Below are 57,671 nucleotides of genomic sequence, written 5' to 3' on the forward strand. Positions count from 1 at the left end.
ACGGCCAGGGCCACGAACACGCCCCGCCAGTCCGTCCAGCGCAGCAGCGCGCCGCCGAGGGTGGGCGCGAGGATCGGCGCCGCACCCATGACCAGCAGCAGCCGGGAGAGCAACCTGGCGAAGGCCGCGCCGCTGAACAGATCGCGTACCACGGCCGTCGCGACCACCGAGGCCGCCGCCACGCCGAGGCCCTGCACCACCCGCAACGCGCCGAGGACCGCGATGTTCGGTGCGACGGCGCAGAGCAGCGACGCCACGACGTGCAGCGCGACGCCGGCGATCAGCGGCGTACGCCGGCCGATCGCGTCGGAGAGCGGCCCGATCAGCAACTGGCCGAGGGCGAGGCCCGCCAGCGTGCCGGTGAGGGTCAGTTGGACCGCCGCCGACGTGGTGTGGAAGTCGGCGACGATCGAGGGAAGCGCGGGCAGGTACATGTCGATGGTCAGCGGACCCACCGCGATCAGCGACCCGAGCACGAGGACGAGCCGGAGGCGTTGTCGAGGACTCATCAGGTCACCCGGTGTCAGCGAAGCCGCGGGGCCCTCGGGCACGTCGATCGTGGACGTCGCCGGGTCGCCGTCGACCGGTCGCGCAGCCGCGGGGGACGTTGCAGAAGTCATGTCTGGCTCCAACCCGGACCCGGTGATCTCATTCCCGCCGGGATCGACACGCAATGGAGATCACACCGATGGCTCGGCGCCGGAGCCGGCGGTCCGCGTCCACCGCGCTCCGCACGGCCGTGCCCACCGGCACCGGTCGCGCGGCGCTATCGTCGTCGCATGCCGGAACTGGTCGCGCCCACCGTCCGACTTCATGCCGCCTGGCGCGATGCGCGCGACGACTGGGGCCCGGGCGTCCACGAGGACGGCTTCGGGCTGCAACCGTCCGACGAGGTGGACTCCCCCGCCGGGTTCGCGGCCTGGGTGGCGCGCCTGACCGAGCAGTCTGATCAGTCGACGCCGCCGCGGGACGGTCGGGTCCGCTGCACGTACCGGTGGATCGTCGAGGACGGCGCGGTCCTCGGCGCGATCGCGCTGCGGCACGAGCTCGACGACTTCCTGGGCCACATCGGCTACGGCGTCCGCCCGTCGGCGCGCCGGCGCGGTCTGGCCACCTGGGCGCTGGGCCGGATGCTCGACGAGGCGCGGGCGCTGGGTCTGGGGCGGGTGCTGGTCGTCTGCGAGGTGGACAACGTCGCCTCCGCCAGGACGATCGAGCACCACGGTGGCGAGCTCGAGGGCGTCCGGGACACCGAACTCGGCGCGGCACGGCGGTACTGGATCACCCTGTGATCCGTCGTCGCCGCGCGGCCGGCCGGGTCGCCTCCGGCGGTGAGCCGGCTCGACCGACCGGCGCGCGGCAGGTCGAGCCGGTCACCTCGGCTCACTTGACGACCGAGCGGAGCCGGTCGTGCAGCGTCTTCGACATCGAGATCGCCACGGCCAGGTCCGGCTCGCAGATCTCCAGGTAGTGGTTCCCCCGGGCCACGTAGAGCTGGTACTGCTCGATGGTGTGGTCCCCGTCGGTCGCGGCGGCCCGCACGTCCTCGTCGCAGGTCCAGCCGGCCGCGACGACGGCCGCCGCCGCCTCGGCCCGGCAGCTGTCCGCGACCAGCTGGTCGAACTGCTGCTGGGTCAGGCCCGTGAACGTGATGGTCGACTGCAGGCCGTACGTCGTCGCCCCCTCCAACTCGGGCACGGGCACCTCGGTGAGCTGGATCGTGGCGCGGATCTTCTGAGATTCCCAGGTCATGGTGCCGGAGGTGCAGGTGCCCGCCACCTCGCGGAGGCGGGCGAGATCAAGCCCGTCGGGCAGCTGCGCCACCGTCGCGGTGAACCTGTTGGCGGCGCCCTTCTCGGATCCGCGTCGACTGCCGACCTGGATCCACCCGACGCCGGCCGCACCCTGCTCGCCGACGGCCAGTTGCAGGGAACCCAGGCAGGCCACGGGCTCGACGGTGACCTGCGGATCGGGCGCGAACATCCGCGACGCGTCGGTCAGGGACATCTCCACCAGCTCGGTTCCCTCGGGGTGGTCGGTCTTGGGCAGCAGGACCTCCCGGAGCCCGTCCTCCGACAGCGCCGGCACGGCCCGTGCGGCGGTCGCCGCGGCCAGCGCCACCCGCTCGGATTCCGTGACGCGGTGGTTCGCCCCCACGGCGATGAGCGCAGCCGCCACCAGGAGCAGCACTGCGCCGGCCGCCCCCAGGGCACGACGGTTTGTCAGCATGGCACGCCTCCGTTTGCCGGGTGTTGCGGGTTTAGGTGCACCAGCCAGCAGTACCGCAGACAGACATTGATCGCTATATATTTGTCAAGTAACTGCCGCAGTTTCGCGGATCACCACGGGTCGGGCAGGTCCATGAGCGCGAGTACGGCCGGATCGACCACGGCGGTGACCTCGGTGATGCGCCCGTCGGCGACGGTGAAGGTGAGCAGGGAGAGCGGGGTGCCGTCCTCGTTCCAGGAGATCACGCCGGGCCGGCCGTCGACGCTCGCCGCACGTCCTCGTGCCGCGCCGGCCGCCACTCGCGCCCGCGTGGCGACCTCGGTGGCTCCGAGGGTGACGAACCGACCGTCGGGGGTGTGGACGGTGAGCTTCACGTCGGGATGGAGGACCTCCAGCAACCGCTCGAACCGACCGTCGTGGGCCGCGGCCAGGAAGGCGGCGACCACCTCGCGTTCCTGTCGTCCGGTGCCTGCCGGCTGCTGGGCGGACCGCACCTTCCTGCGGGCGCGGCTGGTGAGCATCTTCGTCGCGTCGGCGGACTTGCCGAGAATCGCCCCGATCTCCTCGTGGGGCACGGCGAACACGTCGTGCAGCACGAACGCCAGTCGTTCGTTCGGGCGCAGCGAGTCGAGGACCGTGAGGAGCGCCAGCCCGACGGAGTCCCCGAGCGTCACGAGGTCTTCCGGTGCGGGAGCGTCGTCGAGTGTCACGGTGACGTCGGGCAGCCGGTCGTCGAAGGAGACCTCCGGGCGGGTCCGGCCCGACCGCAGGACGTCGAGGCTGATTCGGCCGACCACGGTGGTCAGCCAGCCGCCGAGGTTGTCGATGGTGTCGGCATCCTGCCGGGAGAGGCGCGCCACGCCTCCTGGACCACGTCCTCGGCGTCGGCGTCGGATCCGAGCACCCGGTAGGCGACGGCTCGGAGCCGGGCACGGTGGGACTCGAAGGCATCCAGGATCGGGTCCGTGGGATGGGTGCCGGGCATGTTGTTACCTCCTGGGAGCCGCTCACGTCACAGGGATGACGGGCAGCAGCCCGACAACGTAACCCGACGAAGGAGAGCACCCTCGCATGGAAAGCCGGCTCAAGAACACGAACACGGGCAACCCCGCCGTGTGGACCGGGATCCAGCACCTCCAGAAGGCGATCGCCGCAGGTGGCGTCGACCCGAAGCTGCTCGCGCTGGTGCACCTGCGCGTCAGCCAGATCAACAGCTGCTCGGCGTGCGTCCACGCCAGTGTCGCCGGAGGAAAGCGGGCTGGCGACACCGACGAGCGGCTGCACAACGTCGCGGCGTGGCGTGAGGCGCCGTTCTACACCGACGCGGAGCGCGCGGCGCTGACGCTGGCCGAGGCCGCCACCAGGCTGCAGGACGGCGCGGAGGGCGTCACCGACGAGATCTGGGACGAGGTCAACGCCCATTTCACCGAGGAGCAGATCGGCGCACTCAACCTGGAGATCGCACTGACCAACTTCTTCAACCGGATCAACCGCACCATCAAGGAACCCGCCGGAAGGACCTGGGGCTGAACCCGGCATGACGCCCGCCCCGACCGCGCGGCGGGGCCGGCTCGCCGGGAGATCCTGCGTCTCCCGGCGAGCCTGCGGCGGATCGCCGGTCCGCCTTCGTTCGGCTGCTGGTCGCCGGCCGCCATCGACACGCCCGCCTGAGCGTGCCGGCCGGGCGGCCGACGCCGGCGGCGGGTACGGGCCGGTGGCCGCCTCCACTAGGCTTCGGCGCATGGCGAGGTCGCGGTGGCATGGCCCGGTGGCGGACACGGTCGTGGTGCTCGCCGTCGGTCTGGTCGCCCTCGTCGGCCTGATCGTGCAGTCGCGCGGCGTCGACGCCGCCGCGGAGTGGGCGGCGCTGATCGCCGTGCTGGCCGCCTCCGGCGCGCTGTACGTCCGGCGCCGCCACCCGGTGGCGGTGGGCGTGGTGGCGCTGGCCGCCGTCGGCGCGTACGGGGTTCTGCTGCACCGGCCCGGGCCGATCATGCTGGTGTTCGTCGTGGCGCTCTACACCGTCGTAGACGAGGGGCACCTCGCGGTCGCCATCGGCCTCGGTCTCGGCTCGGTGCTCGCCTTCGCCGTCGCGGACAGCTACCACAGGACGGCCGACAGCGCGAACGGGGCGACGCTGCTGCACGCCGGTTGGCTCGTCGCGGTCATCGTCGGCGTGACCCGCAACCGCCGGGCCTACCTGGCCGAGGCGCAGGCCCGGGCGGCCGCCGCCGAGCAGCGGACGGCCGAGGAGTCCAGACGCCGGGCCACCGAGGAGCGGCTGCGTATCGCCCGCGAACTGCACGACGTGCTCGGGCACCACCTCTCGCTGATCAACGTGCAGGCCAGCGCCGCGCTGCACCGCCCGGACCCCGACCGCTCCGCGCAGGCGCTCACCGCGATCAAGCAGACGAGCAGGGAGACGCTGCGCGAGTTGCGTACGACGCTGGGCATCCTGCGGCAGGAGGGCGAGGCGCCGACCGCGCCGGCACCCGGCCTGAGCGACCTGAACGAGCTGGTCGCGGCCGCCGGTCGGTCCGGGCTGGAGATCCGCACCGAGCTGGCCGGGACCCCGCCGCTGCCGCCGGAGGTCGACCTGGCGGCGTACCGGATCGTCCAGGAGTCGCTGACCAACGTGACCCGGCACGCGGGCGCGGCCGCCGCGGTGATCCGGGTCCGGCCCGACCGCGGCGACCTGCTGCTGGAGGTCGAGGACGACGGCACCGGCACACCCGGCCCGCCCGGCAACGGGATCGTCGGCATGGGCGAGCGGGCCCGGGCCCTCGGCGGTTCGCTGCACGCCGGTCCCGGGCCCGACGGCGGCTTCCGGGTGCGCGCCCGCCTGCCGCTGCGGCCCGACCCGGTGCCGGCGGGAGCGCCGGCGTCGCGAGCGGAGCCGGGGGACACGGCGTGATCCGGCTGCTGCTCGCCGACGACCAGACCCTGGTCCGCGCCGGATTCCGGTCCATCCTGGACGGCGAGGACGGCATCGAGGTGATCGGCGAGGCCGCCGACGGCGCCGAGGCGGTGCGGCTCACCCGGCAGCTACGGCCGGACGTCGTCCTCATGGACATCCGCATGCCCGGGACGGACGGCCTGGCCGCCACCCGGGAGATCACCGCCGGCTCGGACGTCCGCGTGATCATCCTGACCACGTTCGACCTGGACGACTACGTCTACGACGCGCTGCGGGCCGGCGCGAGCGGGTTCCTGGTCAAGGACACCGAGCCGGCGGAGCTGATCCACGGGGTGCGGGTGGTGGCGCGCGGCGACGCGCTCATCGCGCCGTCGATCACCCGCCGGCTGATCTCCGAGTTCGCCGCCCGCGCCACGCATCCGGACCCGGGCCCGCGCCTGAGCGCGCTCACCGACCGGGAGCGCGAGGTGATGGCGCTGGTCGCGGCCGGCCTGTCCAACGACGAGATCGCGGCGCGGCTGGTGCTCAGCCCGGCCACCGCGAAGACGCACGTCAGCCGGATCATGACCAAGGCCCGGGTGCGGGACCGGGCCCAGCTGGTGATCCTGGCGTACGAGTCGGGCCTGACGGTTCCCGGCTGGCTCGCCCGCTCCTGACCCGCGCCCGTGGGCCCCCGACGGAGTGGACAAGACGCCGCCGCCGGGGCGTCGACCCGGCGCGGTGGCCGGGTCGACGCGGGTCAGCCGGTCGGCCCGGTACGGCGGGAGCGCGCCAGCGCCAGCCCACCGATGACGACGCTGACGAGTCCCAGCACCAGGGCCGTGTAGGCCCCGCCCCGCCCGTTGCCGGTGCCGACGCCGCTGTCGGAGGTGGCCACGACCACCGCGGCCACGGCCAGGCCGATCAGCCCCGCCACCAGGGCCACCGTGGCACCGAGTCGCCCCCGGGCGGTGCCGACCCGGCTGGTGGGGCGGGCCAGTGCGAGCCCGCCGACGATCGCGCCGGCCAGGCCCAGCACGGCGGCGACGGCGGCCCCGAGTCGCCCGGCGCTCAGGGTGGTGGCGCTGGCGGCGGCCGGTTGGGTCGAGAGGTGGGCGGCCGCCGGTGCGGCGATCCCGAACGCCCCGACCAGGGCGGCTGCGGCGGCGGTCAGCAGGTGACGCCCGTACATGGTGGATCCCTTTCCTCGCGCGACGGCTACAGGCGGCAGCGTATGCACCGGGGTGGTCACGGGTCGTCATGCCGGAGTTGCCGCTTGACCTACCACCGGGGTCGTACGCGCTCGGGCTGCTGTACCGCCATGGTTGTCCCGCCCGGAGCCGACCCCTGCCTGTGGCACGGGCGCGGCGCCGGACGACGAGCCGACAGTTGCTGAGGTGTCAGTAGTGACGGCTCATGAGATCGGTGGCCCGACTCGGCCCACGGTGAGCGAAGAACCCCCACGGACGCGGCGTGGGGGCTGCCGCGCGGGCGGCGTGGTTGACGTGGGACGTCGTCCGGGTCGATCCGATCGACGCAGAAGACTATCTCCAGATGGGAGAAGCCCTCCAGACCGAGCAGCGCCGTCTCCGGACAGGACCGGCCGTCCAGCCGGATCACCGCTCGGACGTCGTGCCAGTCGTCTTCGAAGGCTCCGCTTCGGCCGCCGACCACCTGGCCGATCGGTCGTAGCGTGAGGGTTTCCGAGGACACGGGGGTCTCCGCTCTACGGTCGGCCGAGTGTGCCGCGGCGCTTGGCAAGGTGTTCGAGCCGGTTGAACAGGATGATGCCGGCGGCGGTGATGAGCAGCGGCTGGGCGAGGAGCCAACCGAGGCCCCAGCCGCTCGGCAGGGCGGTCAGGGAGTGGCCGCCGAGCAGGATGTCGCGCATGGCCTCGAGACCGGGTGCGATCGGCACGGCCAGCCGGCTGAGGACGGCAACTCAGGGTGCCGCCGGCGATGGCGTAGAGGGCCACGGAGAGCTGGGTGATGATCTCGATGCGCTTGAACACCAGTGTCAGGCCGCACAGGATGAGCGCCAACCCGCAGGTGCCCAGCACGATGGCGGCCAGTGGCACGATCACTCGGAAGTCGAAGGGCACGCGCCCTCCCCGTAGGGTGATGGCGGTGGCCCCGGTGGCCAGGACGGCCAGTGCGGTGGGCAGCGCGGAGATCGCGGCGACAACCTGCCGGCCGAGGATGAGCGCGGCCGAGGGCAGCGGGGTGAGATAGGTCTGTTCCAGCACCCCGGACTGGATGTCGCCCAGGTAGCTCCAGAAGACGCGGTTGACCTGCTCGTGGATGAACGTCAACGCCATCATGCCGAGCAGGGTCGGCAACAGCAGTTCGGCGCGGAGCTGCCCGCGACCCATGAACAGGACGATGAGCAGGTAGAAGACGGGAAACGTGATCAGTTGGATGAGGACCTCGCGCCATGCCGCGACGAGGTTCAGCAGGCCCTTGCGTACTTCTGCGGCGAAGCCGCGGGCGAAGGTCATGACGGCTCCCGCAGGGCGCGACGGTGGTTGCGGACGAAGACCAGGCCGCTGACGGTGATGAGCGCGGCGGTGTGGACGACCAGCCAGGGCAGCGTGCCGCCGGTCCAGCACTCGGCCAGGGTGCGCCCGTCGAACAGGATCTCGCTGACCGCCTCGATGCCCAGCGTGGTGGGCAGGAGCCTGGCGACGGCGGCCAGCCAGTCCGGATAGAAGGCCAGGGGCAGGAACGAACCGTTGAGCAGCAGCACCAGCGACGTCAGCAGCGACTGCAGGGCACCGATCATCGGCGCACGCAGGGCGAGCGCGGCCAGCAGGAAGGTGAAGGCCAGCACGTTGACTCCCAGCAGCAGTGCGGGCAGGACCCCGGAGCATCCTTCAGGCGGCACTCGAACTGTTCATGCGCGACGGCTACGGCGCGACGAACCTGCAGGACGTCGCCGACCGGGCCGAGGTCGCCGTCCAGACGATCTACTTCGTCTTCGGCAACAAGCGCGCCTTGCTCAAGGAACTGGTCGACGTCACCATCGCCGGCGACGACCAGCCGGGCGCCACGATGAACCGACGGTGGTACACCGACGCGCTCGCCGCCGAGACGGCCCGGGACATGCTCCGTGCGTACGTCGCGGGCACCGCGTCCGTCCTCGAGCGGGCCGCGCCGATCGGCAGGATGCTCCAGGCCGCGGCAGCGAGCGACCCGGAGGTCGCCGCGCTATGGCCACAGGACGTCGATCCGCGCTACGTCGTCCAGCGCGCGGCGGCCGAGGCACTCACCGGCAAGCCCGGCGCACGCCCGGACGTCGCTGTGGAGCAGGCCGCCGATCTGCTGTACGGGCTGCTCAGCCCGGAGCTGTACCTGCTGTTCGTACGCGAACGTGGCTGGCCGGCAGAGCGATGGCAGCAATGGGTCGGCGAGACCCTGCACGCCCAACTCTGCACCGACTGACCACTGAACGGCATCCGATCCGGACGACGAAACCCGGCGGCACCGGCCAGGGAGAAAGCCCGCCGGAGCGTCGCGCACGGTTGGCGGGTCGAACCGTCGCGTGACCGCAGTCGTGGTCACCAGCATTCCGGCCAGCCTCCCCGGGCGCCCGGGGAGACGTCTTCCGACCCGGAGCCCCTAGCCTGCGGAGGCGGCGCGTTCGTAGGCCGCGGTGAGTTGGGCGAGGACGCCGTCGGCGGGTTGCGGACGTCCTTCGAGGTGCGTGGCGCGGAGTTCGTCCATGAACCTGTCCCACATCTGCGGGCCGCCGTCGGCGAGCAGGTGGGCGCGGATCGACAGCTCGGGCGACGTGGGGAGCCACCGGGAGCCCCAGGCGCCGAGGTGCGCCATGAGCGGAACGAGTTCGATCGCGGCCTCGGTGAGGCGGTAGTCGATCTTCTGTCGGTGGTTCGGGTCGTCGTGGCGGCTGAGCAGCCCCGCGTCCACGAGCTTCGACAGGCGGCTGGCGAGGATGTTCGACGCGATGCCCTCGACCGAGTTCGTGAGCAGTTCGCGGAAGTGCCGGTGGCCGCCGAACATGACGTCGCGCAGCACGACCAGGCTCCAGCGGTCGCCCAGCAGCTCGACGGTCAGGTTGATTGGGCACCCCGACTTCCCCTTCGGCACCGGCAGGCGGCCGTCACCCACTGGTTGCAGCATGCAATCAGTGTAGTACGGTCGGTCCGATTGCAATCCGCAACCGGAATCGCTCGCCGCTCCCGAGGAGGAGACATGCCGCAACTGCTGCGGGTGCAGTGCTTCAACGTGTCGCGTGACGGGTTCGGCGCCGGCGAGGGGCAGAGCCTGGAGCGCCCCTTCGGTCACGCCGACCCCGCCCTCATGTGGTCCTGGGCGGGCGCCACCGCCAGCTGGGTGAACCGTACCGAGCCCGGCGGCACCCGCGGCCTGGACGACTACATGACCCGCGACTTCAGACACAACATCGGGGCGGAGATCATGGGGCGCAACAAGTTCGGCCCGCAGCGCGGCCCCTGGGAGAACCACGACTGGCAGGGATGGTGGGGCGACAAGCCGCCGTTCCGCACGCCGGTCTTCGTGCTCACCCACCACACGCGCCCGTCGTTCAGCCTGGCCGACACCACGTTCCACTTCCTCGACGCGAGCCCGGCCGAGGCACTGGCACAGGCGAAGCAGGCCGCCGCCGGTCGGGACGTGCGACTCGGCGGCGGGGTCGCCACCCTCCGCCAGTTCCTCGAGGCCGACCTGGTCGACACGATGCACATCGCCGTCGCACCCGTCGACCTGGGCCGAGGCGAACGGCTGTGGGAGAGCCACACCGAACTCCTCGACCGCTTCCACCTCGAGTCGGTGCCGAGCCCCAGCGGAGTCACCCACCTCCTGTTCTGGAGACGGTGACACCGACAGCGCACGTGGCGCGCGGCGCGCGCCGACCTGGCACGACGCCCCGGGTGTCGTCGACGGTCCGGCCCGGCCCCGGCCGCCGGCGGCTGGTCGGGTCGCATTACGAGACGTCGCCACCTCCGACGTCGACGGTCAACCGCGCCCATGGCATTGACATCGATCGTCGGATGTGATGCCTCGCCGAGCCCTTCGGCGTGACACGCAGCCCTTTCTCGGCGAGCCGGAAACAGAGCGCAATCAAGGGGTAGCGCATTGCTTCGTGTCGTTGGATAATTGCCGCCGAAGCACGATTGATCCCTCGTGCCGAAGCCGGATGAAAGGCTATTCCGTGAAGCGTGAGCAGTCGCCCGTGTTGCCCGGCAGCGGCGCCACCGACTACGCACGCTACATGCGCACGGAGGCGCTGCTCGACCTCCAGCGGTCCCCCGCCGAGATGATCCACCGTGACGAACTTCTGTTCCAGGTGGTGCATCAGTCCACCGAGCTCTGGCTCAAACTGGCGGCGGCCGAGGTGACCGAGGCGAGCGCCCGGGTCGGCGCCGACAGACTGGCCGAGGCCGAGGCGCTGCTGGCCCGGGCGACGCTCGCCGTGCGGCTGGTCACCGACCAGTTGGAGATGTTCCGCCATCTGTCCCCTGTGGACTTCCAGGCGATGCAGCCCGCGCTCGGTAACGGCTCCGGGGCAGAGTCACCGGGCTGGCGACACACCCAGGCGGCCAGCCGGCAACTCGGCCGCGCCTTCACCGCCTGCCTCGTCGAGCGGGCAATTCCGGTCGAGCGGCTGTGCCCGGCGGACCCGGCGGACCCGGTCCACCGCCTGGCCGAGGCGATGGTCGACTGGGACGAGCAGGTGTCGCTGTGGCGGGCGCGGCACTACCAGGTCGCCCTGCGGGTCGGCGGTCACGCCCCGGCCGGCACCCCGGGCAGCGCGGCGACCATGCTGGCGAAGCTCGTCGGGCACCGGTTCTTCCCCGATTTGTGGCAGGCCCGGCGTCACCGCGCAGCCGACGATTTCGGTGCCGCCCGACCCTGAGATTCGCACTCGCCGGCAGTGACCGGCCTCACCCAATTGTGGTGCCGACCCGGAAGCGTCGAGGGGCGATTCGTGTACGAATTGACGAGCTGGTTGTCCGGTACGGCCGACCCACGGACGTTTCCCTACCCGACGGTGCTGCGCGAATTCCACCGGGTCGGCAAACACTTCGTCGAAAAGAAACTGCTCGCCGTGCTCGACGAGACCCGGGCGAGAATGGCCGGTACGCCGGCGGTCACCGGCGACGACGGGACCCGGCTGTTGACCGACTTCCTCGACGTGGCGCTCGACAAGTGGGACGGCCGCTACGACTACCGCAGCTACCTGGCCCTGCGCCTGCTGCGGCTGCCCTGCGGGGCGGCCGACCCGCCCCCGGCCGGGGACGACGTCACCGCGCGACGCGCCCGTGACCGGCTGATGGTCCGCCTGATCGCCGACGCGGTGGCCTTCGAACTGGCCGCCGCCTCCGGCGCCACCGACCTGCTCCCAGAGCAGCGTCCAGGGCCGCCGGTGGTGACCAAGCGCTGCCGGCTCGGCGTCCGGGCCGCCTTCCCCGCACTGGACCGCCTCGGCCTGGCCGGGGCGATCACCGGCGAGCCGGCGACCGCCGCCGCCGCGCTGCACGGCGCCGCCGCCGGCCTCGACGCCGACGGGGACCCTCCGCTGCGGCTGAGCATGCTGCCGGTCCACGTGACCCACGACGAGTACCTGTTCATCCGGGTGCTCCAGGCGTACGAGTGTCTCTTCGCCGGGGTCGCCGACGAGTTGCGTGCCACCATCGCCGCGCTGGCCGGCGTCGACCCCCGCCCGGCGGCCGACCGGCTGGGACACGCCCGGGAGCTGCTCGCCACCGCAGGTCCGCTCTTCTCGCTGCTGGCCACCATGCGGGCGGAGTCGTTCCGGACGTTCCGGCAGTACACCGAGGGAGCCAGCGCCATCCAGTCGCGCTCCTACAAGCTCGTGGAGTCGCTCTGCCGGACGCCCGAAGAGGGCCGGTTGGACTCGGTCGCCTACCGGTCGGTGCCGGAGGTGCGTGCCGCGGTGCGGGCCGGCCAGCCGACGATCGACGAGGCGTACCGGTCGGCCGTGCGTGCGGGCAGGCTCGACGGCGCGGAACGCGCGCTGGTGGCGCGGCGAATGGAGGCGTTCGCCGGAGCCCTGTCGCAGTGGCGGCGCACCCACCATCGGATCGCCGCCCGGATGCTCGGTCCCCGCTCGGGCACCGGCTACACGGAGGGCACACCGTACCTGGCGGCGGTCCGCGCCGTACCCGTCTTCACGGCCGTCACCACCGACGCCCGCCCGGTCGACCCGGTAGGGAGCCGCACCACGTGAACCGATCCGACCCGACGCCCGGACCCGTCGAGCCCGGGTGCCTCGACACTGCCACGCACGCCGCGCTGCGCGCCGAATTCCCGCTGCTGCAGACGTGCGTCTACCTGAACAACAACTCCACCGGCGCGGTGCCGAGGGGCGCCGAGCGGGTGCTGCACGACTACTGGGAGACGCTGCGCACCTGGCGGGACGACGTGTGGCAGGGCTGGCACGTCGGCCTCGACCGGTACGCCGACGCGGTGGCCGCCCTGATCGGCGCACCGCCGGGCAGCGTCGTCACCGACGCGAACCTCAGCGCGCTGCTCGCCCGGGTGGCCTCCTGCTTCGACTACCGCCCGCCGCGCGACCGGGTCGTCACCACCGACCTGGAGTATCCGACGGTGCCGTTCGTCTTCCGGGCGTTCGGCCGTTACGGCGCCCGCCTCGACGTGGTCGGCGCGGGCGGGCCCCACCTCGACCAGGACGCCCTGGAGGCGCGCGTCGACGAGCGGACGCTGCTGGTCTGCGTGTCGCACGCCAGCTTCACCTCCGGCGCCACCGTCGACCTGCCCCGCCTGGTCGCCCGGGCCCGCGACGTCGGCGCGCTGGTGGTGGTCGACGCCTTCCAGACCGTGGGGGTGGTGCCGCTGGACGTCACCGCCCTCGGCGTCGACGTCGTTCTCGGCGGCGCCCACAAGTGGCTCTGCGGCGTCGGCACGGCCTTCCTCTACGTCCGCCCGGACCTGGTGCCGGAGTTGGCGCCGGCGGCCACCGGCTGGCAGGCCGGCGACCGGGCGCTGACGTTCCAGCCGTCCACCGGCTGGGCACCCGGTGCCCGGCGGTTCGCCGGCGGCACCCCGTACCCGTTGACCTCCCTGGTCTCGCAGGTCGGCCTGGACCTGTTGGCCGGGATCGGCACCGACACCATCCGGCGGCACTCGCTTGCCCTCACCCAGCGGGTCCTGGATCGGGCCGGCGAGGCCGGGATCGCGGTGGCGAGCCCGACCGCGCCGCACCGCCGCGGCGGCGTGGTGTGCCTGGACGTTCCCGACGGCGAGGCGGTGAAGCGGCGGCTGGCCGCCCGCGGCCTGATCTGCAGTTGGCGCGGCTACCTGCGGGTCGGCCCGCACGTCTACAACACCCTCGACGAGGTCGACGCGTTCATGGACGCGTTGGACAAGGAGCTGCACCGGTGACCGTCACCCTGTCCCCCCGGGCCCTGATGAGCCTGCTCGCCAACGGTCCCAAGGCGATGGACGTGCTGGAGACGGCGTTCGGCATGGGCCTGATCGACGCGCTGGAGCCCGGGCCGGTCCGCCTCGACGCGCTGGCAGCCCGGCTCGGGGTACGCCCGCTGCGGCTGTACAAGTTCCTCGACTGTCTGGAGAGCCTGGGCTTCGTGACGCGCGACGAACCCGACGACGACATCGGCGCCACCAGCTACCGGGCCGTACCGGGGCTGCGCCACGCGATCGCCGCGGTGGTCGGCCCCGGCGCTGTCGAGCGTGACCGGGACCGCTACCCGTGGCGGCGACTGCACGGCCGGCTGCCGGAGAGCCTGCGCGGCCAGGTCAGCATCGGCGACGACGACTTCGCCTGGCCGCCGAAGACCGACGCGCAGACCGCCGACTTCGAACGCAGCATGGCGGTCGGGCTGGGACCGGTGATCGAGGCGGTGCGGCGGCACGCCGACCTGCTGTGGTCGGACCGGCGCCGGTTGCTGGAGGTGGGCGGCGGCGACGGGACGCTCGCGGCGCACATCCTGGACACCGCGCCGGGCCTGCGGGCCGACGTGTACAACCTGCCGGCGGTGGCGCCACTGGTGGCGGCCACCCGGTCGGCGCGGGGGCACGCCGAACGGCTGGGGTTCGTCGGCGGCGACTTCCTGGCCGAACCGCTGCCCCGCGGGTACGACGCGATGTCGTTCGTGCGGGTGCTGCACGACTGGCCGAACGAGGTGGCCCGCCGCCTGGTGGAGCAGGCGTACGCGGCGCTGGAGCCGGGCGGGCTGTTGCTGATCTGCGAGGAGTTCCGCACCCCGGACCGGCTGGCCATGCAGTTCTTCTGGAGCTACTTCCTCATCGGCGTGGACAGCTGTGTCAGCCGGCTGCGCGAGGCGGAGTTCTACACCAGGCTCCTCACCGACGTCGGCTTCGAACGGGTGGGGATGCTGCCCGGCGCCTGGGAGCTGGTGGTCGCGTACAAGCCGGCCCCGGCCGCCTGACACGGCCGGTCCGGCAAGGGCGGCTCCGTCCACTGGGGAGGATCGGGGCCGCGAGCACTGGCCTGCGCCCTGTACCGTGTGACGCACCCCTGGCAGAACCGCCCGGCGCCCTCGGCCCGGGCAGACGACATCTGACGTGAGGGCGCGCATGACGGCCGCCGACTTCGGCGTCGACCCGAGCACCGCGACCGACCCGGAGCAGTACGTCATGCTGCTGCGTCGCGTCCGCGACCAGTCGGGCCTCGCATATCGTGAGATCGCCCGCCGCGCGCAACGCAACGGGGACGTGCTGCCGGCGAGCACCCTGGCGACGATGCTGGGCCGGTCGACGCTGCCCCGCCGCGATCTGGTGTCGGCGCTGCTGCGGGCCTGCGACGTGCCGGACGACCGCGCGTCGGCGTGGCTGGCGGTCTGGGGCCGGCTGGCCGCCGCCCGTGCGGCGACGACGCCGCCCAGTCGGGAGCGGCCGTCGGGCCGGCCCGGACACTCCCCGGTCGGTCCGGTCGCCCGCGTCACCGGTCCGAGCGGTCCCGTCGCCGCGCCCGACACCGACGGTGGCGGGCCGACGTCCCACACGCAGCGCTCCGCCGCCCTCCGCCTGATCCCGGCAGGCGGCGGAATCGGGTCGGCCGGCCGGGAACCGGGGCGGGCCGCCGCGTCCGGCGGGGGGGGGCGGGACCGGACCGTGTTACGGGGTCTGCCGTCGCCCGCCGTCAGCGAGCCGCTGCCGGAACAGGGCGGTTCGGGGGCACCGGTCCCCTATCAACTGCCACCGGCGCCGCCGTTGATGACGGGCCGCTCGGCAGAGGTCGGTCGGCTGCTCGCGGCGACGCAGGCCGACGCCGCGGTGTGCCTCCTCGAAGGCGCCGGCGGGGTCGGCAAGTCCGCGCTCGCCCTGCACGTGGCGCATCGGATCGTGGGGCGTTACGGCGGCGGTTGCCTCTACGCCGACCTGCGCGGGGCCACCGACGGCGTCGCGGCGGCCGACCCCGCGGACGTGCTGGGCCGGTTCCTGCGGGCGCTGGGCGTGCCCACCGTCCCCGCCTCGCTCGACGAGGCTTCGGCGTTGCTGCGCACCTGGACCGCCGGGCGGGGCGTGCTCGTGGTGCTGGACAACGCCGCGTCGGCGGCGCAGGTCCGACCGCTCCTGGCCAGCGGGCCCGGGTGCGCCACGATCGTCACGAGCCGGTGGGTGCTCGCCGACCTCGACACGACGGCCCGGATCCGCGTCGACCCGTTGTCCGACGACGCGGCGCTCGACCTGCTCACCGGGCTCACCGGTGCTCACCGCGTGCAGGCGGAGCCCGCCGCGGCCACGACGGTGGTCCGCCGGTGCGGCGGCTTGCCGCTGGCGTTGCGGATCGTCGGCGCCCGCGCCGCGGCCCGGCCCGACGCCTCACTCACCGGCCTCGCCGAGCGGATGGACGACGAGGGCCTGCGGCTGGACGTCCTGGAGGTCGGTGACCTGTCCGTACGGGCCAGCCTGCACCTGGGCTACCAGGTGTTCGGAGACGCGCGACAGGGCGAACGCCGGCAGGCGGCCCGGCTCTTCCGGCTCGCGGCGCTGCCGGACTGGACGCACCTCACGCCGTACGGCTGCGCGGCGCTGGCCGACCTGCCGGTCGCCGCCGCCGAGCGGGCCCTGGACGCCTTGACCGACGCGCACCTGATCGAGTCGGCCGGGGGTGGCCGGTACCGGTTCCACGACATCGTCCGGCTCTACGCCCGGGAGCGGGCGCTGGCGGTGGACGACCCGCACCACCGGGAGGCGGCCCTCGGCCGTCTGACCGCGTGGCTGCTCGCGGTCACCGTCCGCGCGGCGCGGCTGCTGTATTCGGACGAGCGGTTCGGCATCGACGAGCCGACCGGCCCGACCCGCCCCGGCCCGCCCCTGTGCGACACGACCGACGCGTGGGCCTGGTTCGAGCGGGAGCACACCAACCTGTTGCTGGTGGCCCGTCAGCAGGCCGCGGCCGGACGGACCCTCACCGGGGTCCGCGACCTGGCCCTCGTGGCGGCCAAGTTTCTCGACTACGCCGGACACATCGCCGAACAGCAGCAGTTCGGCCACCTCGCCGCCGCGGCGGCGAGCCGATGTGGCGACCGCTCGGGCGAGGCGGCCGGCCTCAACATCGTCGCCGTCGCGCTGCTGCGCCAGGGCCGGCTCGAGCAGGCGATTCCCATCCTGGAGCGGTGCCTGGTCGTCCAGCGCGCACTCGGCGACCGGAGCCGGGAGGCCGCCATCCTGAACAACCTCGGAAACGCTCTGCGCGACAGCGGCGACCTGACCGGCGCCCTGCACCACCTGCAGTCGGCCCTGGCCATCCGGCGACAGCTCGGTCACCGGCACAAGGAGGGGTCGGTGCTCGACAACCTGGCCCTGGTATACCAGCGTCTCGGCGACCACTCCCGGGCCATCGCCTGCCACGAGGCGGGACGCGCCATCGCCGACGGCGGCACCGATCCGCTACGCGAGGCACAGGCGCTGGTCAACTTCGCCGAGACACTGCACGCCTGCGGTGACCATCGGGAGGCGATCGCCCGCGCGACCGAGTCGCTGGAGATCTGCCGACGCTACGAGCACCGGCGGGGCATCGGCCTGGCGCTCCAGATGCTCGGCAACGCCCACGCGGGCCTCGGACACCGCGCCGTGGCCCGCCGACACTGGCGGGAGGCCCTGGACCGGCTCGACGGACTGGACCCGCAGGCGTGCGACCGCCTGCGCGCTGCCCTGGCGCCGGACACGACCCCCTGACCGCCGCTGACGGGCAACGCCCTCCCGGGTGTCGGAGCCACCCGGAGGTCCAGGCAGGTCGGGCAGCGTGCCGGCCCTCGCCCTGCTCAGCAACGTATCCGTGGAGGCAGCCGAACGTCGGCGGGGCCGTCGCGGTCCAGGTAGGTCGACTCGGCGAAGGTCAGGAAGCGCTCCGCGTCGGCCGCGGTCGAGGCCAGGCCGAAGGAGACGCGTACCGCCCCGCCGGTCGGCAGCCCCAGTGCGGCGAGATGCTGGTCGATCGTCCCGGCGTGGGCGAGATCCGTGCGGCGCAGGGAGCGCCGGCTGATCCCGAAGGCGGCCTCGGCCGCGCCCGGGTTGCAGAAGCAGCCCGTACGCAGGGCGAAGCCGGCCGCCGACGACTCGAACGCGACGAGCCGCTCGTCGACGAGCGAACCGTCCGGGTAGCGGAAGTTGAACGCCACGGTGCCACCCCGGGCGTCGCCCGTCGCGGGCCCGTAGACACCGACGAGTGGCCGGCCGTTGCGGTGCCGCAGCGCGGTCAACTGCTCCAGCAGCCACCCGGTGAGCAGGCCGACCCGGGTGTGGACGAGGTCGACGCCGATCGAGTCGAGCCAGCGCAGCCCGAACTCCACGTCGGGAAGGCTGAGGAAGTTGAGCGTGCCGTCCTCGAACCCCGACTCGTCAGCCATCGGCTGGTGCCAGTCGCCCTGGACGCTGACCGCCCGGATGGTGCCGCCGGCGAACCAGGGGCGGCGCAGCCGGGCCAGCGCGTCGCGCCGGGCGAGCAGCGCCCCCACCCCCGTGGGATAGCCGAAGAGCTTGTAGAAGCTCAGGCAGACGAAGTCCGGCCGCACGGTGCCCACGTCCAGCCGGTTCGTCGGGGCGAAGGCGGCGGCGTCGAGCAGCACGTCGTACCCGTGCCGGCGGGCCAGGTCCACCCACTCCAGCGGATGCTGCACGCCGGTGAAGTTGCTCTGTGCCGGATAGGCGAGAAGCCCCGCGGGGCCGGACCCGCGCCACCGGGGGCGGCCGGTTGGCCCACGTCGGCTGGCGGTCAACGCGGCGATCAGGTCGGATTCGGCCACGCGCAGGTCGGGGCCGGCCAGCGGCACGTAGCGGACCGGGGCGCGGGCCGCGCGCGCGTACTCCCGGATGCCGTTGACGGAGTTGTGGTTGTCCCAGGTCAGCACGAGCGGGCGGTCGCGGCCGAAGTCGTACGCCTCGCCCACCAGGCGGCAGGCGCCACTGGCGTTCGGGGTGAAGACGACCACGTACTCGGCCGGGTCGGCACGGAAGAAGTCGAGCACCGCGCGGCGGGCCGAGGCGACCAGTGTGCCGGTCGCCTCGGAGGTGGGGTTCTCCGAGTGTGGATTGCTGTACGGGCCGGCGAGCAACCGGTCGTGGTGGGCGACGATCTGTGCCCGCGCGGCCACCCCGGCACCCGTGTAGTCGAGGTAGACACGACCGTCGCGGTCGAGGTGCCGATACTCGGTGGCGCGCAGGTGGTCGATCCGGGCGGTGCTCGCGTACCCGGCGGCAGCGGCGAGGCGCACGCCGGCCGCGGACGCGTGGCCCTCAGCCATCAGGTCGGTTGCGGTCGGACCGGCCCAGGGCACGCCGGTCGAGTTTGCCGTTGGGCAGGGTGGGCAGCCGGTCCACCCGCTCGAAGACGGTGGGCACGGCCACGGCGGGCAGCCGGTCGAGCAGGTGTGCGCGCAGTGTCCTCTGATCCACCGGTTCGGCGCAGACCACGTACGCGACACCCTGGTAGGGGACGGCGACGGCGGCGAGGAGCACCGCCGGGTGGGACATGAGGGCATGCTCGATCTCGGCCGGTTCGACGCGCATGCCGCCGATCTTGAGCTGCTCGTCGACGCGTCCGTGGTAGCGGAGCAGGCCGTCGGCGCCCAGGCTGACCCGGTCGCCGGTGCGGTAGACCGGACCTGCGGTGACCACTCCGGGCGAGGAGATGCACAGCTCGCCGTCGTCGATCGAGATCGTCGTGCCGGGGATCGGGCGGCCGATGGGCACCGGGTCCTCGCCCGCCGCGCACCTGTGCACGGTGCTCCAGACGGTGCACTCGGTGGGGCCGTACTCGTTGTAGAGCGCCGCGTGGGGCATCCGCTCGTGGTGCAGGTCGACCAGGCCGGGCGGGCAGCTCTCCCCCGCCACGATCACGGTGGTCAGGCTGGGCACCGGCGAGCGCAGCACCAGCCGGTACAGGGACGGCACCATCAGCGTGTGGGTGGGCCGGTGCGCGGCGCCGGCCCGGACCAGCGCCCGCACGTCGAACGGCCGGTCGCTCGGGATGACCAGCGTGCCTCCCGTGCACAGCGTCCAGTAGATGCCCGCCACGGAACTGTCGAACGAGATGGACGAGCACAGCAGGAACCGCTGCGGCGGGACGCCGTAGTATTCCAGCCGGGCGTCGGTCGAGTAGCTCAGTGCCGCCCGCGACACCGTCACCGCCTTCGGCTGGCCGGTCGAGCCGCTGGTGAAGAGGGTGTACGCGTCGGGCCCGTCCCGCCAGCCGCAGCGGGCCGGGCGCAGCGACGCCAGCAGCTTCTCGGTGAGCGTCACACGGGCGCCGCTGCCCGCTGTCATCAGCTCACGGCGGGTCGCGGGGAAGGCCGCGTCGACGGGGACGTAGCGTGCTCCCGCCCGAAGCACGCCGAGCATGGCCACGACGGCCCAGCACGACAGCCGGGTGTGCACGACCACAGGCTCTCCGATGGCCACTGCCCGCCGCTGGAGGTGGACGGCGACCGCTGCGGACAATCCGTCCAGGTCCGCGTACGTCAGGGCCTGCTCGGGATCGACCACGGCCGGCGTCTCCCGGCGGGAGCGCAGCTGGGTGGCCAGCGCCTCGGTGATCATCGTCGTCCGGCCACGACCGGCATCCGCTTGATCCCGCCCAGCCAGTTCGACCGCACGCGCTCGGCCTCGCCGGCCGGTTCGAAGGACGCGAAGGTGGCGAAGAGTTCCTCGAAGAAGACACGCAACGTCAGCCTGGCGACGGCCGCCCCCAGGCAGTAGTGCCGCCCGTCGCCGAAGGCGAGGTGCCGGTTCGGGTGGCGGTCCGGGTCCAGCGTGTCGGGGTTGGCGAAGACGTTCTCGTCGCGGTTCGCCGATCCGAGCCACACCACCACCGCGTCGCCCGCCGCGACGCGTACGCCGCCGACGGTGGTGTCCCGCGTCGCCAGGCGCATGAAGTGCCCGGCCGGGGAGGTGAACCTCAGCGCCTCCTCCACCACGCCGCCGACCCGCTCGGGTCGCCGGGCCCAGTGCGCGTAGTGGTCGGTGCGGATCAGCTCGGTCAGGGCCGCGCGGGGCACGTGCGGGATGGCGGCGCTGCCACCGAGGAGCAGGCTGTAGCAGTTGGCCACGACGGCCCCGGGGCGCAGCGGCATGGCCGCCAGCAGGTCCACCAGGTCGCCGCGTGGACGCCGGCGGTGCTCGAGCACGAGGTTGACCAGGTACGCGAACAGTTCCCGGTGGCCACGGTCGAGGGTCGCGGACGGGCCGTCGGGCAGCGCGACGTCCGGGTCGTGCTCGGCCACCGACATGGACACCCATCGGGACAGGGCGGGCCAGTCCGCGGCCGGGATGCCCATCAGGGGCCCCAGGAAGGCCAGCGGCAGGGCGGAGGTGAGTTCGGCGAAGTCCAGCACTCCGTCGGCGGGACGGAGCATCTGCCGCACGAAGGAGCGGATGGCCGGCGCGTGCCGGGCCACCGCGCGCGCGGTCATCTGGCGTTGCAGCGGGCCTCGGACGAGGCCGTGCCGTGGCGGGTCGGTCGCCGCGAACTGCTGGTTCCGCGCCGGCTCCGGGCGGCCGAGCATGGTGAGCATCACCCCGCCGGTGGAGGTGAACCTGGCGTGGTCGGTCAGGACGGTCCGGGCGTCGGTGTAGCGGGTGACCGCCCAGAAACCCGACCTGCCCTCGACCGGCTGCCAGCCGACGGGATCCCACCGGCGCAGCGTCCGCCACGCGGCGTGCGGGTCGCCCGCAGCGTGCAGGGCGGGGTCGGCGAGGTCGGTCCTGCCCGGGGGCCGGGTGTGGAGGCACGGCGGGGTTCTCATGCGGCCAACACCTCGTCGACCAGCTCGGCGATGGTCGGCTTGAGGAACAGCACCGCGGCGTCCACCTCGACGCCGAACTGCTCGTAGAGGTCCATCAGCAGGTCGGCGGCGAGCAGCGAGTCGCCGCCGAGGGCGAAGAAGTCGTCCTCGACACCCACCGGTGTGACGTTGAGCTTCTCGCTCCAGAGCCGGGTCAGCATCGACTCAAGCTCGCTTCGCGTCGGCACGGACATCCTCCCAACTGTCGATGAATCGCCGGGTCAGGGCCCGCATCGCGGCCTCCCCGTACGAGCGGCGGTACCGCAGGCAGGCGGTGTAGCCGCCGCCGGCGCCCGGTTCGAGCCAGAACGCCAGCCCGTTGACGGGCAGCACCGGCCCGCCCAGGCCGAGCCCGGCAGGGATCGTCAGCGGCTCGATCCCGGCGTTCTCGGGCACCTGGATGACCTCGAACTGGGCCAGAGCCGGTCCGCCGTGGGCGAACAGCGCGTCGGCCTGCGGCACCTCGTCCAGCAGCGCCGGAAACGGAATTTCGTGCGCGTACGCCTCGGCGAACGCGCGGTGCACGGCACCCACCGTCGGCGTGCCGAGCCGCACCGGCAGCACGTTCATGTAGAGCCCCACGGTGTCCCAGTCGGACCGCTGCCGGCCGTGGGTCAGCACCGGGACGACCGCCTCGCCCGGGCACAGCGGGCCGAGGGCCCGCGCGAACGCGGTGAGCAGGACGACGAACGGTGTGCTGCGCACGGCCCGGGCGACCGTTGCCGCCTGCTGCCGGGTGATGCCGCTCGGCGTCCTGATCTCGGCCGTGCCGGTGTCGCCGCCCTGGCCCGGGGCCAGGGTCGGCACGTCTGCGAGCACCCGGCGCCAGTACGGCAGCGACCGGTCCACCCGGCCGGGCGCAGGGGCGGACGCGCTGCCGTGGTAGGCGGGGGCCGGACCGGTCGGCGGTTTCAGCACCTCGCTCAGCAGCAGCCGCATCGACCACGGGTCGGACACGGTGTGGTGCGCAACCAGCAGCAGCTCGCGACCGGCCAGGTACGCCCAGAGCAGGCACCGCGCGTCGGGCGGGTACCGGCCGGCGGCGGCCGCCGCCCACACGTCGTCGACCGTGCGCAGCGGGACCGGCCCCTGACCGAGGACGGGGTGCCGGGCCACGACCGCGTCCAGGGCTCGTCGCAGGGCGGCCGGGTCGGGCTCGGCGGGCAGCCGGGCCCCGCCCAGCGCGACGAACCGTTCGGTGTCCGCCGGACCGCCCGCCCAGGACAGGATGTGCTGCGCGTACGGCTGGTCATCCACCTCGTACACCTCCCATGGCCTTTCCGGCCGGATCGACCGGCGACCGCCCGTGCGGCGCCGGGAGTCTCGTCGGCGGCTGCCCGCCGTCTGGCGCGACGGCTTCGTCGGGCAGGTCGCGCCACCGCCGCAGCGGCGAGAGGTAGAGCAGCAGGCCGGATGCCCACACTCCGGCGGCGGCGACCCACAGCGTCGGCCGCACCCCCAGCCAGCTGCCGAGCAGGCCGCCGGTCAGGGCGCCGACGGGCATCACCCCGAAGATCACCCACCGGACCGACGCGGTCATCCTGCCCAGCAGGTCCGGCGGGCAGACCCGCTGCCGGTAGCTGATGGCCGCAGCGTTGTAGATGGCGAACACCGCGCCCAGCCCCGCCATGCCGGCCGTGTAGGCGATCGGGCCCCAGCCCGGCTGCGCGGCCGGTACGAGCAGCACCGTCCAGCCGAGCCCCAGCGGAGCGATCCAGATGATCCGGGCCGTGCCCACCAGGCGCGCCAGCCGCGCGGAGACCAGGCCGCCGCCGATCCCGCCCAGCGTGGTCAGCGCCAGCACCACACCGACCATGTGCTCGCTGAGGCGCAGGTCGCGCACCAGGTACAGGACCGCCAGCGCGAAGATCATCTGGCTGAAGAGGTTGAGCGACGCCGAGGCCGCCACCAGTCGGGGCATGATCGGGTGGCGGAACACGAAGGAGAGTCCCGCACCCAGCTCGCGGCGGAAGTTCCGACCCCGCGCCACGGCCGGCGGCTGCTCCGGGCGGCGGAGCAGCAGGAGGGACAGGGCGTTGACCACGTAGGCGAGCGCGTCGACGCCCACGGTACGCGCCACACCCAGCGCCGACACCAGCGCGCCGCCCACGCCGTAACCGGCGATCCGCGAGACCGAGTAGGTGGTCGTCAGCTTGCCGTTGGCGTCGAGCAGTTGGTCGCCGGCGACGACCGACGGCAGGAAGCTCTGATGCGCGGTCTCGTAGAGCACGGTGCAGACGCTGGAGAGCAGCGCCACGATCCACAGCTGCGCCATCGTGACCCAGCCGGCCCACGCGCCGACGGCGACGGTGGCCACCAGCCCGGCCCGCGCGAGGTGACAGACCACCATGACCCGGCGTTTGCGCATCCGGTCCACCCACACCCCGGCGGGCAGGGAGAGAAACAGGTAGGCGACCATCCGGGTGGCGGCGAGGACGCCGACCTCGACGGCGGAGGCGTCCAGCACGGTGACGGCCAGCAGCGGAATGGCCAGCATCGAGACGGCGTCGCCGACCTCGCTGAGGGTCCGACCCGACCACAGCACCATGAAGTCACGGTGTCGCCACAGGCTGTCGCTCATGCCGGTTCCTCGACCGCCCGCAGCAGGAGGTCGGTCATGGTGGTCAGGAAGCGTTCCACCTCGGCGCGTCCGTACCCGCCGCGCATCACCCGCAGGGTGAACTGCACGCAGGGGTGCACCCAGGCCATCAGGTAGAAGCTGGCCCCGCTGTAGGCGCGGGGCGGGAGAAACTCGACACGCCGGGGCGCCACCTCGGACGGCTCGGGATCGGCGTCGGCCGGGGCCGGGATGAAGGTGAAGAAGCTGCCGTGGTCGAAGTCCATGGGCGCGACGGCGAACGGGTCGTACACGCCGTGCTGCATGGCGCGCAGCGCCGCGACGTTGACGCCGCGGGCCATCGGGGGCAGCGGCCCGTCGGGGTCGCAGGCGGCGAGCATGGGCACCCACTGCGTCATCGACGACACCAGGCGCCGCACCGTGGGGTCCAGCCGGTTCGAGGCCAGCTGCCACAGCAGCTGGTCCGTCCGGCCCGTGGTCGCGGCCAGCGCCTGCGCGTAGACCGTGAGCAGCAGGGTGGGCACGGTGATCCGCAGGCGTCGCGCCGCGTCGCGAACCACGCCGTACGGAATGCCGGTGTGAGCGCGAGCCCGCACCAGGGAGCCCCGGGACACCGGAACCCGCGGCGCGGCGGCGATGGTCCGCCGACGATACTCGCCGGCCGCGATCAGCCTGGCCCGGAATTCGTCGGCGCGTTGGCGTTCGGCCACCTTGCGGGGCGTGGGGGCGTCGGCGAGACGGTCACCGCGCAGCAGGGCACGCAGGTCGGACTCCAGGATCCGCACGGCCGCGCCGTCGGCCGCGAGGTGGTGGATCACCAGACGGAGCTGCGGCGATCCACCGTCGTCGGGACTGTGCAGCCAGGCTCGCCACGCCGGCTGGGCGGCCAGGTCGAACGGCTCCCGTACGGACGCCTCGGTGAACCGTACGGGCGGGTCGCGCAGGACCACCTGCCGCACCGCGTCGGGCTCGTCCGCCGGCCGGTAGACGGTGCGCAACGACTCGTGTCGCGCGGCCAGCGCGGTGAGCGCCTGGCGTACCTGCTCCGCGGCGGTTCCGGCTGGCAACGACCAGACCAGATCCTGGTTGGACTCCCACAACTGCTCCGGAGGGCGCACCGAGAGGGCTCGCCACATGGAGCGCTGACCCATGGTGAGCGGGTAGCCACCCTGACCGTGCATGACTCCTCCAGCTTTCGAGGGGGTGGGTGGTCACCTCGGGTGACCACCCACCGTGGTTCACGGATCTCAGGCAGTGCAGTCGTCCTTACGCATCGCCCGCACCTCCTCTCCCGAGAGCGGTCGGCTTCCCTCTCCGGAAGTGCGGTCGGATCCGGAGGCGCGTCGCCGACGTGATGGAACGTCAGGGTCAGGTCCAGCTGACGCCACGCTTGCGGACGCTGCGCATGCGCTTCTCCTCTCCCGTCGGGGCGGCCCCGTGCCCGCCCGTGACCTCAGCGTCGACCGCCGCCCGCCTCGGCGGTAGTGCTCTGCGTGGTCGAGGTCGTTCGGCCTTGTTCGGCCGGAAGCTCGAACGCCGCCGACGTGGCGACGGACCGCCGTGGCCACAGCGGTGCGAGCGCGAGGACCGCCACCGCGCCCGACAGCCCGCTGAACCCGATCACCGTGGTGGCCGGCCACCGGTCCGCGGCCAGACCCGCCATGACCATCGCCGTTCCCTGCAGGCCGCTCAGACCGGTGATGGCCACCCCGAACGCGCGTCCCCGGTACTGCGTCGGCACGGCCCGACCGAACAACGCGTTCAGCGGGATGGCGAAGGCGCTCGCGGCGCCCGCCAGCACCAACAGCGCGAGGACCAGCCACAGTGGAGGAACGAGCCAGGTCACCGCCAGAACCCCGGCGGAGAACGCGGCCAGGGGCAGGATCAGTCGTGGCCGGGCCGCCGGCGGGCAGAGCCGGGTGAGGGCGATCCCGCCCAGGGCCATCCCCGTCGGCGCCGCCGCCAGCAACAGCCCGACGGTGCCGGCACCGCCGCCGTACTGTCGGGCCAGTGGCGCCATCAGCCCTTCGGCGGCGTAGGTGAAGGCGCTGGCGGTCCACAGGACGAGGACGTAGGCGCGCAGCCTGTAGTCGGCGAAGACCACCCGTAGGCCGGCCGCCCCGCCGTGACGGGCCGGGCCCCGCGGCGGCCGGGGCGCGGGGCGGGAACGAACACCGATCATGATCAGAAGGGCGGAGACGAGGAACGTGCCGGCGTCCACCAGCAGCGCCCCGCGCAGCGACAGCAGCGCCACCAGGCTCCCCCCGACGGCGAAGCCGAGCACCTGCACGACCTGGGCGGAAATGTTGTCCACGCCGTTGGCCACCGCGTAACGGTCACCGTCGAGCACTTCGGGCATCAACGCCGCCCGCGCGGCCACGAACGGCGGTCGCATCAGGTTGACCACGAGGAGCAGCCCCACCAGGGCGGGCGCGGGCAGGTCCGGCAGCGCCGCCGCCGGGACGAGCGCCGCGCGGGCGAGGTCGCACGCCACCAGGACCCGCCGCCGGGGGAACCGGTCGGCGAGGCCGGACAGCAGCGGCCCGCCCGTGAGCCAGGCGAGGTACGAACTGGCGTAGGCGGCTGCGGCCAGCGCGGCCGAGCCGGTACCGGTGTAGACGAGGTACGCCACGGTCACGGCCGTGAGCTGGTCACCCGCCAGGGAGAGCAGGTACGCCGCGAACAGGTAGCGGTACTCGCGCACCGCGAAGACCTCGGCGTACGTCGCGGCGCGCTCGGTCACTTCGCCCCCCGTCCCCTCCCACCGCCGGCTGCCCTCGGAGCACTGGGTCCAGAACGTATCCGTGCCGGCGCCGTCGGGGCCGCGGCCAGGCGTTCGGGGCCGTTCGGAACCGTTCGAGCCGGCTCGCACGGCCGGCGGGGCGGGCGCCGGAGGGACATCCTGGGGACTACCGGTCCGGGGGCCGACCCATCGGGCGCCGGTGCCGCCAGCGCGAGCCCACGCCGCGTCGTGCCCCGATCGACGCGTGCTCTCGCGGCACCACACCCCCGTGACCCGACCGTGTCGAATGCGCCGAATCGGCCTCACCGCCGCTGTGCTGTCTCCACGATGAGAACAAGGTCGGACTCGGAACTGAGAGGGGAAGTGCGGCATGACGCGTCGACGTAACAGGAGGGCGCCGCTGCTGCAGGCGGTAGCGATATCGCTGGCAGCGCTACTGGCGGGAGCGGCCGTCGTACGTGCCCGCCGCCGCGCCGGAGGTGACGCGACGGCCCGCGATCTTTCTGCCGTGCGGGACAGCGCTTTCGCCGATGCGGGCACAGGCGGGGCACCGGTGCCCGGCGACGCGGCCGGGCGGGACAAGCGAACGGTGTCGTCGGCAGCCGCTGCGCGGTGAGGACGGGAGCACCGCCCCGCGATCGGGCAGCCATCACCGACAGGCCGAGGACGCCACGTGTACGGAGCAGTGACCATGAGCGACGCAATCCTGGACACCGAACGCCACGGCGGCAGTGAGTACGCGGTTCTGTCACGTCAGATCCGGGGAGCGGGCCTGCTCGATCGGCGCCGTGGCTACTACGCGCTGCGCATCGGCGCCCTCGGCGCATGCTACGTCGGCACGTGGACGCTGTTCGGATGGCTCGGTGAGTCGTGGTGGCAGCTCGGCGTCGCGGCGGTCCTGGCGGTGGTCTTCGCGCAGGCCGGATTCATCGGTCACGACGCCGGCCACCGTCAGATCTTCCGCTCCCGCCGCGCGAACGACCTGGTCGGCCTCATCCACGGCAACCTCCTGCTCGGCATCAGCTACGGCTGGTGGGTGGACAAGCACAACCGCCACCACGCCCATCCGAACACCGAGGGCCGGGACCCGGACATCGTCGTCAGGCCGCTGTCGTTCACCGCGAGGCAGGCGCGACAGCAGCGTGGGCTCGGCGCGCTGGTGGTCCGGTATCAGGCGTACCTGTTCTTCCCGCTACTGCTGCTGGAGGGCCTGCACCTGCACGCCAACAGCGTCCGGGCGGTCCTCGGCCGGGGCGGGATCAAGCGACGCCCAGCGGAGGCCGCGCTGCTGGCCCTGCACACTGCCGGATACCTGGGGGCCGTGGTGCTCGTCCTGAGCCCGGTGCAGGCTGTCGCGTTCGTCCTCGTCAACCAGGGCTTGCTCGGTCTCTACCTGGGCAGCGCCTTCGCGCCCAACCACAAGGGCATGCCGATCCTCGGCGCCGACGATCGCGTCGACTACCTGCGACGCCAGGTCCTCACGTCCCGCAACGTGCGCGGCGGATGGTTCGTCGACGCCCTGCTCGGCGGCCTCAACTACCAGATCGAACATCACCTCTTCCCGAGCATGCCGCGCCCCAACCTGCGCCGTGCTCAACCACTGGTCCGTCGCTTCTGCGCCGAGCACGACATCAGCTACCACGAGACCACCCTGCTCCGGTCCTGGGCGCAGGCGCTGACGCACCTCGACGCGGTCGGTTCCGGTCGGTCGGCCGACAGCACCGGCCCGAGCTGAGGCGCCTGCTCGTCGCTTCGCTCCGACGCAGGTCCGGGAAGCCGTCGACCCGCTCGCGACGCACGCCGAAACCGTTCACCGAGCCTCGTGATCACGGGCTGGGACGCTTGAGCGGCGGGTTCACCACCACCGCCAGGAGCTCGGCTCCCGCGGCGGCCGGCTGCCCGCGCTTCGACCCGACCGACCACCGCGAACGCCACGCGGTCGAGTGCGGCATCAACCGCCTCAAGAGAAACCGCGCTGTCGCCACGGGCTACGACAAGCTCGCCGTCCGCTACGAGGCGACCGTACTGGTCGCAGCCGTGAACGAGTGGCTGTGACCAGCGCCATCGCAACGGCCCTCAGACGACGTCGAACTCGTTGCCCTCGGGGTCCTGCATGGCCGCGGCGTAGAGCCCCATGTCCGGCTCGTCCTTGATCCTCAGCACGGTGGCACCGGCCTCGACCAGCTGGTCCACCGCGGCCCTGACCCGCCGCGCGCGGACGTCCAGCGGGACGTCACGGCCGCCACCGACCTTCAGGTCGAAGTGCCACCGGTTCTTGGCGGTCTTCGGCTCCGGAACCTGCTGGAACCACAACCGCGGTCCGCGACCCGCCGGATCGACGATCGACTCCGGAATGTCGCCGGCCCCGGTCGGCAACTCCTCCGCGGGCACCCCCATCGCCTCCCAGTAGGCTCGCCACGTGGCGTGCCCGTCCGGCGCGGGCTCGGGCACATAGCCCAGGGCCTGGGCCCAGAACGCCACCATTCTCTGCGGATCGGAGCAGTCGATCGTCAACTGCACTGTCATCTCCATGCTCGGAGCTTCCCAGACAGGTCTGACAGACGATCCACTCTCGCAACCGGCCCGGTGGTGGGGGCGGGCGCCGCCGCGGGCGTGGTGGCGGTTGGCGGCGGCGATGTTGGTGACGCCGGCGAAAATTCCCGGAGCAAGCGTCATCCACACCTGGTATGGGTCATCCGCGCCGTCCGCGTAGCCGGTCGGCTTGCCTGGCCCAAGGAAGGTGATGTCCGGGTAGCCGCAGGTAGCTTTCGCCAGGGACAGCACCATGGCTGTAGCGCCCGCCGCTGCCAGCCGCCACCCAGGGATCCTGACCCGGGCTGACCTGGAGCCCACTGCCCAGGCGCGGTCTGCGGCGCGCGAGCGTCCCATGACCTCCCCCTGCACGGATTACGCCGTGCAGTCCCGCTCTTGGACCGGCTCCGCGTCCGTTGCCCGGCCGCCACGGTCGAGTTCGGCGCGCAGTTTCCCCGCGTCGGGGTGTCCCAGCCCGTCGAAGATGCGCAGCGCCTCCTGCCGGGACCGTCGCGCCAGGGCCGGCTCGCCCGTCAGGTCGTACGCGGCGGCGAGCTTGGCCAGGGTCTGCCCCTCGTTGTTGAGGTCGCCGGCCTCCTGGAACAGCTCCAGCGCCCGCCGGTAACCGGCCACCGCCTCCCTCGGCTCGCCCCGCCGCTGGTGGATGTAACCGAGGCTGTCCCAGGTGACCGCCTCGCCGAACCGGTCGCCCGCCTCCCGCAGCAGCGCCAACGCCGCCCGACAGTCGCGGAACGCCTGGTCCAGCTCGCCCAACTGCGCGTGCTGCCAGCCCACCGTGTTGAGGGCGTTGGCGGCCATCACCCGGTCGCCGAGCCGCTCGTACCGCCGCATGGCCTCCCGCGCGTGATGCAGCGCGTCGCGGAAACGGCCGTCACGCTCCGCCACCCAGGACAGGTTGCCGTGCACGTGCGCCGCCCCGGCGTCGTCGCCGTGGTGGTCGTAGAGCGCCAACGCCTGACGCAGGTGGCTGTCGGCCTCGGGGAGCCGGCGCAGCAGGCCGTAGGCACGGCCCAGGTTGCGCAGGGCGTGCGCCCGGGGCAGCGGACCAGCGTCGTGTTCCGTCGCGTCGAGTGCCGCGTGGTGCACCGCGACGTAGTCGGCCCAGTGTCCCTGCCGGTCGAAGTAGGTCACCAGCGCCCAGGCCAACTGCCAGCGGTGTGCGTCGAAACCGGCCGGCGTCGTCAGGACGAGCGCGACGAGCACGGGGTGCTCCGCCCCGAACCACCGCATCGCCTCCCGGGCGTCCGCCGGCGCCTCGGGGCGCGTCCCGGATCGGGGCGGCACCGGCGCGATCGCCTCCCGCCGGGGGTTCAACAACCGGTCCGCGGCCAGCGCGGTGTGCAGGTAGTGGTCCAGCATGCGGTGCGTCGCCGCCCGCCGCCCCTCGCCGTCACCGCTGCCGATCAGTTCGGCGGCGTACTCGCGCAGCAGGTCGTGCATGCCGAACCGGCCCGGGGAGGGCTCGTCGAGCAGGTGGGCGCGGGTGAGTGTGACGAGCGCCCGCCGGGCCGCCCCTTCGTCGAGGCCGGTCAGGCTCGCCGCGGCGGCCACCGAGACGTTCGGGCCGGGATGCAGGCCGAGCAGACGGAACACCCGCGCCGTGCCGGCGTCCAGCGTCCGGTAGGACACGGCAAGCACGGCACGCAGGTCGCTGCGGGGACCGCCGCCGTCGAACCGGTCGAGGCGGTGGTGCGCGCGCAGCTCGGCGGCAAGGGTCGACAGCGGGAACGAGGGTCGGCCGGCGGCCCGCGCCGCGACGACGGCCAGGGCCAACGGCAACCGGGCGGAGGCGGAGATGATGTCCTGCACCGCCCGCGGTTCCCGGCGCACCCGGTCCGCGCCGAGCCGCCGGGCCAGCATCTGGCACGCCTCCGCCGGCGAGAACAGGTCGAGCGGCACCGGCACCGCCCCCTGCGCGGCCACCAGCCCGGCGAGGTCGGCCCGGCTGGTGACGAGCGTGAAACAGGACGCCGCGCCGGGCAGCACCGGGCGTACCTGGTCGGCGTCGCGGGCGTTGTCCAGCACCACCAGCACCCGCCGGTCGGCCAGCAGGCTGCGGTAGAGGCCCACCTGCGCGTCCAGACCGACCGGTATCCGCCCGGCCGGCACCTGCAGTGCGTCGAGCAGGCCACGGACCGCCTCGGCCGCGGTCATGGCCGGACCCCCCGGGTCGAACCCCCGCAGGTCCACGTAGAGCTGCCCGTCGGGGAACCGCGCGTGCGCCCGGTGGGCCCACCGCACCGCCAGCGCCGTCTTGCCGACCCCGGCGGTGCCGGTGACCACGACGATCCGGGCCCCGGAGCCGGGGCGCGCGGCCGCGTCCAGGTCGGCGAGCTGTCTGGTGCGGCCCACGAAGCCCGGCAGCTCGGCGGGGAGCTGCCGGGGCACGGTGACCGGCGGCGCGGCGGACTGCGAATCGTCCCCGCGCAGCAGCAGCTGCTGCGCTCGTCGCAGCACCACACCCGGGTCGACACCGAGTTCGTCGGCGAGTCGGGCCCGGACGGCCGCGTAGACCTCCAGCGCCTCCGCGGTCCGGCCGCAGCCGTGCAGGGCGAGCATCAGCTGGGCGTGCAGCCGCTCCCGGAACGGTTCGGCCCGCACCGCCTGCCACAGCGGGCCGACCACCTCGGCGTGCCGGCCGGCGGCAAGCTCGGCGTCGTACCACTCCTCGGCCGCGCCGAGGCGGCGTTCCCGCAGCTCGGGGCCCCGGGCCGCGCGCATCGCCTCGGTCGTGCCGCCCAGCTCCGGCCCGGGCCACCGGGCCAGGGCCCGGCGCAGCAGGTCGGCCCGCGCGGCCGGGTCACCGGTCTCCCGCTGGGCGCTGGCCACCGCCTCGTCGAAGTCGTGCAGGTCGAGCTCGCCGGGCCGCACGGTGATCAGGTAGCCGGGCGGGCGACGGACGATGGTCGCCGGGCCCAGCCGCTGGCGTAGGCCCGACACGTACACCTGCACCTGGCCGCGAACCGTCGCCGGCCACTTCTCGCCCCAGGTGAGCGCGACGAGCTGTTCTTCCGGGACCACCCGGTTGGCGTTGAGCAGGAGCGCGGCGAGGATCGTGCGGGGTTTCGGCCCGCCCAGTGGCACCGGCACCCCATCGTCGTGGACCGTCACCGGCCCCAACAGGTGGTAACGCCGACCCCGGTTCCGGTCGTCCATGCCTCCACTATGAATTGCCGGCACTCGATCGGTGGTCCCCGTTCCGGTGCGGTGAGCCACACCGTCGCACCGGTAACCCGCATGCCCGTCACCAGTCATCCGATGGCCCCCGGCCGTTTATCGGCACGGGCGGCCGGGCCTGCCGGTCGAAGGGTTTTCGAAGCGCCCGTCCCTACCGTGACGCCGCCCCCGATCCACGCAGCCGCCAGGAGGTCACGGTGGACAGACAGGTACGAAGATGGGACTGGGCCGTCAGGTCCGGGCGTCCCGGCCAGGCCGGCCGCGTCATCGCGTCAGCGATGTGCGCCGTGCTGGCGGCCGGTCTCGGCGCGGCGGTGCAGGCCCGGCCGGCGCAGGCCGCGCCGGCGCAGGGACCGACGGCGCCGGCCGGCAAGCCCGACGGGCCGCTGCAACGGCCGGACGAGCCGGCGGCGCTGGCCACCGCGCGGCTCAGCGGCAAGCGGGTCCTGATCAGCGGCCGCACCACCGGGACCACCCAGTTCTGGGCGCTGCCCAGCGGCGCGGTCGAGGCGGAGATTAGCGCCGGACCGGTACGCGTGCGCGGCGGCGACGGCGACTGGGTCGACGTGAACACCACCCTGCGGCGCAACCCGGACGGCTCGGTGTCACCGACGGCACACCCGTACGGGCTGAAGCTGTCCGGGCCGGCCGGCACCGGCGAACACGAACTGATCCAGCTCGGCACCGGCGGGCAGCGGTCGAGCCTCGGCTGGTCCGGCCGGCTGCCCGAGCCGACCCTCGACGGCGCCACGGCCACCTACCCGGAGGTCCGTCCCGGGGTGGACCTGGTGGTGACGGCGACCCGCACCGGCTACGAGCAGACGCTCGTGGTCAAGAACCGGCAGGCTGCCGCCCAGGTCCGGCAGATCCGCATGCCCTGGCGCAGCGCCGGAACGGCGCGCGCGGCCGCGACGCGGGCCCGCCAACTGCCGGCGCTGATGTGGGACTCCCGGGTCGACCCGGCCTCCGGCGAACGCACCCGCCGCGCGGCCGTCGGCGTACGGCACGAGGGCACCGGCGCCAGCTCCGCGGTGGTGCTGACCCCCGACGCGAAGTTCCTCGCCGACCCGGCCACCACCTACCCGGTGGTCATCGACCCGTCGCAGAGCCTCGGCCCGAACTTCGACGCGTTCGTGCAGAACACCTACACCAGCGACCAGTCGACGGCGACGGAGCTGAAGCTGGGTACCCACGACGGCGGCTCCACCAAGGCCCGGTCGTTCCTGAGCTTCCACAACCTGTCCTGGCTGTGGGACAAGCGGGTCACCGCGGCGACCCTCAGCCTGTGGAACCACCACTCCTACTCCTGCTCCGCCCGATCGTGGGAGGCCTGGCAGGTCAACCCGGTCAACAACACCGCCCGGTGGACCGCACAGCCGGCCTGGCTGGCGAAGGCGGGCACCTCCACCGCGACCAAGGGGTTCAGCACCTCCTGCGGTGACGGCTGGGTCAGCGTGCCGGTGACCCTCGCCTTCCAGAAGACCGCCGAGGGACGCTGGCAGACCTCGAACATCGGTCTGCGCGCCACCAGCGAGACCGACAGCTACGGCTGGAAGCGGTTCCACTCCGCCGAAGGGGCGAACCCGCCCAAGGTCACGCTGACCTACGAGTCGAAGACCACGGTCACCACCCAGGCCACCGCGCCGTCGACCGTCTGCGCCACCGGCGCCGACCGGCCGTACATCGCCAGCCTGACCCCGCAACTGCGGGCCCAGGTCACCGCCGCCGCAGGGTCCTCCGTGCACGCCACCTTCGAGTGGCACGCCGTCGGCGGCGCGCTCATCGGGTCGGCGACCGAGGGGCCGGGCGCGTCCGGCTCGTGGCTGTCGACAAACGTCCCCGCCGGAGCGTTCGTCGAGGACGGCAGCTACGCGTGGCGGGTACGCGGCAGTGACGGCACCGAGGCCGGCGCCTGGTCGCCGTGGTGCGAGTTCACCGTCGACACGGTCGCCCCGACGGCGTCGCCCACCGTCTCCTCGACCGCCTACCCCGCCGGGCAGTGGGCCGGGGCCGCCGGCACCGCCGGCAGCTTCACCCTCGGCGCCGCCGGGGTGGCCGACGTCGCCGCCTACGAGTACGGGCTGGACACCAACCCGCCGAACCAGGTCGTCAACGCCGCCGCGCCGGGCGCCAACGTGACCCTGTCGCTGACCCCCGCCGCCGACGGCCCGCACACCCTCTACGTGCGCACCCGCGACCGGGCCGGCAACCGGTCACCCCTGCGCGCCTACGCCTTCTCGGTGGGCGGCGGCGCCGTGACCGGCCCGCGGACCGGCGACATCACCGCGGCGAAGACCGCGATCACCGGGGTCGGCCGGTCCACGGCCACCGGCGTGACGTACCAGTGGCGGCGCGCCGACACCGACGCGTGGGTCGACATCCCCACCGGCCACGTCACGGTCGCCGCCGGCGGCGCGGCGGTGACCTGGCCGCTGCCGACCAGCGGCGGCGGGGCGTTCCCGAAGCTGAACTGGGACGTGGCCGCCACCCTCGCCGGCGCGGACAACCAGGCGGTCCCCCGCGACGGTCCCCTGCAACTGCGCGGCAGCTTCGTCGGCGGCACCGCCGGCGCCTCCGGCGCGGTCCGGATCACCTTCGACCGGGACCAGGCCGCCGCAGCCACCGAGGAGATCGGGCCGGGCACCGTCAACCTCGTCACCGGCGACCTCTCCGTGACCGACACGGACGTCTCGGTGGACGCCTACGGCAGCGACCTCACCGTCGACCGCACCTACCACAGCCGGCGCTCCACCCAGACGGACGCCGCGGCGATGTTCGGACCCGGCTGGGTGTCCGGCGCCGCCGTCGAGGAGGCCGACGCGGCCTGGACCGGGCTGACCGTGTACGGCTCGCTCGTGCAGGTCGGCACCACCGACGGGGACACGGTCGGCTTCTCGCGGCGCACCGCCACCGCCTTCGACCCCGAGGTCGGGATGGAGTCGCTGAAGCTGACCCACACCGCCGCCACCGACACGTACACCCTGACCGACACCGACGGCACCGCCGTGACGTTCGCCCGGATCACCGGCTCCGCCGCCGGGCGGTACGTGCCCACCGCCACCCGCACTCCGGGCAGCGACCAGACCACCACCTGGAGCTGGGAGCGGGTGACCGTCGACGGGCGGGAGGTGCTGCGTCCGACCCGGATGCTCGCGCCGGTGCCAGACGGGGTCAACTGCGCGACGCTGACCCGCGGCTGCCGGGCGTTGGTGTTCCGCTACGCCACCGCCACCACCGCGACCGGCGGCGGTGAGGACGCCTGGGGCGACCACCTCGGCCGGGTCAAGGAGATCGCGTTCACCGCGTGGGACCCCGACCAGGCCACCCCGGCCATGCGGACCGTCGTGCTGGCCCGCTACGCCTACGACGACGCCGGCCGGCTGCGGGCCCGGTGGGACCCCCGACGTGACCGGACCGACGGCGGCGTCGTCCGCCACCAGTGGGAGACCTACAGCTACCACGCGGACGGGGTGCTCGCCACGATCACCCCGCCCGGGCAGGAGCCGTGGCGGTTCCGTTACACCACCGTCCCCGGTGACCCCGGCGCCGGTCGGCTGCACCAGGTGAGCCGCTCCGCGCTCACCGCCGGCACCGCCACCGACACGGTCGTCTACCGGGTGCCGGTCTCCGGCGGCGGCGCCCCGTACGACCTGTCGCCGGCCCAGACCGCCCGCTGGGGACAGGTCGAGGCGCCGACCGACGCCACGGCGCTCTTCCCCGCCGACCAGGTCCCCTCGGGCGACCCGGCGACCGGCGCCCTGCCGTCGAACTGGGAGCGCGCGTCGGTGACCTACCTGGACGCCAACGCCCGCGAGGTGAACACCGCCACCCCCGGCGGGCACGTCACCGCCAGTTGGCGGGACGCGCACGGCAACGTGACCCGTTCGCTGACCGCCGCCAACCGGGCCCGGGCGCTGGACGACGCGCCCGGCGACACCCCGGAGCGGGAGAGCAGCCTCGCCCTGGACCACTCCACCGAACAGGTCTGGTCCGACGACGGGCAGCGGCTGCTGTCCACCCTCGCCCCACGCCGTGAGGTGGTGCTTCCCAGCGGCGCCACCGTCCTCGGCCGGACCCTGACCCGCAACACCTACGACCAGGGCGCGCCGTCGACCGGCGGCCCGTACCACCTGGTCACCACCCGGGAGGACCTGGTCCGGCACTGGGGACCGGCCGGCGTGGAGGTGGACACCGACAAGCGGACGACCGGCACCGCCTACGACTGGTCGCTGCGCCAGCCGACGGCGACCACCACGGACCCGGGTGGGCTGGCCCTCACCGTGCGCACCAGCTACGACCCGGGCACCGCCGTGGAGACCTCGAGCACCACGGCGGCCGGCGGCACCTCGACAAACACCCCGGCCACCCGCCGGACGGTCCTCTACCGGGCCACCGCCGGATCGGGACACGCCGAGTGCGACCTGCGGCCGGAGTGGGCGAACCTGCCCTGCCTGGTGCAGCCGGGCGGGCAGCCGGCCGGCGGGCCGGAGCTGCCGTCGACGGTGACCACCTACGACATGTTCCACCAGCCGCGCGTGGTCACCGACCGCACCAGCGCCGGGGTGTTGCGGACCACCACCATCGGGTACGACGGGGCGGGCCGCGAGCACGAGACGACGGTGACCGGTGCGGCCGGCTCCGGTGCCGGCGTGCCGACCGAACGCAAGGTGTACGACCCGGCCACCGGGCTGCTGGTGCGGACCCAGTCGGTCAGCGGCGGCGCGGTCGTGGCCGAGATCGTGCGCGGCTACGACACGCTGGGCCGGCTGACGTCGTACACCGACGCCGACGGCAACGTCTCGACCACCACGTACGACCTGCGCGGCCGGGTGGCGACCAGCACCGACGGGCGGGGTACGCGGGTGCACACCTACGACGGGGGCACCGAACGGCGGGGCCTGCTCACCTCCGTGCACGACAGCCAGGCCGGCCTGTTCACCGGCCGCTACGACGCGGACGGCACGCTGGTCGCCGAGAACTGGCCCAACGGGGTCCAGGTGACCCGGCAGCTCGACGCGAGCGGTGAACCCGTCGCGCTCGCGTACACCCGGCCGGGCTGCGCGGCCACCGACTGCACCCTGTTCCGCGAGTCGGTGGACCGCTCCGCCCACGGCCAGGCCCGGGAGATCGTGAACACGCTGTCGCACCGGTCGTACCGCTACGACCAGGTCGGCCGGCTCACCCAGGCCCAGGTCGTCGCGGAGGACGCCTGCACCACCCGGACGTACGCCTTCGACGCGGCCAGCAACCGCCGGTCGAGCACCGAGTACGGCCCGGCCGAGGACGGCGGCTGCCAGGCCACCAGCCCGGCGGCGACCCGGACGTGGAGCTACGACACCGCGGATCGGGCCAGCACCACCGGGTACGCCTACGACACGCTGGGCCGTACGACGAGCGTGCCCGCCGTCGACACCGGGAACCCGGCCGGCGGGGCGGTCACCGTCGGCTACCACGTCACCGACCTGGTGGACACGATCACCCAGGGTGGGCGGAGCACCGACTACCGGCTCGACGTGGACGGCGAGCGGATCCGTTCGTGGACCGACACGGCGGGCGGCGCGACGGTCACCGCCGTGCACCACTACGACGGCGACGAGGACACGCCGGCCTGGACGCAGGAGAACGCCACCGACCACACCCGGCCGGTGGCCGGGCTGGCGGAGCTGGCCGGGATCTGGCACAGCGCCGCCGGCACGGTGGACTGGCAGCTGACCAACCTGCACGGCGACGTGGTCGCCACCATCCACGGCGACGACGCGGGCCTGACCACGGCCGGTGAGGCCACCGAGTACGGCGTCCCCGCCGACGGTGCCGGCGAGCGCCGGTACGGCTGGCTCGGCGGCAAGCTCCGCGCCGCGGACGCCCCGTCCGGGCTGGTGCTGATGGGGGTCCGGCTCTACAACACCGCCACCGGCCGCTTCCTTCAGGTCGACCCCGTCTACGGGGGCAGCTGCGGCCGCTACGAGTACACCTGCGCGGACCCGGCCAACAAGCTGGACCTGGACGGCAAGCGCATCTGCGTGTGGAAGTGGTGCTGGAACCGCAGCGGCGGCTCGGGCCGGGCCCGGTGGTGCGGCACCTGCTGGCTCAACTCGGGCGCGAAGAAGTTCTACCGGTTCACCAAGAAGTGGACGAACCGCGGCAAGCGCTACGGCAGGGCGTGCGCCTACGGCGCGTTCGGCGGGGTCGTCACGGACACCATCAAGAACCGCAAGGCGTTCCGGGGCAAGTGGCGGGCCTGGGGCTACGCCGGCTGCTTCGCGTACTCGTACACGAAGTGGTCACGCGGCCGGTGGTGACGGCCGGCTGACACCGGCGGGCCGGGCCCGGTACGTCCGGGCCCGGCCCGCGCTGCCGCGGGCGAACGCCCGCCGGCCACGCACCGGCCCGCGCCCGGCGGCCGGTCGACGAACGGAAGTGAGATCGATGCCCATCCCGAACCGGCTGCGGGGAATCACGACCGCGCTGGCGCTGCTCATCGCCTGGGCGGTCGTGACGCCCTCGGCTCCGGCGGTCGCCGCCGCCTCCGAGGGGCAGGCCGTCCTGTCCCCCGGCACCCACGGCTACACCTGCTACCGGATTCCGGCGCTCGTCCGGGCCACCGACGGCACCCTGGTGCTCTTCGCCGAGGGCCGCAAGCCGGACTGCTCGGACACCGGCGCCCACGACGTGGTGCTCGTCCGTTCCCGGGACAACGGCCGGACCTGGTCGACGCCGACGGTCGTGCACGCCGGCAGGACCGCCACCGCGCACAACCCGGTGCCCGTGGTCGACGCCCGCACCGGACGGATCAGCCTCGTCACCACCCGGGGATACCGGACGGTGTGGGTGCAGCACAGCGACGACCACGGAGCCACCTGGACCGCGCCCAGGGAGATCACCACGTCGGTGAAGCAGCCGGGCTGGTCCGGGTACGCCGCCGGCCCAGGACACGGCATCCAGACGACGAGGGGGCCACACGCCGGCCGGCTCGTGATCGGCACCAACTACTCCGTCGCCGCCGACGGGCGCCGGGGCGGTGCCCTGATCCTCAGCGACGACGGCGGCGCCACCTGGCAACTCGGTGCCGCCGACCACAGCGCCGATCCCGACCTGCGGGTGCAGGAGCTGTCCGTGTTCGAACGCCCCGACGGCTCGCTCTTCGCCTTCGCCCGCGACGAGAACGGCGCGAACCCGGCCACGGTGGCCTCGGCGGTCTCCACCGACGGTGGGCTGACCTTCTCGGTGCCGTTCCACGCCGGCGCCGCCGAGGCCGGCCTCGCGGTGCCCACCGTGCAGGCGTCCACCCTGGAGCTGCGCGCCACGGACCGGGGCGACCGGTACAACCGGGTGCTGCTGTCGGCGCCCAGCCGGCAGGGCGAGACCCGGGAACGGCTGACCGTGCGGAGCACGTACAAGGGCGGGACCGAGTGGGTCGACCCGGCTGGCGGCACGGTGGTCTACTCCGGGATGGCCGCCTACAGCGACATGACCCTCGTCGACCGGAACACGGTGGGTCTGGCGTACGAACGGGCCCGGTCCTGGTCACACGGGTACATCTGGTTCACCACCTTCACGGAGGCCGACCTGGGTCTGCCCGACGCCGCGTCGGCCGGCAGGCCCACCACCGGGGACCTCTCCCCCGCCGGCCTCGACGCTTACCTGCACGGTGGAGCGACCCGGGTGCCGGGTCGGTTCGGCGGCGCAGTCAACCTCGACGGCGTCGACGACCACGTCCGGCTGCCGTTCGCGGAGTCCCTCGCAGTCGGCGGCGGCGACTTCACCTGGACCGGCTGGTTCCGGTACGGCGCCAGCGACAGCACCCAGGCGTTGTTGTGGGCCTACAACCAGGGGGAGGTCTACTCGCAGTTGTGGCTGCGGGCCGAGCCCGCGAACGGCCGGCTGCGGGCCTGGGCGCAGAGCGGCCAGACGAGCGCGACCCTCACCTCCACCCGGGCCTGGGCCGATCAGGCCTGGCACCACTTCGCGCTGCGCCGCTCCGCCGCCACCCTGACCCTCCACGTCGACGGCGTCGCCGTCGGCTCGGCCGACGTGGCCGGGCTCGGCTCGGTCAGCCCGAAGCGGCCGTTCCAGATCCACCTGGGGCAGCGGCTCGACGGCGCGCAGCGGCTCCGGGGCGCCCTCGACGAGGTGCGCCTCTACGACCGGGCACTGAGCCCGACCGAGATCAGCGCGCTGTACACCTCGAACAGCGCGCTGACCGACGGGCTGCGCATCCGGCTACCCATGGACACGATCCAGCAGCCGTAGCAGGGAGGCCGGTGACGGCGCGTCCACCACCGTCGTGGCGGTGACGCGCCACCGTCCACGGGGTCGGGTGGGGCGTCGATGCTCCGGGGTGACCGCCGCGTGGCCGGCCCCCGCCGTCCCGGTGCCGTCACCCGCGACACGCGCGTCGCGGGTGACGGCACGACGTCGTTGTCGTCGGCAACGGTGCGCGTGCACGAACGCTCCAGCCGCCCGGTCGAGACGGGCGCCCCGGAGGCACGTGCGCGCTGCCACCCGCGGTGACGGCGGGCGCGGCGGCGTCGACGGCCGTACAGTGGGCACGGTCCTCGCGCACCGCCCCGGCAGCCCTGCTGTGCCCGGGCACGGCCTGTCCGACCGGAAGGAGCACAGTGAACCGACGAGTCCGCACCGCGCTCGCCGCGGCCCTGACCGCCACCCTGCTGACCAGCGTCGTCACCGCGCCGGCCCAGGCTCACGGCCGAGCCACGCCCGCCGTGATCTCGCTGCCCGACGGTTTCCAGCCGGAGGGCATCGCCACCGCCGGCAGATACGCCTACTTCGGCTCCCGCGCCACCGGCACCATCTACCGCGCCGACCTGGTCGACGGCGGCGGCACGGTGCTCAGCCCGGCCACCGGCACTCCGTCGCTCGGCCTCAAGGTGGACCCGCGCGGCCGGCTCTTCGTCGCGGGCGGCACGGCCGGCGATGCCCGGGTCATCGACACCCGCACCGGCGACGTCCTGGCCCGCTACCAGTTCGCCACCTCCCCGACCTTCGTCAACGACGTGGTCCTCACCGAGCGGGCCGCGTACTTCACGGACTCGAACAGGCCGGTGCTCTACCGCCTGCCGCTCGGCCGTGGCGGCGGGCTGCCGGCCGCCGACGGTTTCACCACGATCCCGTTGACCGGCGCGTTCCGGCAGACCGGCACCGGCGTGAACCTCAACGGCGTCGTCCGCACGCCTGACCGCACGGCGCTGCTGGTCGTCCAGTCCAACACCGGCCGGCTCTTCCGTGTCGATCCGGCCACCGGCGTCACCACCGACGTCGACGTCCCCGGCTACACGTTCACCAACGGCGACGGGCTGCTGCTGGTCGGCCACACCCTCTACGTCGTTCAGAACCGCCTCGACACGATCGCCGTGGTGAGCCTCGACCACGCCGGTACCACCGGCGTCGTGACCGCGACGATCACCGACCCGCGCTTCGACGTGCCGACGACGGTCGCCAGGGCGCTCGGGCGGCTCTACCTGCCCAACGCGCGCTTCACCACGGCTCCGACCCCGACCACCCCGTACACCGTGGTCGCGGTCCGTCCGTACTGACAGCGAGGTCGAAGTACCCGGCAACACCGTCAGATCCACACTCGCCAGGCATGAACGATGGGCTACCGGCTCGTGTCTCGTGCCGCTGCAGAAGCGGCGGACATGAGCGGCTCCGCGCTCGACCGGCTTCCCACCTGTCGCGCTCTGCCGGGGATGAGGAGTGCGACGGCGAGGCCGATGGCGATGATGACGGTGATGCCGGTCATCGCGGTCGTTGATGTCGCTCCGCCGAGCGCCGAGGTGAGATTGATGAGGACGGCGAGGCCGATCGCTCCGCCGAGCTGCTGACCGGCGGTGGCCATGCCACTGGCCGTTCCCTGCTCGGCCTCGGGGGTGCCGGTGGTGGCGGTGGCGAACATCGTGGTGAACACGATGCCCTGCCCGAGGCTGAAGAACGCCGCGAGGACGAACACGGTGATCCAGCTTGTGTTGTCGCCGACGAGGAGCGCGAAGGCGCCGACCCCGACGAGACCGATGGCCTGTCCCGTGACCATCGCCGCACGGAGGCCGGCCTTGGTGGCGAGGCGTCCGCCGATGTTGGTGCCGATGAGCACGCCCACGCATGGGATGACGAAGGCGAGTCCGGTGATGAGCGGGCTCAGGCCGCGGGTCTGCTGGAAGTACAGGGTCAGGAAGTAGGCGGTGGCACCGAACCCGGCCATGAACAGAAATGTCGATCCGGTACCCGTGGCCAGATGCCGGTTGGTGAAGCGGCGGATGTCCAGCAGCGGGTCGCGAGTGCGGCCCTCGACGATCAGCAACGCGACGGCAGCGACGATACCGGCGGCAAGGGCGCTCAACGTCGCGGGCGCACCCCACCCGTTCTCTGCGGCGAAGGTGAAGCCCATCACGATCAGGATCGCCGCCGCTGTCGTGAGGATCGCGCCGGGGACGTCGAGGCGACGGAGTGCGGGGCGTGCCTCGTCGAGCGGCACCGCGCGCAGCGCGAGGACGAGGACGACCAGGACGAGGGGAATGTTGATCGCGAAGACCGACCGCCACCCGAGCGCGTCGGTGAGTACCCCGCCGAGGATGGAGCCGAGCACCATGCCGGAGGAGCCGGCAGCGCCCCAGATGCCCAGAGCCTTGTTGCGGGCCGCGCCCTCTGCGAAGCCGACGCTCAGCAGTGCCAGCGTCGACGGTGCCAGCGCCGCACCGCCGAGCCCTTGGATGCCGCGGCCGAGGATGAGCATCCACTCCGCGGCCGCGACCGCGCCCAGGACCGAGCCGACGGCGAACAGGGCAAGGCCGGCGAAGAACATGCGTCGTCTGCCGATCGCGTCAGTGAGTCTGCCGCACAGCAGCAGGAACCCGCCAAAGACGATCGCGTAGGCGCTGACGACCCACTGCAGCGTCTCGGGTGAGAACCCGAGACCGGCGATCTCGGGCAACGCGACGAAGACGATGTTGTAATCCAGGCCGATCAGCAGTTGTGCTGTGGCGAGCGCGGCCAGGAGCAGTGCCCCGGTGGCGCTGCGCCGTCGTGGAGTAGTCATGGGACATCCTTCAAGTAGTCCGAGTTGCGATGTTCCGAGTTGGAACTATGTGCTCCGAACTAGAACTATCACAACTCGGAGCACTTGAGGTACCCTGGCGTCATGAGTGCTTCGGTGGGCGGCGCGGAGTTGTGCGGGCTTGTGGCGCGCCTGAACCAGCGCATGGACTCGCACGTCCGAGGTGTCGCAGACGCGCTGGGGATCACGGCATCGCAGGCGATCGCGCTGCGCGAGATGTCGGAGCCGATCACGCTGACGGAGCTCGCCGATCGCATGAGCTGCGAGGCGTCGAACGCCGGCTACGTGATTGATCGCATGGAGAAGCAGGGGCTGGTGCGGCGACAGCCCCACCCCACGGATCGCCGAGCAAAGATCCTCACCCTCACCGAGGACGGGCAAGGATGCCGCAGCAACGTGCTCGACGCCCTCTCACGCGAAGCGCCGATCGATGTGCTCTCCGACGACGAGCAGCGCGCTCTTGCGGAACTCCTGCGCAAGGCCACGTCCTGACCAGAAGCCGAACGCACAGAGGGTTGACCCTGATCCTGGACATGGGGTTTGTGCGGCCGGGAACGGCGAGGGGCCTCGGCCCGACGTGTGCGCAGGTGCTCGCGGTAGGGGCCGACGAGGCTGGCCCGCTACCTGGGGACGCGGAGCATCGCTCGGGTCGGTCGGCTCGCGCGTAGCGTTCGACGGTGTTCAGGGCCAACTGCAGGCGGCGGGCACACTCCAGCCGGCCCACGCCCTGGTTGAGCAGGCTGTGGGCCTGGTGCCAGCATCGCAGGGTCGTCCGCGCGAGGTCCTTGACGCCCCCGGCCACGTGCCGGATCAGGCGAGGCCGGCCGCTGCCCCGCGCCGCCCCGGCTCAGGCGACCACGGTGGTCAGCCGGCTGTCCGGCGCCGCCACCCGGACGGCCTCCGCGGCCGGGTCGTCGGCCTGGGTGTGCGAGCGCCGTTCCGCCTCCACCCGGGCCAGGTACGCCTCGACCTCCGCACGCCTGCGCCGCTCGTCCCAGCCCAGCACGTCCGCGACGATGTCGGCGACCGCCTCGGCCGTCTCGGTGCCCCGGTGGCTCTCCTCGATGGAGATGCGCGACCGGCGGGTGAGCAGGTCGTCGAGGTGCAGGGCGGACTCGTGGGTGGCGGCGTAGCGGAACTCCGCCCGCAGGTAACGCTCGGCGCCGGGCGTGGGCAGCAGCAGCGACGGGTCGTCCTCGCCGGGGGCCAGCACCTCACCGATCAGTGAGCCGTACCGGCCCAGCAGGTGGCGGACGGTCCAGGTGGGCAGGCCGTAGCGTTGTGCGAGCAAGGAGACCTGGTTGCGCAGCGCCGGGTAGCCCTCGGCACCGAGCAGGGAGATCCGGTCGGTGACCGTGCGGGGCAGCGGCCGGTCGAGGTCGACGGCGGCCGCGTCGACGGCGTCGGCGGCCATCACCCGGTAGGTGGTGTACTTGCCGCCGGCCACGGAGAGCATTCCGGGCTGGGTGCGGGTGACGACGTGCTCCCGCGACAGCTTGGTCGTGTCGTCGGTGCCGCCGGCCAGCAGCGGTCGCAGGCCGGCGTAGACGCCCTCGATGTCGTCGCGGGTCAGCGGGGTGGCCAGCACGTCGTTGACCTGGTCGAGCAGGTAGGTGATGTCCGCCTCGGTGGCGGTCGGGTGGGCCTTGCCCAGCTCCCAGGTGGTGTCGGTGGTGCCGACGATCCAGTGTGCCCCCCAGGGGATCACGAACAGCACCGACCGTTCGGTACGCAGGATCAGGCCGGTCGTGGAGTGGATCCGGTCCCGGGGCACCACCAGGTGCACCCCCTTGGAGGCGTGCACGTTGTACTGCCCGCGCTGGCCGGCGAGCCGGTGCAGTTCGTCGGTCCACACCCCGGCGCAGTTGATGACGACCGTCGCCGCCACGTCGGTGTGCGCGCCGGTCTCCACGTCGCGGACCCGCGCGCCGATGATGCGGTCACCGGTGCGTCGGAACTCGACGACCTCGGCGGAGTTGAGCACCGTCGCGCCGTAGGTGGCCGCGGTGCGGGCCACGGTCATGGTGTGCCGGGCGTCGTCGACCTGCGCGTCGAAGTAGCGGATCGCACCGACCAGGGCGTCCGGGCGCAGCGACGGGCAGAGCCGCCGGGCGGCGCTACGGGACAGCTGCTGGTGGCGAGGCACCGAACGCTTGCCGGCCATCGTGTCGTAGAGGGTCAGCCCGGCGGTGACGTACGGGCGTTCCCACATCCGGTGACGCAGCGGATAGAGGAACGACACCGGTCGGACCAGGTGCGGGGCGATCCGGGTGAGCATCAGCTCTCGTTCCCGTAGTGCCTCCTTGACCAGCCCGAAGTTGAGCTGTTCCAGGTAGCGCAGTCCCCCGTGGAAGAGCTTGCTGGACCGGGAGGAGGTGCCGGCGGCGAAGTCGCGGGCCTCCACCAGGGCCACCCGCAGCCCGCGGGTGGCGGCGTCGAGGGCGACGCCGGTGCCCGTGACGCCGCCGCCGACCACCAGGATGTCGAACTGCTCGGACCCGAGTCGCCGCCAGTTCTCGGCGCGTTCCGACGGTCCCAGCCTCGTTGGGTTGATCATGTCTTTACCTCCCCGTCCAGTTCAATGATCGGCTCACGGCCGCTCGCCATGTGTCGCGCTGCTCCAGCCGCCAGGTGAGGTCCCGGGTGGGTGGGAAGCGGGCGCCGGCCCGCCAGCGCCGGCGCAGCGTGTCCAGGTCGGACCAGATCCCGACGGCCAGGCCCGCCGCGTACGCCGCGCCCATGGCGGTCGTCTCGACGTTCTCCGGCCGCACCACCGGGATTCCCAGCTGGTCGGCCTGGATCTGCAGCAGCAGGTCGTTGGCGGCCATGCCACCGTCGACCGGAAGCTCGCGCAGGTCCAGGCCGGTGTCCGTGCGCATCGCCTCCAGCACGTCGCCGATCTGCAGGGCGGTTGCCTCCAGCGCCGCCCGGGCCAGGTGCCGGCGGTCGGCGTAGCGGGTCAGCCCGACGATCGTGCCTCGGGCGTCGGGCCGCCAGTGCGGCGCGAACAGGCCGGAGAAGGCCGGTACGACGTACACGCCGCCGTTGTCGTCGACCTGCCGGGCGAGGACCTCGACCTCCTCGGCGCGCTGGATGATGCCCAGGTTGTCGCGGAGCCACTGCACGAGGGCGCCGGTGACGGCGATGGACCCTTCCAGCGCGTACACCGGGTCGTGCCCGTGGCACTGGTAGGCGACGGTGGTGATCAGGCCGTGTTTCGACGGCACCGGATCGGAGCCGGTGTTGAGCAGGACGAACGCGCCGGTGCCGTAGGTGCCCTTCGCCTCGCCGGGGGCGAAGCGGGCCTGCCCGAACAGCGCGGCCTGCTGGTCGCCGAGGATGCCGCCGACCGGTACGCCGGGCAGCGGCCCGTCCCGGTGGCCGTGGGCCACGACGCCGCTGGAGGCGCGGATGTCCGGCAGGACGCCGAGCGGCACCCCCAGCTCGGCGGCGAGGTCGGCGTCCCAGTCGACCGTGGCCAGGTCCATCAACATGGTCCGGGAGGCGTTCGTGACGTCGGTGACGTGCAGCCCGCCGTCCACGCCGCCGGTGAGGTTCCAGACCAGCCAGCTGTCGATGGTCCCGGCGGCCAGGTCCCCGCGCTCCGCGGCCTCCCGGGCGCCGGGCACGTGGTCGAGGATCCAGCGGATCTTCGGCGCGGAGACGTAGGTGCTCAGCGGCAGACCGGTGCGCGACCGGTACCGGTCGGGGCCGGCCGGCCCGGCGAGCTGGCGGCACGACTGCTCGGTGCGGGTGTCCTGCCAGACGATGGCGCGGTGGATCGACCGGCCGGACCGGCGGTCCCACACCACCACCGTCTCCCGCTGGTTGGTGATGCCGACGGCGGCCAGCTCCGCGGGGCCGCAGCCGGCCCGGTCGAGGGCGTCGGCGATCACGGTACGGGTGTTCGCCCAGATCTCGTCGGCGTCGTGCTCCACCCAGCCCGGCCGGGGAAAGTGCTGCCGGTGCTCGACCTGCGCCGCCGTCACCACCCGGCAGTCGGCGTCGACCAGCAGCGCCCGGGTGCTGGTGGTGCCCTGGTCGACGGCCAGCACGAGACCCTCGGAGACCGCGTTGTTCACAGCTGAACCACTCCTTTCACCACGGTTATGGCCGCACCGGTCAGCGCGAGGGCCACCACGGCCTGCCGGGCCCGGCGCGCCGGTATCCGGTCGGACAGGCGGTTACCGACGAGGATCCCGACGGTGAGGCCGGCGCCCACGAGGGCCCAACCGGCCGCCGGCAGGGACGGCAGGCTGCCCTTGGCCAGCAGCGACGCGACGCCGAGGGTCGCGAAGATGAGCTGGGCCGTGGCCGCGAAGGAGCGTTGCGGCCAGCCGGTGGAGATCGCGTAGACGGTGATCGCCGGGCCGCCGACCCCGGCGGTGACGTTCATGAAACCCGACCCGGCCCCGGCCAGCAGGCCGGCGCGGACGTCGCGGGCGGCCCCGCCCGGGCCGGTCGGAGCGTCGGCCGGCCGGCGGGTACGACCCCGCACGAGCACCACCGCCAGCGCGGCCAGCACCAGCCCGCCGACGACGACGGAGAGCGCCGGGCCGGGCAGGTTCCGGGCCACCCAGGCGCCCGGCAGCACGGCCACCACGGCCGGGCCGAGCAACAGGCCGGCCCGCCGGACGTCCACGTCCCGCCACACCTGCACGAGCACGACCAGCGCGGTGAGGGTGCCGCAGAGGTTGACCAGGAGCACGCCGTTGAACGGGTCGGTCAGCAGCACCACGAACGGCGAGGCCACCAGCGCGAACCCCAGGCCGGTGGCGCGCTGCGTTCCCGCGCCGACGAGGACGGCCGCCGCGAGTGCGGTCAGATGCAGCAGGGTCACCGGGGATCACGGCCGCCAGGCGAGGTACCGCTGGTCGGTGAACTCGGCCAGGCCCTCGGCGGAGCCCTCCCGCCCGAGCCCGGCCTGCTTGACTCCGCCCATCGGGGCGAACGCCACCGACGGCAGCGGGTCGTTGGCGCCGAGGATGCCGACCTGCATCCGGTCGGCCATCCGCCAGACGCGGGCCGGGTCCCGGCTGTAGACGTAGCCGGCGAGGCCCAGCTCGGTGGCGTTGGCCCGGGCGACGGCTTCGTCCTCGTCGCGGAAGCGGAAGACGGCGGCGGCGGGTCCGAAGACCTCCTCGCGGGCGATGCGGGCGTGGTCGGGCACGTCGACCAGCAGGGTCGGCGGCAGGTAGTGCCCGTGCCAGGGCACCGCCCGTTCGTCGGTGAGTCGGCGCGCGCCGGCGGCGAGCGCCTCGTCCACCAGCGCGGTGACCGCGTCGACCCGGTCGGAGTCGATCACCGGGCCGAGGTCGGGGCAGGGATCGTCGAGGCCGTTGCCGATGCTCAGCGCGTCGAGCCGCTCGGCCAGTCGGCCGGCGAACTCGTCGTGGACCCGCTCGTGCACCAGGAAGCGGTTGGCCGCCACGCAGGACTGGCCGGTGTTGCGGGTCTTGGCCAGCACGGCGCCCTCGACGGCGGCGTCGAGGTCCGCGTCGTCGAAGACGACGAACGCCGCGTTGCCGCCGAGTTCGAGCAGCGGCCTGACGATCCGGCGCGCCGCGCCGGCCATGATCCGGCCGCCGACGCCGGTGGAGCCGGTGAAGGTGACCACCCGGACGGCGCGGTGGTCGAGCAGCGCGTCGGTGAGTTCCGCGGCCGGTCCGTGCACGAGGTTGACCACCCCGGCGGGCAGCCCGGCGTCGGTCAGCGCACGGATCAGCTCGGTGACCGCCAGCGGCGCCTTCTCCGACACCCGGGCGACGACGGTGCAGCCGGCGGCCAGGGCGGGCGCGAGCTTGCGGGCCTGGATGGAGCAGGGGAAGTTCCACGGGGTCAGGCTGGCCACGACCCCGGTGGGGCGACGCAGGGTGAGCTGCCGGCGACCCGGCTGTTCGCTGGTGAGCAGCTCGCCCTGGGGCCGGCGGACCTGCTCGGCGAACCAGCGGAAGTACTCCGCGCTGAAGGAGACCTCGGCGAGTGCCTCCGGCAGCCGCTTGCCGGCCTCCCGGGCCAGCAGCTCACCGATGGAGCTCTGCCGCTCGCCGATCAGTTCGGCGGCCCGCAGCAACAGGTCGGCACGGACCCGGGGCGGGGTGTCGGCCCAGGCGTCGAACGCGGCGGCGGCGGCGTCCGCGGCACGTCGGGCGTCGGTCGCGTCGCCCCACCCGACCCGGCCGACGACGCTGCCGTCGGCCGGGTCGGTCACGTCGAGGTGGTGGTCGGGGGTGTGCCAGGTCCCGTCGATGAGCATGGTGCCCGTCACGTCGGTGACCCTCCTTCAGTCGATGAGCAGATCAGGGCGGTGCCGGCCGGCGACGGTCACGCTCGGCCAGTCCGGGTCGTGCACGAGAGGTCGCGGCCCGGCCGGGGTGACCAGGCAGGTGTCCTCGACCTTCCAGCCGGCGCCGGAGGGGTTCCAGGCCACGACGCTGCCCGCGGTGAGCGGGTCCGCCGAGCCGGGGTGGGCGGGGTATTCCCGGGGCTGCCAGCCGGAGAATCCGCCCTGGTGGTGCCGGTGCCACTCGGTGGCGTCGAAGCCGTACGCCGGGTAGGCGGCGACGCCGGCGGCGACCACGTCGCCGATCGGCGTCCCCACCCGGCTGGCGTCCAGGAACGCCGCCTCCACGTCGAGCAGCCGCCGGTAGGCGTCCCGGTCCTCCCCCGTGGGTGGGGTGAAGCAGCGGATCCGGGTGACGCTGGCGATCAGACCGTCGCGGCGGGCGCAGCAGACCAGCATGACCCGGTCGGTGATGCTGGCGGCGGTGGGCAGCGGGTGGCGGTGCGCGGCACCCCGCCGGTCGGCGGCGACGAAGAGCGCGACCGGGTCGAGCGCCCGGTCGAGCAGCTCGGCGGCGAGCAGCGCCGCGGCGGCGTACTCGGTCATGCCGGGCCGGCAGCGTCCGGCGGCGACGGTGGCGGCCCGCGCGGCGTCGGCGCAGACGCCGCCCAGCGTCTCGGCCTGGGCGGTGGTGAGCTGCCGGCGCAGGGCCGCGACGTCGGCGCGGACGTCGACCATGCCGGGCGCGGGCCGGTCGGAGCCCACGCCCGGGCCGGTCGGCAGCGCCGCCGACCGGTCCTCCCACCACGGCACGACGGCCCATTCGACGGCCCGGTCGGCCAGTTCGGTGTCGCGTAGCCGGGGCGCCTCGATGGCGTTGGCGACCACGGTCAGCCGGGCGGCGGCGTGGCGGCCACCGTCCGGGTCGGCGCCCCGGTCCCGGCAGTCGACGACGATGTCCAGGCAGGACGTGTCGAGGGTCTGCGGCACGTGGGAGCGGGCGCCGGTGAGCCAGCTGATCGTCGCCGGCTCCCGCAGCACCAGCGTGTCCAGGCCGTGCCGGTCGGCCAGGGCGGCCAGCCGGGTGAGCTTGTCGGGCAGGTCGTCACCCATGCCGTACCACCTGCCGGCGGACGGGCTGCCCGCCGGCCGCCTCCGCCACGCCGCCCCGGATCCGTACCGTCGTGTCGGTGCCGTCGAAGCCGGCGAGGCGCAGGTCGCGGTCGGCGTCGCCGAAGACGTGCAGCGTCCACGGCAGCCCGACCAGGTCGTCGGTGCGGCGGAACTCCTCCGGCAGGTCGACGCGGGGAATGACCGCGCCGTCGCGGACCAGCACGGGCATCCGCTCCAGCGGCACGTCGACGCTGTGCCAGCCGGGGCCCTGGTAGCGCTCGCCGGTGAGCAGGTCGGTCCACTGTCCCGCCGGGACGTGGAACCGGCGGCGGACCGGCTCGTCACCGTCGTCGAAGATCGGTACGACCAGCAGGTCCTCGCCGAGCAGGAACTGCCCGTCGAGGCCGGTGGCGACCGGGTCGTGCGGGTCGTGCAGGGCGCACGGCCGCAGCATCGGCCAGCCGCGGGCCGCGGACTCGGTGGCGACCTGCCACAGGTACGGCAGCAGCGAGTAGCGCAGGCGGATCCAGTCCCGGCTGACGGCCAGCGCGCGCGGGCCGAACGCCCAGGGTTCCCGGGGCCGCAGCCCGTGGGCGCGCATCAGCGGCGACAGGGCGCCGAGCTGCGTCCAGCGCACGTAGAGGGCGGGGGTGAGTTCGGGGCCGAAGAAGCCACCGATGTCGTGGCTCCAGAATCCCGGAGCGGACAGCGCGTAGGACAGGCCGCCGCGGACCGTGGCGCGCATGCCTGCCACCGTGGATTCGGCGTCCCCACCCCACTGGCCGGGGTAGCGGTGCGAGCCGGCCCAGCCGGAGCGACCCCAGACCAGCGGGTCCCGGCCGGTCCGTTCGGCGATCACCGCGCTCACCGCGCCGTTGTAGCGCAGCGGGTAGAGGTTGTGGGCGTGCCGGGGCGGGGTGCCGTCGGCGAGGGCGGCGTCGTCGGGCAGCCCCTCACCGAAGTCGGTCTTGAACACCGCCACCCCGTCGTCGAGGAAGTCGGCGTGCAGGTCCTGCCACCAGCGGCGGGCCCGCGGGTTGGTGAAGTCGATCAGGGCGCGGGGTCGGCCGTCCGGGGTGGGGGTGCCGCGCAGCCGGGCGGTCGCCCCGGCGGTGTCGCGGACCAGGTAGCCGGCCGCCTCCGCCTCCGCGTAGCGCGGGGAGGCGGGGTCGAGGTACGGCAGTTCCCACACCGACAGGCGGCAGCCGTACGCGTCGAGGGCCTTGACGAACGCGGCCCGGTCGCCGAAGCGGTCGGTGTTCCAGATGAAGTCGGTGTTGAGCCGGTCCACGACGAGCCAGTCGGGGTCGAGGTGCAGCACGTCGCAGGGGACGTCGTGGTCGGCCATGCCCCGGGCGACGCCCTCCATCTCCGTACGGGAGTGGTAGCGGCAGCGTCCCATCCAGTAGCCGAAGGCCCACAGCGGCGGACGGTTCGGCCGGCCGGTCAGCGCGGTGTAGTCGCCGAGGCGCACCTTCGGGTCGGCGTCGACGCAGACGTACAGGTCGATCGCCTCGTCGGCGGCGGTGAGGGCGAGCACGCTGGGCCGGGTGTGCCCGACGTCCGCGGTGACGGTGGCGCCGGTGTTGAGGAATCCGGTGTAACCGGCGGTGGAGTGCCAGACCGGCACCGGCTTGTACGCCATGCCGGTGCCGGTGCCCAGCGCGTCCTCGACCCGCAGCAGCAACTGCTGTCCGTTCTTGACCAGCCGGCCGAACTGCTCGCCGAAGCCGGTGATCTCCTCGTCCGGGCCGAGTTCGCAGTGCAGGGTGGTGTGCTCGCCGTCGCCGAGCACGGGCGGGGCCATGGGGAACCCGGCGACCTGGCGCAGTCGTTCGCCGGTACGCAGCACCGTGCGTCCGTCGGCGTCGGTGACGGTGACGGCGAACGGGAACCGGCCGATGCGTACGCCCATCCGGCCGGTGCTGACGGTGAGGTGGTCGGGGTGCTCCTCGATGCGGGGCTCGACCGGTTCCGGCCGGGGGTCGGTGACGATCCCCAGCCAGGTCGGGTCCTCGGCGAGCACCCGGGCGCCGGCGGGGGCCACCACGATCCGAACGGTGCGCGGCCCGGCGAACGCCACCCGTACCTGCCAGGTCCTGGTGGTCAGCGGCGGCAGGCGCAGGTCCGGCAGGTTGGGCATGGTGGTTTCCACGCCCTGGTCGGTGACCGGTTCGCCGGTCAGCCAGCCCGGCGTTCCGGGCAGCCGGACGGCCGGGTGGGCGTCGACGTCGACCACGACGCCGGGGCCGTCGCGGCGCACCCGACCGACCCGGCGCAGGATCTCGGGGGTGCCCGTTTCGTCGTCGTACACGATGCCGGTCACCCCTTCACCGCGCCGGAGGTCATGCCGGCGACGAAGTAGCGCTGGAGCAGCACGTAGCCGACCACCACCGGCAGCGAGGAGAGCACGACGCCGGTGAACAGCAGCGGGTAGTCGGTCTGGAACTCGCCCTGGAAGCTGAGCAGGGCCAGCGGCAGGGTCCGTTTCTCCGCGGACTGGATGAACAGCAGCGGGTAGAGCAGTTCGTTCCAGTGCATGACGAACAGGAAGATCGCGGTCGCCGCCAGCGACGGCAGGGAGAGCGGCATGACCACCGAGCGGTAGGTCCGCCACGGCCCGGAGCCGTCGAGGGCGCTGGCCTCGTACAGCGTGCTGGGCAGGGTGCGCATGAATCCGCCGAGGATGAACACGGCGACCGGCAGGGTGACCACGACGTTGATCAGGATCAGGCCGAGCAGGCTGTCGAGCAGGCCGAGCCGGCCGAAGAGCACGTACTGCGGGATCATGTTGGCCTGGGCGGGCACGGACATGCCCAGCACCAGGAACCCGAAGATGAGCCACCCCCGCCAGCCGGGAATGCGGGCCACCCCGTACGCGGCCAGGCTGCCGAGGAACAGCGTCAGCGTCACCGACACGACGGTCACCAGGGTGCTGTTGACGAACGCGCCGCTGAGGTTCTGCTCGGTGAGCACCGTGCGGTAGTTCTCCGCCGACAGCGACGTGGGCGGGGCGAACGGGTTCTCGAACAGGGCGCCGGTGGTCTTGAACGTGCCGAACAGGATCACCGTCAGCGGTACGACGATCAGGACCGCGTAGCTGGCGAGGATGGCGCGTCGGCCGAGTGTGGCGAGCATGTGGCCTCCCTCAGGTGTCCGCCGTGGTCGCCCGGAGCATGCGTCGCTGCGTGACGGTCACGACCCCGATGAGGATCATGAACAGCAGCGACTCTGCGGCGGCGTAACCGAAGTCCGAGTTGGCGAACGTGGTGTAGATGCGGGTGGAGAGGATGTCCAGCGACGACTTCGGCGGGTTGCCGCCGAGGCCGAGGATCAGGTCGAACGCCTTGAACGACTGGATCGTGGTGTAGGCGACCACGATGGCCGTCGCGGGCGCGATCATCGGCCAGGTGATGTGCCGGAACTTCGCCCACCGGCCGGCGCCGTCGATGCCGGCGGCCTCGTACAGCTCGACCGGGATGGACTGCAGGCCGGCCACGAAGACCACCATCATCTGCCCGGCGTGGAACCAGACCTGGGTGACCGCCACCCAGTAGATCGCCTGGTCGTCGCCGAGGAACGACGAGCGCATCCCGCCCAGCCCGACGGCGTCGAGCGACCGGTTGATCAGGCCGAAGTTCGGGTCGTAGACGAACTTCCAGATGAACGCCACCGACACCGAGGACAGGATGGTGGGGAAGAAGAACAGCGACCGGAGGATGACGCTGCCGCGGGAGTTGCGGGCCAGCAGGACGGCGAGCAGCAGCGACAGCGCGGTCTGCGCGATCACCACCACCAGCATGAACTTGAGGTTGTTGACCAGCGCGTTGCGGAACAGGTCGTCGCCGGTCAACGCCCGGGTGAAGTTGTCCAGGCCGACGACCTCGTAGCCGGCGCTGAAGCCGTCCCAGTCGGTGATCGCGTACTGCACGGCCTGCGCGGTGGGGATGGCGAAGAAGACGACCAGCAGGGCCACCGCCGGCAGCGGGAACAGGTAGAGGCCCGGGTGCACGCGGGTGGCGCGGCGGCGCGGCCGCCTGCCGGCCGGGCCCGCGGCGGTGGCGGCGCCCGGCCGCGCCGAGCCGCCGGTGGTGCCCGGCGGGTCGGCGCGTCCAGTTGCGGTACGTGGGGTCATGGCATTTACCTGCGCTGGTCGACGATCCGCTGGGCCTCCTCGGCCGCCTGCTGGGGTGCGGTGCCACCGACCACCTTGACGCAGGCGCCCTCGACCGCGTTACGGATGTCCAGGTCGAGGAACTGGAACCGGGGAGCGAGCAGCGTCTTGCGGCTCAGCCAGGGCTGGGTGGCCTTGAGGTCGGCGTTGGTGTAGTCGACCCCCTTGACCGTGAGGTGCTGGGCGGTGGCGTTGGCGTAGGTGGCGGCGTTGGCCGGGTCGCTGAGGAAGTCCAGCCAGGCCAGCGCGGCCGGCTGCACGTCGGACTTGGCGTTCACGCCGAGGATGAACGTGGCGTTGTAGACACCCTCGTTGCGGGCCTTGTCCTTGCTGGTGGTGATCGGCGCGATGACGTTCATCGGGAACTTCGCCCCGAGCGCGCGGACCGCGGCGAGGTGGTAGCTGCCGGTGGCGAGCATCGCGGCCTTGCCGGTGGCGAAGAGCTGCTGCGCCGGTTCCACCGCCGTGCCGGTCGGGCTCGGCTGGAAGTACGGGCGGAGCTGGGCGTACTGCTCCAGCGTCTTGAGGAACCAGTCATCGGTGCACTTCGCCTCGCCCCGCTCGATCCTGGTGCACATGTCGTCGGTGGGCGCGTTGTTGGACACCATCGAGTTGAACAGCTGGCCGGCGTTGCCCGGCTCACCACCCGGCCAGGCGATCGGCACCACGCCCTGGCCCTTGAGCTTCTCGCAGAGGGCGAGGAAGCCGTCCCAGTCGGCGGGCGCCTCGGTCACGCCGGCCCGCTCGAAGATGTCGGCGTTGTACAGCGGCATCGGGAAGACCACCTGGTACGGCAGGCCGTACTGCTTGCCGTCCTGGGCGCCGGCCCGCAGCAGCCCCGGCTCGAACCGGCCGAGCAGTTCGGAGCCGGACAGGTCGGTGTAGACCTGCGCCTTGACGAAGTTCTCGAACTGGGCGCCCCGGAACGTGGCGAACGCGTCACCGACGTTGCCGCCGCGCAGCCGCTGCAACGCCTGGGCGTTGTAGTCGTTCGACGGCGCGATGTCCTGGGTGATCTTCGCGTCCGGGAACTTCGCGGTGAAGGAGGCCATCAGCTTGTCGAACGTCTCCCGGTCCTCGCCGCGCCAGTGGGCGAAGGAGACCTCGCCGGTGGGCTTGCCGGTCTGGACGGCCTTCGGCGCGCCGGAACCGCCGCTGTCGCCGCCGGGGCCGGCGCACGCGGCGGTGGCGGCGGCCACGCCGGTCAGTCCGATCAGGCGGAACAGGTCACGGCGGCGGTAGGACGATCGGGGGTGGGTTGTCATGACTCATCTCCTCGGGACGGAGTCGTCACCATTCAACGACGGGGATGTTCAGCAGATCGGCGGCGGCCCGCAGCGCGGGTCGGACGTCCCGCCAGGCCAGCACCGTGTGGTGGGGGAAGCCGCCGGTGACCAGCCCGTGCACGAAGGCGGTGGCGTCGGTGTCGAGTCGGACGTCGGCGGTGTTGCCTTGGAACCGGTTGACCGCCGGCAGGGACTCGCCGGCGGCGATCAGGAGCCGCAGCCCGTCGCCGGACGGCTCCTCCGTCAGTCGTGCCATGATCACCGGGCCGGTACGCAGGCTGAAGTTGCCCGCCACCCCGATCCGGCGGTTGCAGTGCACGTCCTGGGTCGCCTGGGCCGGGTCGGCGGCCAGGCTGGTCGCCGCGGATCCGCAGTGCCACAGTCGGACCACGTTGGTGGCGGCGTCGAGGTCGACGGTGTCGACCAGGTAGGTGGTGCCCGCGCCGAGCGCCTCCAGCAACAGCATCGTCACCGCGCCGTAGACGTCGCGCTCGCAGACGGTCGGGGTGCCCTCGTCGGCCAGCCGGGACAGCGACGAGCACGGGCACACACCGAGCCGGCTGGGAAACTCCGGCCAGCAGCGCACCGCCACCGCGGCGAGGGAGTCCTGGGCGGTCCAGTCCCGCATCGCGCAGGTGACCGCGGCGTGCCGTGCCACCTCCGTGGGATCGAGACCGGCGAGGCTGGGCCGGGCCGCGGTCACCGCCGCCAGCTCGGCCGCCCGCTGCGGCTCGCCGACCGCGCCGATCCGCTCGAAGGCGGCGTCCACGGTCAGCGGGGCGACGTCGAGGCCGAACAGACGGTCCAGCAGGGCCGGGTCGTACTCGCTCGGGGTGAACCCGGGGGGCGCGTCGCCGAGCAGGCCGACGCGCCGCCCCCGCAGCGTGGCCAGGGCGCGTTCGGCGTCCGCGCGGTCGCCGCGTTCCCGCTGGTGGTCCGGTTGCGGCGGCGCCGGCGGCAGCTCACCGGCCAGCGCGCGGCGCAGCGCCTCGCGGACCTGCGGCTCGTCGGGGTCGCCGTAGAGCAGGCGCACCTGCGCGCCGGCGCCGACCAGCGCGTGGCCGAAGAGGTTGGCTCCGCACAGCGAGTTGAGCCAGAGCCGGTCGCCGACCGGGCCGGGCTCCCGGAAGGACCAGAGCAGCACCGGCCGGTCCAGGTCGCGGTAGAGCGCCAGCGCCGGGGACGCGTCGGAGAACGAGGCGCAGACGTTGACGACGAGGTCGGCGTCCGGATCGACGAAGCGGGCCGCGTCGGCCACGTCCTCGGGGGTCATCACCAG

At 73.2% G+C, this 57,671-nt stretch carries 45 protein-coding genes and 2 pseudogenes (2 of these 47 only partly in view); 17 read left to right on the top strand and 30 right to left on the bottom strand.

All coding sequences use genetic code 11. The features are described from left to right. Positions 1–509: the start of a multidrug effflux MFS transporter gene (locus GA0070606_RS01360; RefSeq protein WP_091094676.1), read on the bottom strand. It extends 715 nt beyond the left edge of the window; the window shows 509 of its 1,224 coding nt (coding positions 1–509); its start codon is at positions 507–509; its stop codon lies beyond the left edge, outside the window. A 270-nt stretch (positions 510–779) separates the two neighbouring features. On the opposite strand from GA0070606_RS01360, the gene GA0070606_RS01365 reads away from it, so the two are divergent. Beyond that, on the top strand, positions 780–1,292 hold the full coding sequence (locus GA0070606_RS01365; RefSeq protein ID WP_091094677.1) for a GNAT family N-acetyltransferase: 513 nt from the start codon (positions 780–782) through the stop codon (positions 1,290–1,292). Positions 1,293–1,383: 91 nt separating this feature from the next. Here the strand turns inward: GA0070606_RS01365 and GA0070606_RS01370 are convergent, their stop codons facing one another. From GA0070606_RS01370 to GA0070606_RS33085, 3 genes are all read right to left on the bottom strand, one after another. After that, positions 1,384–2,229, bottom strand: a complete 846-nt coding sequence (locus GA0070606_RS01370; protein WP_091094678.1) for a hypothetical protein — start codon at positions 2,227–2,229, stop codon at positions 1,384–1,386. A 110-nt stretch (positions 2,230–2,339) separates the two neighbouring features. Next, positions 2,340–3,089 (bottom strand): sigma factor-like helix-turn-helix DNA-binding protein, encoded by a 750-nt coding sequence (locus tag GA0070606_RS01375; protein ID WP_245724529.1) that lies wholly within the window; start codon positions 3,087–3,089, stop codon positions 2,340–2,342. Continuing rightward, positions 3,032–3,214: a sigma factor gene (locus tag GA0070606_RS33085; protein WP_245724530.1), complete on the bottom strand. Its 183-nt coding sequence runs from the start codon at positions 3,212–3,214 to the stop codon at positions 3,032–3,034. Before GA0070606_RS33085 ends, GA0070606_RS01375 begins: the two co-directional genes overlap by 58 nt. 86 nt (positions 3,215–3,300) lie before the next feature. On the opposite strand from GA0070606_RS33085, the gene GA0070606_RS01380 reads away from it, so the two are divergent. The 3 genes from GA0070606_RS01380 (at position 3,301) to GA0070606_RS01390 (ending at position 5,802) form a co-directional block, all read left to right on the top strand. Then, positions 3,301–3,759 carry a carboxymuconolactone decarboxylase family protein gene (locus tag GA0070606_RS01380; protein WP_091094679.1) on the top strand — a complete coding sequence of 153 codons (459 nt, stop codon included), beginning with the start codon at positions 3,301–3,303 and terminating at the stop codon, positions 3,757–3,759. A gap of 238 nt (positions 3,760–3,997) precedes the next feature. Continuing rightward, positions 3,998–5,143, top strand: coding sequence for a sensor histidine kinase (locus GA0070606_RS01385; RefSeq protein WP_245724531.1), 1,146 nt, complete (start codon positions 3,998–4,000; stop codon positions 5,141–5,143). Continuing rightward, positions 5,140–5,802, top strand: coding sequence for a response regulator (locus tag GA0070606_RS01390; RefSeq protein WP_091094681.1), 663 nt, complete (start codon positions 5,140–5,142; stop codon positions 5,800–5,802). Before GA0070606_RS01385 ends, GA0070606_RS01390 begins: the two co-directional genes overlap by 4 nt. Positions 5,803–5,885: 83 nt before the next feature. Here GA0070606_RS01390 and GA0070606_RS01395 read toward each other — a convergent pair whose 3' ends face one another. The 3 genes from GA0070606_RS01395 to GA0070606_RS01410 form a co-directional block, all read right to left on the bottom strand. After that, on the bottom strand, positions 5,886–6,317 hold the full coding sequence (locus GA0070606_RS01395; protein WP_091094682.1) for a DUF6223 family protein: 432 nt from the start codon (positions 6,315–6,317) through the stop codon (positions 5,886–5,888). Positions 6,318–6,741: 424 nt separating this feature from the next. Continuing rightward, entirely contained in the window at positions 6,742–7,623 is an 882-nt protein-coding gene (locus GA0070606_RS01405; RefSeq protein ID WP_218105927.1) for a hypothetical protein, read from the bottom strand. Continuing rightward, complete coding sequence (locus GA0070606_RS01410) at positions 7,620–8,009, bottom strand: ABC transporter permease (protein ID WP_091094684.1); 390 nt, start codon at positions 8,007–8,009, stop codon at positions 7,620–7,622. The genes GA0070606_RS01405 and GA0070606_RS01410 overlap by 4 nt, the downstream gene beginning before the upstream one ends. A gap of 11 nt (positions 8,010–8,020) precedes the next feature. On the opposite strand from GA0070606_RS01410, the gene GA0070606_RS01415 reads away from it, so the two are divergent. After that, positions 8,021–8,566, top strand: coding sequence for a TetR/AcrR family transcriptional regulator (locus tag GA0070606_RS01415; protein ID WP_091094685.1), 546 nt, complete (start codon positions 8,021–8,023; stop codon positions 8,564–8,566). 177 nt (positions 8,567–8,743) lie between these two features. Here GA0070606_RS01415 and GA0070606_RS01420 read toward each other — a convergent pair whose 3' ends face one another. Continuing rightward, the gene (locus GA0070606_RS01420; RefSeq protein WP_091094686.1) at positions 8,744–9,265 is read right to left on the bottom strand and encodes a winged helix-turn-helix transcriptional regulator; all 522 of its coding nucleotides are present in this window, start codon (positions 9,263–9,265) and stop codon (positions 8,744–8,746) included. Positions 9,266–9,337: 72 nt separating this feature from the next. Between GA0070606_RS01420 and GA0070606_RS01425 the strand changes: the two genes are divergently transcribed. The 6 genes from GA0070606_RS01425 (at position 9,338) to GA0070606_RS01450 (ending at position 17,314) form a co-directional block, all read left to right on the top strand. Next, on the top strand, positions 9,338–9,982 hold the full coding sequence (locus GA0070606_RS01425) for a dihydrofolate reductase family protein (RefSeq protein WP_091094687.1): 645 nt from the start codon (positions 9,338–9,340) through the stop codon (positions 9,980–9,982). Between the two features lie 334 nt (positions 9,983–10,316). Then, positions 10,317–11,021 (top strand): tryptophan 2,3-dioxygenase family protein, encoded by a 705-nt coding sequence (locus GA0070606_RS01430; RefSeq protein WP_091094688.1) that lies wholly within the window; start codon positions 10,317–10,319, stop codon positions 11,019–11,021. A gap of 72 nt (positions 11,022–11,093) precedes the next feature. Then, positions 11,094–12,356, top strand: coding sequence for a tryptophan 2,3-dioxygenase (locus GA0070606_RS01435; protein WP_176737187.1), 1,263 nt, complete (start codon positions 11,094–11,096; stop codon positions 12,354–12,356). Further along, positions 12,353–13,531: an aminotransferase class V-fold PLP-dependent enzyme gene (locus GA0070606_RS01440; RefSeq protein ID WP_091094689.1), complete on the top strand. Its 1,179-nt coding sequence runs from the start codon at positions 12,353–12,355 to the stop codon at positions 13,529–13,531. The genes GA0070606_RS01435 and GA0070606_RS01440 overlap by 4 nt, the downstream gene beginning before the upstream one ends. Next, positions 13,528–14,559 carry a methyltransferase gene (locus GA0070606_RS01445; RefSeq protein ID WP_091094690.1) on the top strand — a complete coding sequence of 344 codons (1,032 nt, stop codon included), beginning with the start codon at positions 13,528–13,530 and terminating at the stop codon, positions 14,557–14,559. The genes GA0070606_RS01440 and GA0070606_RS01445 overlap by 4 nt, the downstream gene beginning before the upstream one ends. Positions 14,560–14,695: 136 nt before the next feature. Further along, the gene (locus GA0070606_RS01450) at positions 14,696–17,314 is read left to right on the top strand and encodes an ATP-binding protein (RefSeq protein ID WP_141721496.1); all 2,619 of its coding nucleotides are present in this window, start codon (positions 14,696–14,698) and stop codon (positions 17,312–17,314) included. Positions 17,315–17,400: 86 nt separating this feature from the next. Here GA0070606_RS01450 and GA0070606_RS01455 read toward each other — a convergent pair whose 3' ends face one another. The 8 genes from GA0070606_RS01455 to GA0070606_RS01490 form a co-directional block, all read right to left on the bottom strand. After that, positions 17,401–18,879, bottom strand: coding sequence for an aminotransferase class V-fold PLP-dependent enzyme (locus tag GA0070606_RS01455; protein WP_091107128.1), 1,479 nt, complete (start codon positions 18,877–18,879; stop codon positions 17,401–17,403). After that, positions 18,872–20,173 carry an amino acid adenylation domain-containing protein gene (locus GA0070606_RS01460; protein ID WP_091094692.1) on the bottom strand — a complete coding sequence of 434 codons (1,302 nt, stop codon included), beginning with the start codon at positions 20,171–20,173 and terminating at the stop codon, positions 18,872–18,874. The genes GA0070606_RS01455 and GA0070606_RS01460 overlap by 8 nt, the downstream gene beginning before the upstream one ends. Next, positions 20,170–21,378, bottom strand: coding sequence for a cytochrome P450 (locus GA0070606_RS01465; protein WP_091094693.1), 1,209 nt, complete (start codon positions 21,376–21,378; stop codon positions 20,170–20,172). Before GA0070606_RS01465 ends, GA0070606_RS01460 begins: the two co-directional genes overlap by 4 nt. After that, positions 21,375–21,605, bottom strand: coding sequence for a phosphopantetheine-binding protein (locus GA0070606_RS01470; protein ID WP_218105928.1), 231 nt, complete (start codon positions 21,603–21,605; stop codon positions 21,375–21,377). The genes GA0070606_RS01465 and GA0070606_RS01470 overlap by 4 nt, the downstream gene beginning before the upstream one ends. Then, positions 21,583–22,674: a condensation domain-containing protein gene (locus tag GA0070606_RS01475; protein WP_141721498.1), complete on the bottom strand. Its 1,092-nt coding sequence runs from the start codon at positions 22,672–22,674 to the stop codon at positions 21,583–21,585. Before GA0070606_RS01475 ends, GA0070606_RS01470 begins: the two co-directional genes overlap by 23 nt. Continuing rightward, the gene (locus tag GA0070606_RS01480) at positions 22,667–23,998 is read right to left on the bottom strand and encodes an MFS transporter (protein WP_091094696.1); all 1,332 of its coding nucleotides are present in this window, start codon (positions 23,996–23,998) and stop codon (positions 22,667–22,669) included. The genes GA0070606_RS01475 and GA0070606_RS01480 overlap by 8 nt, the downstream gene beginning before the upstream one ends. Continuing rightward, a complete protein-coding gene (locus GA0070606_RS01485) occupies positions 23,995–25,176 on the bottom strand; it encodes a condensation domain-containing protein (RefSeq protein WP_091094697.1) in 1,182 nt (393 codons plus the stop codon). Before GA0070606_RS01485 ends, GA0070606_RS01480 begins: the two co-directional genes overlap by 4 nt. Positions 25,177–25,448: 272 nt before the next feature. Further along, a complete protein-coding gene (locus GA0070606_RS01490; RefSeq protein WP_176737188.1) occupies positions 25,449–26,738 on the bottom strand; it encodes an MFS transporter in 1,290 nt (429 codons plus the stop codon). 691 nt (positions 26,739–27,429) lie between these two features. Between GA0070606_RS01490 and GA0070606_RS01495 the strand changes: the two genes are divergently transcribed. Further along, a complete protein-coding gene (locus tag GA0070606_RS01495; protein WP_091094699.1) occupies positions 27,430–28,473 on the top strand; it encodes a fatty acid desaturase family protein in 1,044 nt (347 codons plus the stop codon). 127 nt (positions 28,474–28,600) lie between these two features. After that, positions 28,601–28,793 (top strand): annotated as a pseudogene (locus GA0070606_RS01500) (IS5 family transposase); the annotation flags it as partial. Positions 28,794–28,814: 21 nt separating this feature from the next. Here the strand turns inward: GA0070606_RS01500 and GA0070606_RS33090 are convergent. After that, positions 28,815–29,525, bottom strand: a complete 711-nt coding sequence (locus GA0070606_RS33090; RefSeq protein ID WP_245724532.1) for a VOC family protein — start codon at positions 29,523–29,525, stop codon at positions 28,815–28,817. 120 nt (positions 29,526–29,645) lie between these two features. Beyond that, positions 29,646–32,447 carry an AfsR/SARP family transcriptional regulator gene (locus GA0070606_RS01510; RefSeq protein ID WP_091094701.1) on the bottom strand — a complete coding sequence of 934 codons (2,802 nt, stop codon included), beginning with the start codon at positions 32,445–32,447 and terminating at the stop codon, positions 29,646–29,648. 299 nt (positions 32,448–32,746) lie between these two features. On the opposite strand from GA0070606_RS01510, the gene GA0070606_RS01515 reads away from it, so the two are divergent. From GA0070606_RS01515 to GA0070606_RS01525, 3 genes are all read left to right on the top strand, one after another. Beyond that, positions 32,747–38,767 (top strand): DNRLRE domain-containing protein, encoded by a 6,021-nt coding sequence (locus GA0070606_RS01515; protein ID WP_091094702.1) that lies wholly within the window; start codon positions 32,747–32,749, stop codon positions 38,765–38,767. A 127-nt stretch (positions 38,768–38,894) separates the two neighbouring features. Beyond that, entirely contained in the window at positions 38,895–40,718 is a 1,824-nt protein-coding gene (locus GA0070606_RS01520) for a sialidase family protein (protein ID WP_091094703.1), read from the top strand. Between the two features lie 368 nt (positions 40,719–41,086). Continuing rightward, positions 41,087–42,022 (top strand): SMP-30/gluconolactonase/LRE family protein, encoded by a 936-nt coding sequence (locus GA0070606_RS01525; RefSeq protein ID WP_091094704.1) that lies wholly within the window; start codon positions 41,087–41,089, stop codon positions 42,020–42,022. 62 nt (positions 42,023–42,084) lie between these two features. Here GA0070606_RS01525 and GA0070606_RS01530 read toward each other — a convergent pair whose 3' ends face one another. Then, complete coding sequence (locus tag GA0070606_RS01530; RefSeq protein WP_091094705.1) at positions 42,085–43,518, bottom strand: MFS transporter; 1,434 nt, start codon at positions 43,516–43,518, stop codon at positions 42,085–42,087. Between the two features lie 102 nt (positions 43,519–43,620). Here GA0070606_RS01530 and GA0070606_RS01535 point away from each other — a divergent pair, with 102 nt between their 5' ends. Then, positions 43,621–44,028, top strand: a complete 408-nt coding sequence (locus GA0070606_RS01535; RefSeq protein ID WP_091094706.1) for a MarR family winged helix-turn-helix transcriptional regulator — start codon at positions 43,621–43,623, stop codon at positions 44,026–44,028. A 68-nt stretch (positions 44,029–44,096) separates the two neighbouring features. Here the strand turns inward: GA0070606_RS01535 and GA0070606_RS31800 are convergent. The 11 genes and pseudogenes from GA0070606_RS31800 to GA0070606_RS01585 all read right to left on the bottom strand — a co-directional run. Continuing rightward, a pseudogene (locus GA0070606_RS31800) lies at positions 44,097–44,314 on the bottom strand (ISL3 family transposase); the annotation flags it as partial. A 69-nt stretch (positions 44,315–44,383) separates the two neighbouring features. After that, positions 44,384–46,090 carry a glycerol-3-phosphate dehydrogenase/oxidase gene (locus tag GA0070606_RS01540; protein ID WP_425413078.1) on the bottom strand — a complete coding sequence of 569 codons (1,707 nt, stop codon included), beginning with the start codon at positions 46,088–46,090 and terminating at the stop codon, positions 44,384–44,386. 7 nt (positions 46,091–46,097) lie between these two features. Beyond that, positions 46,098–47,618: a glycerol kinase GlpK gene (glpK, locus tag GA0070606_RS01545; protein ID WP_091094708.1), complete on the bottom strand. Its 1,521-nt coding sequence runs from the start codon at positions 47,616–47,618 to the stop codon at positions 46,098–46,100. After that, entirely contained in the window at positions 47,615–48,376 is a 762-nt protein-coding gene (locus GA0070606_RS01550; protein WP_218105929.1) for a sulfite exporter TauE/SafE family protein, read from the bottom strand. Before GA0070606_RS01550 ends, glpK begins: the two co-directional genes overlap by 4 nt. Before the next feature lie 6 nt (positions 48,377–48,382). Next, on the bottom strand, positions 48,383–49,804 hold the full coding sequence (locus GA0070606_RS01555; RefSeq protein ID WP_218105930.1) for an NAD-dependent succinate-semialdehyde dehydrogenase: 1,422 nt from the start codon (positions 49,802–49,804) through the stop codon (positions 48,383–48,385). A 15-nt stretch (positions 49,805–49,819) separates the two neighbouring features. Beyond that, positions 49,820–50,932 carry a M24 family metallopeptidase gene (locus tag GA0070606_RS01560; RefSeq protein ID WP_091094709.1) on the bottom strand — a complete coding sequence of 371 codons (1,113 nt, stop codon included), beginning with the start codon at positions 50,930–50,932 and terminating at the stop codon, positions 49,820–49,822. Beyond that, positions 50,925–53,258: a glycoside hydrolase family 31 protein gene (locus tag GA0070606_RS01565; protein ID WP_091094710.1), complete on the bottom strand. Its 2,334-nt coding sequence runs from the start codon at positions 53,256–53,258 to the stop codon at positions 50,925–50,927. The genes GA0070606_RS01560 and GA0070606_RS01565 overlap by 8 nt, the downstream gene beginning before the upstream one ends. Next, complete coding sequence (locus tag GA0070606_RS01570; RefSeq protein ID WP_091094711.1) at positions 53,255–54,070, bottom strand: carbohydrate ABC transporter permease; 816 nt, start codon at positions 54,068–54,070, stop codon at positions 53,255–53,257. Before GA0070606_RS01570 ends, GA0070606_RS01565 begins: the two co-directional genes overlap by 4 nt. A gap of 10 nt (positions 54,071–54,080) precedes the next feature. Beyond that, positions 54,081–55,067, bottom strand: coding sequence for a carbohydrate ABC transporter permease (locus GA0070606_RS01575; RefSeq protein ID WP_091094712.1), 987 nt, complete (start codon positions 55,065–55,067; stop codon positions 54,081–54,083). Positions 55,068–55,072: 5 nt separating this feature from the next. Next, positions 55,073–56,371 carry an ABC transporter substrate-binding protein gene (locus GA0070606_RS01580; RefSeq protein WP_091094713.1) on the bottom strand — a complete coding sequence of 433 codons (1,299 nt, stop codon included), beginning with the start codon at positions 56,369–56,371 and terminating at the stop codon, positions 55,073–55,075. Positions 56,372–56,396: 25 nt separating this feature from the next. Then, on the bottom strand, positions 56,397–57,671 hold the 3' portion of the coding sequence (locus tag GA0070606_RS01585) for a hypothetical protein (RefSeq protein WP_091094714.1). The gene runs 126 nt beyond the window's last position; 1,275 of the gene's 1,401 nt are visible here — the last part of the coding sequence; its start codon lies off the right edge, out of view; the stop codon is at positions 56,397–56,399.

This window comes from Micromonospora citrea (assembly GCF_900090315.1).
GTDB classification, from domain to species: domain Bacteria; phylum Actinomycetota; class Actinomycetes; order Mycobacteriales; family Micromonosporaceae; genus Micromonospora; species Micromonospora citrea.

Excerpts from the sequence above, each read along its gene's own strand:
- GA0070606_RS01365 (WP_091094677.1), top strand. The coding sequence starts at position 780 with ATGCCGGAACTGGTCGCGCCCACCGTCCGACTTCATGCCGCCTGGCGC.
- GA0070606_RS01370 (WP_091094678.1), bottom strand. The coding sequence starts at position 2,229 with ATGCTGACAAACCGTCGTGCCCTGGGGGCGGCCGGCGCAGTGCTGCTC.
- GA0070606_RS33085 (WP_245724530.1), bottom strand. The coding sequence starts at position 3,214 with ATGCCCGGCACCCATCCCACGGACCCGATCCTGGATGCCTTCGAGTCC.
- GA0070606_RS01380 (WP_091094679.1), top strand. The coding sequence starts at position 3,301 with ATGGAAAGCCGGCTCAAGAACACGAACACGGGCAACCCCGCCGTGTGG.
- GA0070606_RS01395 (WP_091094682.1), bottom strand. The coding sequence starts at position 6,317 with ATGTACGGGCGTCACCTGCTGACCGCCGCCGCAGCCGCCCTGGTCGGG.
- GA0070606_RS01405 (WP_218105927.1), bottom strand. The coding sequence starts at position 7,623 with ATGACCTTCGCCCGCGGCTTCGCCGCAGAAGTACGCAAGGGCCTGCTG.
- GA0070606_RS01415 (WP_091094685.1), top strand. The coding sequence starts at position 8,021 with ATGCGCGACGGCTACGGCGCGACGAACCTGCAGGACGTCGCCGACCGG.
- GA0070606_RS01420 (WP_091094686.1), bottom strand. The coding sequence starts at position 9,265 with ATGCTGCAACCAGTGGGTGACGGCCGCCTGCCGGTGCCGAAGGGGAAG.
- GA0070606_RS01425 (WP_091094687.1), top strand. The coding sequence starts at position 9,338 with ATGCCGCAACTGCTGCGGGTGCAGTGCTTCAACGTGTCGCGTGACGGG.
- GA0070606_RS01455 (WP_091107128.1), bottom strand. The coding sequence starts at position 18,879 with ATGGCTGAGGGCCACGCGTCCGCGGCCGGCGTGCGCCTCGCCGCTGCC.
- GA0070606_RS01460 (WP_091094692.1), bottom strand. The coding sequence starts at position 20,173 with ATGATCACCGAGGCGCTGGCCACCCAGCTGCGCTCCCGCCGGGAGACG.
- GA0070606_RS01465 (WP_091094693.1), bottom strand. The coding sequence starts at position 21,378 with ATGAGAACCCCGCCGTGCCTCCACACCCGGCCCCCGGGCAGGACCGAC.
- GA0070606_RS01480 (WP_091094696.1), bottom strand. The coding sequence starts at position 23,998 with ATGAGCGACAGCCTGTGGCGACACCGTGACTTCATGGTGCTGTGGTCG.
- GA0070606_RS01485 (WP_091094697.1), bottom strand. The coding sequence starts at position 25,176 with ATGCACGGTCAGGGTGGCTACCCGCTCACCATGGGTCAGCGCTCCATG.
- GA0070606_RS01495 (WP_091094699.1), top strand. The coding sequence starts at position 27,430 with ATGAGCGACGCAATCCTGGACACCGAACGCCACGGCGGCAGTGAGTAC.
- GA0070606_RS33090 (WP_245724532.1), bottom strand. The coding sequence starts at position 29,525 with ATGGTGCTGTCCCTGGCGAAAGCTACCTGCGGCTACCCGGACATCACC.
- GA0070606_RS01510 (WP_091094701.1), bottom strand. The coding sequence starts at position 32,447 with ATGGACGACCGGAACCGGGGTCGGCGTTACCACCTGTTGGGGCCGGTG.
- GA0070606_RS01515 (WP_091094702.1), top strand. The coding sequence starts at position 32,747 with ATGTGCGCCGTGCTGGCGGCCGGTCTCGGCGCGGCGGTGCAGGCCCGG.
- GA0070606_RS01520 (WP_091094703.1), top strand. The coding sequence starts at position 38,895 with ATGCCCATCCCGAACCGGCTGCGGGGAATCACGACCGCGCTGGCGCTG.
- GA0070606_RS01530 (WP_091094705.1), bottom strand. The coding sequence starts at position 43,518 with ATGACTACTCCACGACGGCGCAGCGCCACCGGGGCACTGCTCCTGGCC.
- GA0070606_RS01535 (WP_091094706.1), top strand. The coding sequence starts at position 43,621 with ATGAGTGCTTCGGTGGGCGGCGCGGAGTTGTGCGGGCTTGTGGCGCGC.
- GA0070606_RS01560 (WP_091094709.1), bottom strand. The coding sequence starts at position 50,932 with ATGGGTGACGACCTGCCCGACAAGCTCACCCGGCTGGCCGCCCTGGCC.
- GA0070606_RS01570 (WP_091094711.1), bottom strand. The coding sequence starts at position 54,070 with ATGCTCGCCACACTCGGCCGACGCGCCATCCTCGCCAGCTACGCGGTC.
- GA0070606_RS01575 (WP_091094712.1), bottom strand. The coding sequence starts at position 55,067 with ATGACCCCACGTACCGCAACTGGACGCGCCGACCCGCCGGGCACCACC.
- GA0070606_RS01580 (WP_091094713.1), bottom strand. The coding sequence starts at position 56,371 with ATGACAACCCACCCCCGATCGTCCTACCGCCGCCGTGACCTGTTCCGC.